This window comes from Anatilimnocola floriformis (genome assembly GCF_024256385.1).
GTDB lineage: Bacteria > Planctomycetota > Planctomycetia > Pirellulales > Pirellulaceae > Anatilimnocola > Anatilimnocola floriformis.
On sequence record NZ_JAMLFW010000002.1, the window covers coordinates 400,665 to 458,335 of the forward strand.

47 protein-coding genes and 1 tRNA gene are annotated in these 57,671 nt (G+C 56.8%); 20 read left to right on the forward strand and 28 right to left on the reverse strand.

Translation table 11 applies throughout. The features are described 5' to 3' along the window. Positions 1 to 8: 8 nt before the first annotated feature. Positions 9 to 554: a hypothetical protein gene (locus tag M9Q49_RS26325; protein ID WP_254512275.1), complete on the reverse strand. Its 546-nt coding sequence runs from the start codon at positions 552 to 554 to the stop codon at positions 9 to 11. Positions 555 to 998: 444 nt separating this feature from the next. Between M9Q49_RS26325 and M9Q49_RS26330 the strand changes: the two genes are divergently transcribed. After that, complete coding sequence (locus M9Q49_RS26330; RefSeq protein WP_254512276.1) at positions 999 to 1,625, forward strand: IS66 family transposase; 627 nt, start codon at positions 999 to 1,001, stop codon at positions 1,623 to 1,625. Positions 1,626 to 1,809: 184 nt separating this feature from the next. On the opposite strand, the gene M9Q49_RS26335 is transcribed toward M9Q49_RS26330, so the two are convergent. Beyond that, complete coding sequence (locus M9Q49_RS26335; RefSeq protein WP_254512277.1) at positions 1,810 to 2,307, reverse strand: hypothetical protein; 498 nt, start codon at positions 2,305 to 2,307, stop codon at positions 1,810 to 1,812. A 14-nt stretch (positions 2,308 to 2,321) separates the two neighbouring features. Next, on the reverse strand, positions 2,322 to 3,236 hold the full coding sequence (locus tag M9Q49_RS26340; protein WP_254512278.1) for a hypothetical protein: 915 nt from the start codon (positions 3,234 to 3,236) through the stop codon (positions 2,322 to 2,324). 1,064 nt (positions 3,237 to 4,300) lie between these two features. Here M9Q49_RS26340 and M9Q49_RS26345 point away from each other — a divergent pair. Further along, positions 4,301 to 4,597 carry a hypothetical protein gene (locus tag M9Q49_RS26345; RefSeq protein ID WP_254512279.1) on the forward strand — a complete coding sequence of 99 codons (297 nt, stop codon included), beginning with the start codon at positions 4,301 to 4,303 and terminating at the stop codon, positions 4,595 to 4,597. Here the strand turns inward: M9Q49_RS26345 and M9Q49_RS26350 are convergent. Both M9Q49_RS26350 and M9Q49_RS26355 read right to left on the reverse strand, forming a co-directional pair. Beyond that, positions 4,594 to 5,601, reverse strand: coding sequence for a recombinase family protein (locus M9Q49_RS26350; RefSeq protein ID WP_315861209.1), 1,008 nt, complete (start codon positions 5,599 to 5,601; stop codon positions 4,594 to 4,596). The two genes, M9Q49_RS26345 and M9Q49_RS26350, sit on opposite strands and share 4 nt — an antisense overlap. 737 nt (positions 5,602 to 6,338) lie before the next feature. Next, a complete protein-coding gene (locus M9Q49_RS26355; RefSeq protein ID WP_254512280.1) occupies positions 6,339 to 6,608 on the reverse strand; it encodes a hypothetical protein in 270 nt (89 codons plus the stop codon). 138 nt (positions 6,609 to 6,746) lie between these two features. Here M9Q49_RS26355 and M9Q49_RS26360 point away from each other — a divergent pair, with 138 nt between their 5' ends. The 11 genes from M9Q49_RS26360 to M9Q49_RS26410 all read left to right on the forward strand — a co-directional run bounded on the left by M9Q49_RS26360 (position 6,747) and on the right by M9Q49_RS26410 (position 14,279). Next, positions 6,747 to 7,022, forward strand: a complete 276-nt coding sequence (locus M9Q49_RS26360) for a hypothetical protein (RefSeq protein WP_254512281.1) — start codon at positions 6,747 to 6,749, stop codon at positions 7,020 to 7,022. A 1,976-nt stretch (positions 7,023 to 8,998) separates the two neighbouring features. After that, positions 8,999 to 9,220 carry a hypothetical protein gene (locus M9Q49_RS26365; RefSeq protein WP_254512282.1) on the forward strand — a complete coding sequence of 74 codons (222 nt, stop codon included), beginning with the start codon at positions 8,999 to 9,001 and terminating at the stop codon, positions 9,218 to 9,220. Between the two features lie 100 nt (positions 9,221 to 9,320). Then, on the forward strand, positions 9,321 to 9,722 hold the full coding sequence (locus M9Q49_RS26370) for a hypothetical protein (RefSeq protein ID WP_254512283.1): 402 nt from the start codon (positions 9,321 to 9,323) through the stop codon (positions 9,720 to 9,722). Positions 9,723 to 9,857: 135 nt separating this feature from the next. Further along, a complete protein-coding gene (locus tag M9Q49_RS26375) occupies positions 9,858 to 10,040 on the forward strand; it encodes a hypothetical protein (protein WP_254512284.1) in 183 nt (60 codons plus the stop codon). A gap of 11 nt (positions 10,041 to 10,051) precedes the next feature. Next, on the forward strand, positions 10,052 to 10,216 hold the full coding sequence (locus M9Q49_RS26380) for a hypothetical protein (RefSeq protein ID WP_254512285.1): 165 nt from the start codon (positions 10,052 to 10,054) through the stop codon (positions 10,214 to 10,216). Positions 10,217 to 10,301: 85 nt separating this feature from the next. Further along, the gene (locus M9Q49_RS26385) at positions 10,302 to 10,517 is read left to right on the forward strand and encodes a hypothetical protein (RefSeq protein ID WP_254512286.1); all 216 of its coding nucleotides are present in this window, start codon (positions 10,302 to 10,304) and stop codon (positions 10,515 to 10,517) included. A gap of 88 nt (positions 10,518 to 10,605) precedes the next feature. Beyond that, positions 10,606 to 11,265 carry an AAA family ATPase gene (locus M9Q49_RS26390; RefSeq protein ID WP_254512287.1) on the forward strand — a complete coding sequence of 220 codons (660 nt, stop codon included), beginning with the start codon at positions 10,606 to 10,608 and terminating at the stop codon, positions 11,263 to 11,265. Between the two features lie 186 nt (positions 11,266 to 11,451). Next, positions 11,452 to 12,975 carry a DUF3560 domain-containing protein gene (locus M9Q49_RS26395; RefSeq protein ID WP_254512288.1) on the forward strand — a complete coding sequence of 508 codons (1,524 nt, stop codon included), beginning with the start codon at positions 11,452 to 11,454 and terminating at the stop codon, positions 12,973 to 12,975. 57 nt (positions 12,976 to 13,032) lie between these two features. Beyond that, the gene (locus M9Q49_RS26400; protein WP_254512289.1) at positions 13,033 to 13,317 is read left to right on the forward strand and encodes a hypothetical protein; all 285 of its coding nucleotides are present in this window, start codon (positions 13,033 to 13,035) and stop codon (positions 13,315 to 13,317) included. Between the two features lie 54 nt (positions 13,318 to 13,371). Beyond that, positions 13,372 to 13,944, forward strand: coding sequence for a methyltransferase (locus M9Q49_RS26405; RefSeq protein ID WP_254512290.1), 573 nt, complete (start codon positions 13,372 to 13,374; stop codon positions 13,942 to 13,944). A 44-nt stretch (positions 13,945 to 13,988) separates the two neighbouring features. After that, on the forward strand, positions 13,989 to 14,279 hold the full coding sequence (locus tag M9Q49_RS26410) for a hypothetical protein (RefSeq protein ID WP_254512291.1): 291 nt from the start codon (positions 13,989 to 13,991) through the stop codon (positions 14,277 to 14,279). A gap of 1,102 nt (positions 14,280 to 15,381) precedes the next feature. Here the strand turns inward: M9Q49_RS26410 and M9Q49_RS26415 are convergent. From M9Q49_RS26415 to M9Q49_RS35825, 12 genes are all read right to left on the reverse strand, one after another. Continuing rightward, a complete protein-coding gene (locus M9Q49_RS26415; protein ID WP_254512292.1) occupies positions 15,382 to 21,867 on the reverse strand; it encodes an RHS repeat-associated core domain-containing protein in 6,486 nt (2,161 codons plus the stop codon). Between the two features lie 907 nt (positions 21,868 to 22,774). Next, complete coding sequence (locus tag M9Q49_RS26420; RefSeq protein ID WP_254512293.1) at positions 22,775 to 23,635, reverse strand: DUF1559 domain-containing protein; 861 nt, start codon at positions 23,633 to 23,635, stop codon at positions 22,775 to 22,777. Between the two features lie 26 nt (positions 23,636 to 23,661). Further along, positions 23,662 to 24,066 carry a hypothetical protein gene (locus M9Q49_RS26425; RefSeq protein ID WP_254512294.1) on the reverse strand — a complete coding sequence of 135 codons (405 nt, stop codon included), beginning with the start codon at positions 24,064 to 24,066 and terminating at the stop codon, positions 23,662 to 23,664. Beyond that, complete coding sequence (locus tag M9Q49_RS26430) at positions 24,059 to 24,580, reverse strand: hypothetical protein (protein ID WP_254512295.1); 522 nt, start codon at positions 24,578 to 24,580, stop codon at positions 24,059 to 24,061. The genes M9Q49_RS26425 and M9Q49_RS26430 overlap by 8 nt, the downstream gene beginning before the upstream one ends. Further along, positions 24,577 to 24,987, reverse strand: a complete 411-nt coding sequence (locus tag M9Q49_RS26435) for a hypothetical protein (RefSeq protein WP_254512296.1) — start codon at positions 24,985 to 24,987, stop codon at positions 24,577 to 24,579. Before M9Q49_RS26435 ends, M9Q49_RS26430 begins: the two co-directional genes overlap by 4 nt. Next, the gene (locus tag M9Q49_RS26440) at positions 24,984 to 26,072 is read right to left on the reverse strand and encodes a type II secretion system F family protein (protein ID WP_254512297.1); all 1,089 of its coding nucleotides are present in this window, start codon (positions 26,070 to 26,072) and stop codon (positions 24,984 to 24,986) included. The genes M9Q49_RS26435 and M9Q49_RS26440 overlap by 4 nt, the downstream gene beginning before the upstream one ends. A gap of 2 nt (positions 26,073 to 26,074) precedes the next feature. Beyond that, positions 26,075 to 27,259: a type II secretion system F family protein gene (locus M9Q49_RS26445; protein ID WP_254512298.1), complete on the reverse strand. Its 1,185-nt coding sequence runs from the start codon at positions 27,257 to 27,259 to the stop codon at positions 26,075 to 26,077. Between the two features lie 23 nt (positions 27,260 to 27,282). Next, positions 27,283 to 28,311, reverse strand: coding sequence for a type II secretion system F family protein (locus M9Q49_RS26450; protein ID WP_254512299.1), 1,029 nt, complete (start codon positions 28,309 to 28,311; stop codon positions 27,283 to 27,285). An 87-nt stretch (positions 28,312 to 28,398) separates the two neighbouring features. Next, entirely contained in the window at positions 28,399 to 28,737 is a 339-nt protein-coding gene (locus M9Q49_RS26455) for a hypothetical protein (protein ID WP_254512300.1), read from the reverse strand. Continuing rightward, positions 28,730 to 29,296: an RNA polymerase sigma factor gene (locus M9Q49_RS26460; RefSeq protein ID WP_254512301.1), complete on the reverse strand. Its 567-nt coding sequence runs from the start codon at positions 29,294 to 29,296 to the stop codon at positions 28,730 to 28,732. The genes M9Q49_RS26455 and M9Q49_RS26460 overlap by 8 nt, the downstream gene beginning before the upstream one ends. 57 nt (positions 29,297 to 29,353) lie before the next feature. Further along, positions 29,354 to 29,575, reverse strand: coding sequence for a hypothetical protein (locus M9Q49_RS26465; protein WP_254512302.1), 222 nt, complete (start codon positions 29,573 to 29,575; stop codon positions 29,354 to 29,356). Positions 29,576 to 29,771: 196 nt separating this feature from the next. After that, complete coding sequence (locus M9Q49_RS35825; protein ID WP_254512303.1) at positions 29,772 to 35,849, reverse strand: cadherin domain-containing protein; 6,078 nt, start codon at positions 35,847 to 35,849, stop codon at positions 29,772 to 29,774. 2,229 nt (positions 35,850 to 38,078) lie between these two features. On the opposite strand from M9Q49_RS35825, the gene M9Q49_RS26475 reads away from it, so the two are divergent. From M9Q49_RS26475 to M9Q49_RS26485, 3 genes are all read left to right on the forward strand, one after another. Next, positions 38,079 to 38,477 carry a hypothetical protein gene (locus M9Q49_RS26475; RefSeq protein ID WP_254512304.1) on the forward strand — a complete coding sequence of 133 codons (399 nt, stop codon included), beginning with the start codon at positions 38,079 to 38,081 and terminating at the stop codon, positions 38,475 to 38,477. 529 nt (positions 38,478 to 39,006) lie between these two features. Further along, on the forward strand, positions 39,007 to 40,206 hold the full coding sequence (locus M9Q49_RS26480) for an AlbA family DNA-binding domain-containing protein (protein ID WP_254512305.1): 1,200 nt from the start codon (positions 39,007 to 39,009) through the stop codon (positions 40,204 to 40,206). Between the two features lie 329 nt (positions 40,207 to 40,535). Then, entirely contained in the window at positions 40,536 to 40,847 is a 312-nt protein-coding gene (locus M9Q49_RS26485; RefSeq protein WP_254512306.1) for a hypothetical protein, read from the forward strand. Positions 40,848 to 41,197: 350 nt separating this feature from the next. Here the strand turns inward: M9Q49_RS26485 and M9Q49_RS26490 are convergent, their stop codons facing one another. The 9 genes from M9Q49_RS26490 to M9Q49_RS26525 form a co-directional block, all read right to left on the reverse strand. Then, positions 41,198 to 43,351 (reverse strand): hypothetical protein, encoded by a 2,154-nt coding sequence (locus M9Q49_RS26490; protein WP_254512307.1) that lies wholly within the window; start codon positions 43,349 to 43,351, stop codon positions 41,198 to 41,200. A gap of 675 nt (positions 43,352 to 44,026) precedes the next feature. Next, positions 44,027 to 45,349, reverse strand: coding sequence for a replicative DNA helicase (locus M9Q49_RS26495; RefSeq protein ID WP_254512308.1), 1,323 nt, complete (start codon positions 45,347 to 45,349; stop codon positions 44,027 to 44,029). Beyond that, positions 45,346 to 46,476, reverse strand: a complete 1,131-nt coding sequence (locus M9Q49_RS26500) for a hypothetical protein (protein WP_254512309.1) — start codon at positions 46,474 to 46,476, stop codon at positions 45,346 to 45,348. The genes M9Q49_RS26495 and M9Q49_RS26500 overlap by 4 nt, the downstream gene beginning before the upstream one ends. 169 nt (positions 46,477 to 46,645) lie before the next feature. Then, complete coding sequence (locus M9Q49_RS26505; protein ID WP_254512310.1) at positions 46,646 to 47,176, reverse strand: hypothetical protein; 531 nt, start codon at positions 47,174 to 47,176, stop codon at positions 46,646 to 46,648. A gap of 105 nt (positions 47,177 to 47,281) precedes the next feature. Then, on the reverse strand, positions 47,282 to 47,920 hold the full coding sequence (locus tag M9Q49_RS26510; RefSeq protein ID WP_254512311.1) for a hypothetical protein: 639 nt from the start codon (positions 47,918 to 47,920) through the stop codon (positions 47,282 to 47,284). 550 nt (positions 47,921 to 48,470) lie between these two features. Beyond that, the gene (locus M9Q49_RS26515; RefSeq protein ID WP_254512313.1) at positions 48,471 to 48,833 is read right to left on the reverse strand and encodes a hypothetical protein; all 363 of its coding nucleotides are present in this window, start codon (positions 48,831 to 48,833) and stop codon (positions 48,471 to 48,473) included. An 11-nt stretch (positions 48,834 to 48,844) separates the two neighbouring features. Further along, positions 48,845 to 49,087 carry a helix-turn-helix domain-containing protein gene (locus M9Q49_RS36210; protein ID WP_390845032.1) on the reverse strand — a complete coding sequence of 81 codons (243 nt, stop codon included), beginning with the start codon at positions 49,085 to 49,087 and terminating at the stop codon, positions 48,845 to 48,847. Further along, complete coding sequence (locus tag M9Q49_RS26520) at positions 49,080 to 49,301, reverse strand: helix-turn-helix domain-containing protein (protein ID WP_254512314.1); 222 nt, start codon at positions 49,299 to 49,301, stop codon at positions 49,080 to 49,082. Before M9Q49_RS26520 ends, M9Q49_RS36210 begins: the two co-directional genes overlap by 8 nt. A gap of 350 nt (positions 49,302 to 49,651) precedes the next feature. After that, positions 49,652 to 50,896 (reverse strand): tyrosine-type recombinase/integrase, encoded by a 1,245-nt coding sequence (locus tag M9Q49_RS26525; RefSeq protein ID WP_254512315.1) that lies wholly within the window; start codon positions 50,894 to 50,896, stop codon positions 49,652 to 49,654. Positions 50,897 to 51,067: 171 nt separating this feature from the next. Between M9Q49_RS26525 and M9Q49_RS26530 the strand changes: the two genes are divergently transcribed. The 4 genes from M9Q49_RS26530 (at position 51,068) to M9Q49_RS26545 (ending at position 54,991) form a co-directional block, all read left to right on the forward strand. Next, positions 51,068 to 51,141, forward strand: a tRNA-Met gene (locus M9Q49_RS26530). A gap of 144 nt (positions 51,142 to 51,285) precedes the next feature. Further along, a complete protein-coding gene (locus tag M9Q49_RS26535) occupies positions 51,286 to 52,587 on the forward strand; it encodes an outer membrane protein assembly factor BamB family protein (protein WP_254512316.1) in 1,302 nt (433 codons plus the stop codon). A gap of 38 nt (positions 52,588 to 52,625) precedes the next feature. Beyond that, positions 52,626 to 53,906 carry a right-handed parallel beta-helix repeat-containing protein gene (locus M9Q49_RS26540; RefSeq protein ID WP_254512317.1) on the forward strand — a complete coding sequence of 427 codons (1,281 nt, stop codon included), beginning with the start codon at positions 52,626 to 52,628 and terminating at the stop codon, positions 53,904 to 53,906. A gap of 131 nt (positions 53,907 to 54,037) precedes the next feature. After that, positions 54,038 to 54,991 carry a TIM barrel protein gene (locus tag M9Q49_RS26545; RefSeq protein ID WP_254512318.1) on the forward strand — a complete coding sequence of 318 codons (954 nt, stop codon included), beginning with the start codon at positions 54,038 to 54,040 and terminating at the stop codon, positions 54,989 to 54,991. Positions 54,992 to 55,184: 193 nt separating this feature from the next. Here M9Q49_RS26545 and M9Q49_RS26550 read toward each other — a convergent pair whose 3' ends face one another. Together M9Q49_RS26550 and M9Q49_RS26555 are read right to left on the reverse strand one after the other, a co-directional pair. Beyond that, the gene (locus M9Q49_RS26550) at positions 55,185 to 56,279 is read right to left on the reverse strand and encodes a TlpA family protein disulfide reductase (protein ID WP_254512319.1); all 1,095 of its coding nucleotides are present in this window, start codon (positions 56,277 to 56,279) and stop codon (positions 55,185 to 55,187) included. A 156-nt stretch (positions 56,280 to 56,435) separates the two neighbouring features. Next, positions 56,436 to 57,563: a TlpA family protein disulfide reductase gene (locus M9Q49_RS26555; RefSeq protein WP_254512320.1), complete on the reverse strand. Its 1,128-nt coding sequence runs from the start codon at positions 57,561 to 57,563 to the stop codon at positions 56,436 to 56,438. Positions 57,564 to 57,671 lie beyond the last annotated feature (108 nt).

The window sequence follows — 57,671 nt, forward strand, 5'->3', positions numbered from 1 at the left end:
AGGTTCAACTAGGTTGTGCCGTACCCCTCACCGTGAAATTCGCTGGATTTCAACGCAGGTTTGTTCAAGCCATTTCCTGCTCGAAACTGTTCTAACTCGGCTTGACGTTGTAGATTCTCGGCTTCATCTCGAAAATCGTAAATCGGCTGCCTGGAATCGATGTCTTCCACCCACGAAGAACGCCGCAGTTGTTGAACAACATCGCTGAGCCGCATTTGCTTTCGATTCAGCTGCGCGTGACAGTAAAACGCTTTGGCGAGTGAATCCCAGCAAACCTTCATAAGTGTGAACTCACCGACCGCATCGTCAAGCAACGTGAGACCGACGAAGGGAGCGAATTCCACCGACTCCTGCCGATCGAATGAAGCGTTTCCTTCTTTGTGCTCGATGTGGAGACTGAAGATGACACGCCAGCGATTCGTCGACTGCTCGCTCTGTGAACTACGCCTATCGTCAGACGCGAATTCGCGGCCATCTGCTTTTGCTAAGAATTCTTTCACAGCCTTCATAGTTGAACGACGAACACCACCGGTCTTCACAGAATCGAGCTTCACGCCACCAATGCCCTTCCTCCATCATCGCCAGACCGTTGTTGGGCTCGGTTTCGTGGGCAGCCTTCGGGCGATTTGAGAAAACGTTAGCAGCTCATCGCAATTTATGTCGATCGACACTTGGCACCTGAGTTCAACTGCGGGATTAGCACTCGGCATTTTCGCGACTATTGGCCCGTCTGGTGTGAAGATGTTGCCGCCCGCGAATCATCGCCTTTTCGCACCCGATCTGCAACTTCTCGATTTTCTTGTAACCGTTCACGCCACTGCAGCTATCGCTGCGTTTGCGGTTGTTCATTGCGGGTGCGCGTCGCCTGCTGCACCCTGTCGTTGCCACGCTAGCGGAAATTTTGATCTGTTGGGCGGATTCGCTAGAAGAGAGGTATGGCAATCAGGAAGCTTGGCGAGTGTCCGAAATGCGCGGAGTGGCGGGAGCGCTTTGAGGCGATGGAAAAGCGCTTCGACGAGTTGATGAAGCATTGCGAGAAGTTGGAAGCGAAAGTCGGGTGTCTGTACGAGGAACTGGGGAAGTCGAATGCTCGCGTGAAACAGTTGCAGGAGGTGGTGGCGGGGCGCTCGAAGGATTCGACCAACAGTTCGAAGCCGCCGTCGTCTGACATCGTTAAACCGTCCAAGCCGGAGCCAGAGGACGGTGCCGCGAAACGTCAGCGCGGCGGGCAAGTGGGACTCAAGCCGCAGCAGCGGAAGGCGTTCGCCGGCACGCTCCTCGCGGATTATTACAGCGCGTATCACCATTATCTCAAGACACATCCACTGGCCGACGCGCAGTTCTGCCTCGCGCATCTGATTCGCGACGTGAAGTTCTTAGAAAAACTGCCCGATCCAGCCGACCGTCAATTCGGCACCGAGTTGCTCGCGGAATTGAAGGCCCTGTTTCGCCTCTGGCACACCCGCGGCGAACCGCGAGACGATGCGGCGCAGAAATCGTTTCGTGCCGCGCTGCTTGCGCAAGGGAAGCGACTGCAAAGCGTCGCCCTCGAACAAGCGCCTGATCTCGAGCCAACCAACAACGCCGAACAAGCCATTCGGCGCCTTTGGCGGGCAGCATTCTGATTGGCACACCGTCGAGTTGCAACTCCGCCGCACACAGCCGAAGCAGTCGGTAACCATTATCAGCAATGAGTTCGCGCGACGACAGTTCGCCAGGCAGCATCACCTCGACCTTCGCAGTGCCAGCGTTGGCGAAGAGGATTTCGCGGTCAGCGTCGGAGAGACGAACAGCGCAGAGAAAGCATGGTCAAGTTCGTGGCCCGGCGCCCCCAACACTTGTTGTCGTCGTCGCTGCTGCTGCTGTTTTTGCATCAGCAATTTTCTTGTCAGCCTCTTTCTCTAGATACGTGAACCACGTATTCAGATTGTTAAACATCTGCACAAGACAAAAGAAAATGGCCACGAAGGCAATCGCAGCGAGGACGCATCCCACAATTGCTCCACCGCCGTAGTGGCGCCACAGAACGCCGAAGGTAAATTGCCACGCTGACGTAATGAGGGAAATTACGAGAGTTCCAATTAGCAGCCAACTGAGCCGTTGAAGCGGAGCATAGGTCTTCAGGCTGGGTGAAGCAGCGCGAAGTCTCTCGACTTCGTCGAGGTAAAGCTGTCGCTCGTACAGTTCTTTCTTCATTTGCATCACGATGAAGGTCGTGGCACTCAGAAGAAAGCCACTGAGCGTAAGAAAGCCCGTGAAGAGTGGCTGGCGCAGGGTCGCCTCGTAGAACTTGACGAATTCGTCCATAACCGACCTCCGTCCTACTTTGCCACCATGCTCAGCAGTGTAGCATGACCGCGCGCTTCCGCGATTACTCGCTGCACCAAGCTGGATTCTTTGATGTCACTCAGATTGAAAGCCTGATCGTCGGTGATCGTGTCGAAATCGAACGTCGCGAATACGTCGGGGTTTTGGGCCAAGTGGATTGCCTCGCGAGATCCACAAGAGTTCGGTCCGCGTATTGTGCCGGAATTGATTCCAAGTGCTGGGATAAGGTTCTTCAGCGCATTGCGAATGCTGTTTGCAGTGACTTTCGGCAGAAATTGAATTTTGTGCACCTCACGTTTCACAGCTCCAGTAAGCGGCGAGAACAAGTTGGTGTGAGGAACCAGTGCTGAAAACTCGAACTCAAACTCATCAATCCGACTCAACCTTGCGAGCAAATCTGCAAGTTCTGATGAGCGAATCCATTGAGTGAGCTGAAGCCCAGCAGTTTTGTAAAGCTTTCGCACTTCGTTAGCTCTCTTGCTCGTTGGCCCCTCTTCTACTGCTTCCACGGCAGCGGCGCGTTTTTTCTGAATCGTTGAGTGGAATAGTCGCTGAAGAAGATCGCCAAACTGCTTCACTGCGCACGAACCACGATACTGGAGATAGAAACCTCGTTGCGTCGTGGGGTGCAGAACGAAAACGTTGTAGTCGGCTAGTGTCTCACCAGGGGCTGGCTTGCTGACTGTTACTCGAATCGCTCCTTCTGTTTTCGACAATCGGCAAGAAGACTTGTGGTCCTTTGCCGAAATCATCAAACCAACGTGCAGTCCGTCAGCTTCAGCAAAATAAAGAAAACGGTCTTGTTTGCGAAATTCCCGCTCAAGATTCCAAGGAAGATCGTCCCAAAAATCCGCATAACTGACTGGCCCTAAAATCGTCAAATCAAACCCAACTATCCTTGCTTGCATTGCTTGTAGCCACCCGACTAAAGGAATTGTTTCTGCCCCACAAAAGAATGGCGATGGTGCGGCTGAAAAGCAAGTGCCGTGACATTTCCCGGATAATTTGAGGCGAAACTTAATCCAGTTTTCTGGCCAGGGCTGAGCGAAACATTCTCGTGCGTGATGCTGCCACTTGAAACGGCCCTTATTTTCACCGCGAGCGTGACAACTTAGGCCTGTCGCTTTTGCGCCATTTCGAGTTCACACCTACCGCGTCGTTACCCGACTGCTTTTGTCCGACTCGGTACAATGCTCGTCGACCTGGGAGCAATGCAAGTCAATCGCGTTTCATCTGCTTACGCCATGGCCGCCATCGAAGCGGGAAGCCACGACGAAGCGAAAGCGATCCCGCGGCAAGCCATCGTGCTAAAGCTTTGTTTTCGACCAATCCCGAGCAACGAGTGCGGTGGATTCGTTATTAACGAATCTGTGGTGTCGGCGCCGACGAGCTCGTTCATAGTCCGTCATGCCGGGTAGCGACTCGTCGAACTGCTTCTGCCAAGCGATCATTTCATCATCGATGAATTCGATCGGTTCCAGCGTTCGGTTGGGAATTTTGTTGATTGCCGACGTCGGCCGGGTCTTTTTTGATGTCGATGGCTGACAAGAATTAAATCGGTAGAATTAATGCAAAGGAGACGCCCATGCACATAATTACTCGCGATGAGTGGATCGTCACCAACAGCCAACCATGGTGGGCAAAATTGTTTCGCCTTGCGTTGCGCGAGGCGCTGCATTCAGTTTCTGGTCGAGAGCCACAGGAGACCGGAGTCGTAGTTTATGACCGTTTGACCCATGGGCAACAGCTCGGACAACTGATGACTGCGGGCCGTGTTCTACTGGAGGGCGGTAAGATGCCGCAGGTAATCCAATCTGAGGGAACTCTCGCTGCGCTGTTTGGCTATTTGCGTCGAGCTGTACGCGCTGAGCTTCAGTCTGCAAAGCCAGACTTCGCTGTTCGCGACGCAGTGCTCGAGGCAGCCCGGACTACAGTCACCGCCGATGGTATCGAACATGTGGGGACCGCGTTGATGCCAGCATCGAGCACCGACGAGGAGCAATGGCTTGGACTAGTCGCCGAGCTCGAAGCGAGAATCGTTCGGCATCGCTACTTCGAAGAATTCGAAGAACTCGAAAGCGCGTCATTCGTCGAGCGAGACGATTTTCTAAGCGAACGCGGTCTACCTTGGGATTACTGCAGCTGGCGTCCCGTCGACTTGGAGGACCAAGACTTCGACGATGTCACCGACGAAATTGCGCGACTGATCGAAGGTGACTCGGAAGACGAGCTGGTTCCCGAGTTCAGCGCACCGGACAATCTCAGCTAAGCAGCAAGTTGCTTCAGAGCTTCAAGGGTTGGTGGTGTTCTCCCGTCGAGAAACGGGAAGGGATTGGGCGTGTCCGGCTCATTCCGGCCGATGTCGCGAAACCGCGCCGATTCGGGCGGATCGAATGCGCTGAAGCGAATCGTATTCGGATTGAAATGCGGCAGGGCCTGATACTGCTTCTCGCGCCAGTAGTGTCGAACGATCGCGTGCGCATCCCATGTTTTTCCGCGCTCACCGACAATGGCCTTACGGTAGAAGGTTTCGCCCATGAACTCGCGGAAGTGCTGCGGGATCATCTTGGCCACTTCCCGCGCGGAATTGCCCAACTCGTCTGCGATGCGAACAATCTCGCCCATGAATCGGCGGTAGTCAGCGTCCCAAACGAGCTGCAGCGTGTTCTTTACCGTTCGGCCTTCAGTGCGCTCGAGTTGGCCGATCACCCGGCAACCGAGTGGCACATGTCGGCGATTGCCGTGATAGCGGCCCTGCTCCCGCATGGCTTTCTTCCGGCGTTTCGTGCGGTGTGAGCACTGATCGCTTTCGAGCTGTGCCGCGGCGACCATGAGGTTGAGGCTGAACTCTCCCGCCGGTGTTCCGTCTTGGAGGCTGGCGCCGAGGGCGTCAACGATATGCAGAGTGACGCCGCGCGACTTGAACGACCTTCGCACATCGATGAAGTCCGCGACACTGCGCCAGAGCCGATCAACACGGTCAACGATGAAGTGATCGCCAGGTCGCATCAGGTCGAATAGCATCTTCCCTGCGACGCGAAGCATGAACGGATTGGTGCGCGCGCTGACCGCGTAATCGTCCGGCACGAATGTGAAGTGTGCGACTCCCTTCGCGCGGAGCTCTCTCTCCCAGTAGGCCCGAGTTCGAATGCCCTGATTTGCGATTGCTTCGCCAAGGTCGATTGCATCTTGGTGGCTCTGTCGTCCATAGCCCCAAGCCCAGGGCCCAAGGCGTTCCGGCAACTTCATTTGAAAATTCGGCAATCTGAGCATTTTGATCCTCGCTAGTGGATTGATCTCGCGATTATCTTCTGACTTCGGACAACAGTGGTCACGCAACTGCGGTGAGCGCGATTTCGATCAGGCAAAACGGTAGTGCTGGATTAAGTGGACCTGCTTTTTAGTGCAGTAATCGGCACCATAAACCGTTCGAATCGCTTGTCGTTAAATCCATAGGTCCAAGTACCAGAGGATGATTGCCTCAAAAGCAATATGTTGCCTAGAGAGCCAGGTAAGAGGATAGAAAAACGCGGATGCGATCTGAGGACTCGGAAGCCAGCCGTGCTTGTCCATCCACACCACGGGCCCCGATGACAAAAAATACAAAATGGGAATGAGGATCCCAATGACCGTGGAGACTGCACAGCCAGGCGTATTGCGTCGCTCTAGGTTGTCGTCGGTCATGCGCACCATTCTAACCGCGCAAAAAAAAGCCCCGCTAGGTTTCGCGGGGCCGGGTAGTGGGTCAGTTTGCAATTCAGCTGTACTTGGAACACACGAAAACTATCTCGGCGGCAAGTGCGATTACGTGAGCCGAGAAACGGAAGATTGACGGCAATCCTGATGAGAACTTCGTTTCGACAAGCTACGCCGAACGGCAAAACCAGAACTTCCGCATCCACAACTGGCGGTTCACGCGGCTAACTAATGCGTTTCATCATCGAGTTGCTGCTGGTCGAGCAGCCGAAGAAACGCGGCCCGCACAAGATGCGAGATTCGGCGTAGTGCAATTAGGACTGCAAACCTGGGAACAAGGAGCCGTCCGTTGGCAAATAATTGGGCTTAGCTGCCTTTGGCTGTTTCCGGGTATCTAATTTCAGTGGCGGATCGTTCGGCATCGGTATACCGCGGTCCCTGCGATATTGATCGTACCACCAACGCTGTTCGTGGATGATGATGGGCCTGTCCCGCCCATGATCCATCGGCACTTGATTAGATTCATTGCAGTGCCCAACGACAGCAACGGCGCAAAGGGCCGCGAAGACAAAGGCGATTTTCATAGTACACCTCGCGCACATTATCGTCATGACGGTCAGTCAAACTCTGTCGTTTTTAGCGATTGCACAAGCGAATTTCAAACTGCCCCACCACCCAGGGCCGAACTGCCAACCGAGCAATTTGCGGATACACTGGAACCCATGACCCGCGAATCCCGCGCACCCCTGATCGTCGCCATCGTGCTGCTGCTCCTACCGGTACTGTACGTGGGGAGTTACCTGGCGCTGGTGGTGCCAGGTCCTCCGATTCCAGGTGCGTTCTCCGGCATCAGGCCAGGGACGATCTACCGCGGTCCCTACCGATACGGCAAGGAATGGGCCGATCGGCTCTTCTGGCCCCTGGAGCAGATCGACCGGAAGTTACGGCCGGAAACTTGGCGACAAATGGACAATCTTCGACGGCTCGGTTCTCGCTAGGTACAGTTACCCCTTGGCGGTACCCTTCGGCCAGGGCTTCGAGTCAGTCGCGATGGCATTGCGACTTCTCGATCAGGACTTTGAAGCCACAGAGTTCGGCGCCGTCATTCTGACACTGACTCGAGTGATTCGATTTGACGACATGAAAAAAGCCCCAACCTCGCGGCCAGGGCTCTATATGCCGTCGCACCTGCCATGCAACGGCATTCATCTCCAGGACCAATCATACCCGCCGATGCCGCATGTGGATTCATTGCTTGAGGAGCTTTACAGAAAAGCGTCATCAGCTATGAAGCCGCACAGACGCCCGGGCTTTCTCCAACGCGCGAAAGCACCGCCAACCGCTTCCTAAGAGTTCGGCACCGCTCGAGATGCGATTTTTCGCCCGCTTGTCGTTCCCTGCGGCTGATTGAACAGACTAAGGCATTTGACTCGCTAGCCCAGGAAAAGTATTCTGGATGAACACCCCGCGGCTACTCTCGGAGCCGACACGCCAAACTGCGATCAACCGAGAGCTATCAAGTGTTCGATGCCGTCGAAAGGCGGCCAAAGATCCAGGACGGATCGGGAAGGCGAAAGCCGTCGAGTCCCAGAAGGCGACCACCAGCCGCGGGATCCGTGGGGCAGAATAACTAGCCGGTAAGCACCCCTCACATGGCACTTGATAGGCCACTTCTTAAAAACGGGTGCAACACCTTGTTTAACCGGCATTTCGACGAAGCGTAGCGAGGAGTCATGCTGCGCAGAACAGTCGATTCCAGTGGGCGCAACTCCTTTCGGAACGGCGAGTTAACTACCTATCTTAACAGCCGATTCGTTCATAAATTCGCGAGAGTGCATGTGATACTCAGCGATCCTCGTAAAGGGGACCCACCCCCGGGTACCCCCACCCCGCACCCAGCTTGACGCAAAGCCTTGCTGTCTGGTGACTTGCAGCTCTGCATTCGCACGTCGCTACCTCTGCAGTGGATGGAGCTGTCCGAGGGAAAGCATTTCCGCTCTGCCCCTCACGCACCTGCCTACGAAGTTCAGCCTCATCTGACGCGTGTGACGGTGTTCGATGGCAAGCGCTTGACTGCAAACGCAGGTCTATAGCTGGCGGACTCCGGTTGGCTTTGGGAGTCGCCGGGGGCGCGGCAGCTGAGGCGACGTCGATGGCGGCGACAGGAGCTCGCCTGCGGCTCGCGGGATTTTGGCCGGCGCTGACCGGTGGCGAGTTCGGCGTCGGCGGCTTGCGAAGTTCGCGGCGACCGCGGCCAGGCTTTGCCCGGTCCGATCAGCCGCGCATCTCACGCGTGCTCCTTCCCCGCGGTCGGCCGCGTGCGATCGGCGGCCGCTGCGTCAGGATAGGTTCGCTACCTCTACCCCAGCCATGGCCAACGCTGCGCGCACGCTGTGGTGCGTTACGTGCGACGCCTTCGCTGGTTCTGCGGTGGTATCCCCGTGAGCTGCTTCTAGCTGCCGCGTGCACGCAACCGATGTTTGCGTCTCATTTCGAAAATCGGCCTGACTCTCCCGATGTCTTCGCTCTAACGGGAAACCCCAAGCCCGCGAATTCTCGATTTGAAAACGATTTCTCGATTCGAGATTTTGCCCTCCATGTCCTCCCGAAGTTCTCGCGAGTTCGTTGACAAACTCCGGAAAATCTTTTTTCGACTGGCACGCCGGTCGCTTTAGGTTTTTTTCGCCGTCGCTGGCCGAGTTCGCCGCGACGATGCCGGCGGGATTTCTTCCCGTTGCGGAACCCCGATCGAAGTCACCGGCGACTGGCCGGCCAGGCTCGGGGTGCGCTCTTTGACAATCTGGTGAGCCCATGCAGCAGCGTCTGCCGTTTTCTCGGCCTGTAGACGCATGGGCGATGCACAAGAGCTTTCAATCAACCCGCTGACGGTTCACCAAAGAGTGTCTCTCACCAAAGAGTTACATGCCGCCAGCGGGCTATTGAGTGCCCTTCCCCTTCAACACGGAGATACCCCATGACCGTTGCCCAAACCATGACCCGCCTTGAGAAGACGCTGCAGAGCGGCCGCTGCCCTGTGGTCGAGCAGCTGAACGGCTATCGCTACGAGATCCACAACGTTGGCCCTGAGTCGCTCGGCGTGACGCTACTCGGTCCTGAGCCGTTCGATACCCGTGTGAGCCGCCAGCACTTCGAGAAGCTGGTTGCGGCTGATGTGGTGATGATCGAGTGGAACTAGGACGGTGAGCCCTCAATGAACGTCCTGCTGGTAGCTGCCGCCAGGACGCTATTGAGTGCTCATGTCGAGCTCTCGCTTCACCGCCTCAAGGATCATCCCCATGACCGCTGTTATCACCGCTCCCGCAATCACCGACATCGTCACCGCTGCCGCCGCTCTGACCGCGGGCACGATCGACAAGGCCGCCCTGATCGCATTCGCCAAAGCAAACCCTGTCGAGACCGAGCCGTTGCTCCGCCTCATGACCGGGGGCCAACTCACGATGCATGACGTCAGCGAAGTGCTCGTCGCTCAACGTGCCTTTGCCTCGCCAGGCCGCCAGCCTGGTGCGCTCTCCTTCAAGGTCAGCGAGAAGGGCGCCATCAGCATCTACGGGCTGCAGAGTCGCTTTCCTGTCACGCTGTACCGCTCGCAGCTTGAACGGCTGCTGAAGCATGCTCCCGAACTAAACGAGTTCATGAAGGTGAATGCGAGCAAGCTGAGCGAGAAGGCCGCGAAGTAGAGCGCACCGTCAACCGGCCGCGGGACGATCACACGTTCCGCGGTCGGCTACGGTCTGCTCTGCCGCCAGTGCTGACTTTCTTCGCCCCGCTCGCGACGCGGGGCTTCCCTGTTCCAGTTCTGAGGATCACTACCTATGTCCGAGTCCACACGCCGCCTGATCGATGCCTTTGAGTTCCTCGAGATGTTCTTCGGGATTCTCTCCCGCCGCCAGATCGCCATCGTGCTCAGCCGTCTGCGCCACAAGCTGCAGGTTCGCCGCCGCAAGGGCGAGCTCTTCACGTATGTCAGCCAGCCCCAGCTCATCCCCACCTGGTAGGAGCATTCACCATGCATGTCATCGCTGAATCGTTCGATGGCCAGTTCATCCTCGAAGGCGACGTCGCCGACGCCGCCGACTTGGCCGACGTGTTCATCCTGCAGGAGACCCAATCCCCATTCGAGAAGCTCACCGTGAACGGTTGGCTGTTCGATGTGGAGATCGTGAAGGGCTGATCAGCCAGACCGCCAGCGCCGCGTAAGCCGACTTCGCAATCGGCCGCTGGAATTTTTCCCTGCCTCATCCTCTAGGAGATTCGCCATGTCCCTTCGCAATGAACGCCTGCAAGACCTCGCCAATGCTGTTTACGGCCACGTGCGGGCCATGCTCGACGCTGAGATCGACTTCACTGGTGACGATGCCGCCAGAGTCGCCACGGCCTGCCAAGCAGCGTTTGAGGCTGCCACGGCGGAATGGCTTCACCCACTAATCGCTGCCCCTCTCGGCTGGGGCAGCGTCGAGACCAGCGTTGATTGACCCGCCAGATCGCCGGCGAAAGCGCTTGCAGGGTGTCGCGTCCCTGCCGCTGGCCTATCCGTTTCCTATCCCGCAAGGAGTCACTCGCATGTCCCATCTCGCCGAGAAGTACCGCCCCCAGACCTTCGACGACCTCGTCGGTCAATCGAAGATCGTGAACCGGATCAAGTTCATGCGTGACCGCGGCGGACTGCGTGGCCGCGTGTTCTGGCTCGTAGGCAACAGCGGCAGCGGCAAGACTTCTGCCGCCAGAATCATCGCCAACGACATTGCGGACAGTTGGGCCATCCAGGAGCTCGACGCGCAAGAGTTCACCCTCGACGCGGTCCGCCAGTTCGAACGGATGTGCAGCTCGAAGCCGATCGGCGAGAAGGGATGCCATGTGTTCATCTGCAACGAATCGCACCGCCTGAGTGATCGCGTCGTCAGCCGCTTGCAGACGGTTCTCGAAGAACCATGTGTCCAGCGCAACAGCACGTGGATCTTCACCACCACAATTGCCGGCCAGACTTCGCTCTTCGCCGACAAGTTCGATGCCTGTCCATTCCTGAGCCGCGCTACGGTGCTCGAGTTCGAAAGCCGCGGCGAGCAACTCGTGCTCGACTATGCCTGTCACGTCCGCAAGATCGCTCAAGCCGAGGGCTGCGATGGTCAGCCGATTGATCGGTACATCGACCTGATCAAGACCTGCAAGCTGAACCTCCGCCAAGCCCTGATGGCTGTCGAGAGCGGCTGCATGCTGAGCTGATCCGCTTCGGGGCATCGCTGGCCGGGCCAATCGCTCGGCCGCCAGATGCCCGCCGCGGCCCTGGTTTGCGTGACTCGCAAGTCGGCGCCCTGGCGGGACTCACTGCCGGAATCCTTCTCTGCTCGACGCTGAGCAATCGCTGCGCGGACCTTGCCGCCAGCTCAACTTCACCACATGGAGATAACCATGCGAGCGACCTATTCCCCGGAGGACAACAAACTCCGCATCTACCCCGAAGGAACGCGGGTGGACAGCATCCTGACCGAGGCCGAGTACGCCGAATTCAAACGCGACGGCTACAAGTGGGCGGGCAAGCAAGAGTGCTTCGTTGCCGCCAGATGGACACCAAGCGCCGAGGACTGGGCCTTGGAGTTGGCCGAGACGATCGAGGACGAGGACTATTCGGCCGAGGAGCGCAGCGCCGATCGGGCCGAGCGGTTCAACGGCTACCTGGGCAAGCGGCGCGACGAGGCGCACGGCCACGCTGACACCTTCGAGGCTGGCCCGTCGGCCTTTGGTCACCAGATCCGCCAGCGCGCCGAACGCCAGGCCGCGCGGCATGACCGGCATCGTGGGCGGGCGCTCAACCAATGGAGCAAGGCCGAGTATTGGCAGCAGCGCACGGCGGGCGTGATTGCTCACGCGCTCTATCGTTCGTCGCCGGAGGTTCGTCGCGGTCGGTTGATCCGCCTGGAGACCGAGCAACGACGTTACGGCAACATGAGCGACCGCTGGAAGGCCCACTATGAACTGCGCATTGCGTACGAACGGGCGATGCTCGAGAACGAGGGCGGGATGGCTGCCGAAGTCGAGATGATCGCCGGCGGATTCATTGGTCGTGCTCAAATCGACCGCGTGAACAAGTCCAACGTGACGGGGCGCGTGGTCAGCGTGCAGATCGGCCGCAAGGTATTCAACATCGAACGGCTTGGTGCCGATGTCTATCGTGCACCGACCGAGGAGGAGCTCGCCGCGTTTCATGCCGCCACGAAGGAGCGCAAGGCCAAGGAGAAAGCTGCTAGGCCAACCGCGCCACCGCTGATCAATCCGACCGAAGAGGACGCCGAGCGCCTGCAAGCGATCTGGAACGCTAACGAGAAGGCCCGATTTGATGCGAGGCCGCGCGGTGAAGAGTTCAAGCCATCGGCTGTGCGCCGCATGACGCAGGCTGAGTACTCTGAGCGATCGAAAGGCACCTACGCACGTTGCCGAACGATTGACGTGTCGGAGCAGCTGAAAGAGCGCCGCCGCAACGCCATGGGCTACGAAGTGGCTGGGCGCGTGACAGTGTTCAAGGTTCGCAGGTCCGACGCCATGCACAACCAACTCTATCGCGCCGATTGCGTGCTGGTCATCACCGACAAGCCGCAAAAGCCCTTGCCGTGGGACTTGGTCGACGAGATCCGCGAGGAGCAGCCGACGTTCAATAAGCTGCTGCCGCAGATCGAGGAGATCGACCGCATTTGTCGCCTCGGCTGGTTGCCCAAAGAAGGGACGCCAGAGATCGCGCTGTTCAATGACGCTCGATACCTCGGCTGGGTCTATTTCGACTCAATGACCCAATTCGGCATGACGGACGCTGGCCGCGCGGCGCTGGCCAAGTTCAACGAGATCAAGGCCGATGGTGGAACACCAACGGCAACCGGCATACTTACGACGGCGCTGCGGTCGCTGCCGCCAGATAGCCAAGGCCAACTGACGAGCCGTTAATCGGCGAAAGCCCTTCGGGGCTATTGGTCACCTTCACAACCGACCGGAGTTTAGATCATGTCCCAAACTTTCTACGCGAAGTGCCTGCACGAGAAAGACGTGCCGCACTTCCACCTGTTCGAATGGCACCCGTGGATTAACGTGCAGCCGCAAGATCGCGAACAGATGATCCTGCGCAAGTGGATCCGTGAGCGTGGCGGTGTGGCCGAGGGCGAATCGTTCGACGTGACGGTGTATCTCTATGACGAGGACACACCGCGCTACAAGAGCGGCAAACCTCGCCAGAGCCAAGCCATCACATTCGCCATCAATTACCAAGAGCCAGCACGAGCAGGAGCCTAGATCATGTACGCAGGCAGAGATTCCCAACTGCGGGGCCGCGATCGACTGCGCGGCTTGCGCGAGGACAACAGGCAGACGGGCGAGGAGATGGGCGCCGAGCGCCAGCGATTCGACCGACTCAAAGGTGATGCCGCCAGACCGCAGGTGTTTAGCTCGTTCAACTTGTTCCCCACGCCGCCGATGCTGGCCGAGCAGGTGATTGAGATTGCGAACATCCACAGCGGGCTGTCTGTCCTCGAACCATCGGCCGGGATGGGCGCGCTGGCAATAGCCGCCAGAGAGGCCGGTGGGGCTGTTGAGTGCGTCGAGATTGATTTGCCGATGGCAAATTACCTGATTGACCAGGGCTTTGCGGTCGAGTGTTGCGACTTCCTGGCGCTGCCCGTCGGCCAGGTCGATCGCGTGGTGATGAACCCGCCGTTCAAGATGGGAACAGACATCAAACACATTCGGCACGCACTCGAATGGCTCAAGCCCGGTGGCCGCCTAGTCTCAATCTGCGCCAACGGACCCAAGCAGCGAGAACAGTTGCAGCCGATCGCCACGCGCTGGATCGAACTGCCGCCAGGATCTTTCAAGTCCGAAGGGACGAACGTCGCCACGGCGATTGTGATCTTCGACCGATAGCTTTTCCTGCACGCTCCGCTTACCTTCAATTCACGAGGAAATCCATGAACGCCAAAGTAACCATTACGTTTGAGATTGAGTCACGCGACGAAGATTCTGCGCAACGAGATGCAGCTGATTTCGCCCTTCAGAGCAGAGCGTGTCATATCGCTGTAAACACCTCAACTCTTACCAACTTTGAGGTCGTGTCGGTCGAGCCATTGTTGTCCACAGATGTTCAGCCCCAAGTCAAAGAAACTCAGGTCAGACAAGCTCCGCTTCAGCCATCAGTATTGCTCCAGAAGCAGGATGAACTCAGGAATAGAATGGCCCACGCTAGACTCCCCGGCGGCTAGGCTGTGTTTCCTGGAAACCGGCTGGTTTGAATTTAGGGACTGAGTCGGTCGCTGATGGAACGTCTGGAAGCTGCTCAAACGCTCGCCAGCATTTCTGGGAGGTTGCTGCGCCAAGTATCGATGCGCCAGACGACTCCCTGCCACGTGATATGCCAAAGCACGAACTATAGCAAGTGCTGCGCGACGTCGCCAAGCAGGCTGGCAGTTGGTCGACCTGGGCGAAGGAGATTATCTCTCCGCGTATCGACCCCAAACCCCAACTAGTCGCCGCCGTTCGTCAGGCTATCGAACAGACTAGCGGTGGTCACGATGACACCAGCTACCGCCGCCCGTCGCGCCGGCCAGCCATGGGTGGTGTAGTTCGACCGAGCCGGGTGGCGCTCGTGCCGCGGATCTGTGGCCGCGCGAGCAGGTGGAAATACCCGTCGCGGGCTGTTTGACGCGAGACGGCAGCTGCCACGGTGTTCCTGGTTGGGTCAGAAGCGTTATTTTGGCGTGAGACCCCAAATGCTCGCGCAGCGGATGAAACCGCATGTCTACGAAGCAGGCACGGGATCATCGATTTCTATGAAGTATGCGTGCTTCTCTTTCCAATTGATACAAAGCCCGCCTTTGTCGAGCGCGCCGCCACCAACGCCGAAAAACGCCTGCGTCATTCGATGATCGGTCTTCGTCGAACTCTGCCAGGTCGCCCCACTCTAAAGAATCGAGGCGGAGCGATTCATCGCCTAATTTCGCATACAAACGCAAATGAAAAAGTAAAACCCAACTGCTGCCATAAAGGACCAGCTTACCACACATGCTAATCCTATTGCAAAGTTCCGGGCAGAAATCGATTTATGGCATATCACCCCAATCGCCGCACCCGGAACACCACACAGCAAACCGCTTATCAAGCTGAAGATCAGGTTGTGTAGCGACAATTCCCAGGGAAAGTCATTCAATGTAGACGCAAAACTAAATACAAACATTATTGCGGTCAGAACGATTCCGCTCGCTGCAAGCACGCAGTCTTGAGCCAGCCTGCGATACTTTGTGCGATCATTCGATTTAATATCTTCGAACTGCGGCGATTCGTATGGGTTGTATTTCATTTGAAAGGCTAATCGAGGTAATTCGGAGGCGCGTCTCCAGTATTCGGTGGTCGCACCTCATAGTATAAATCCCGATATTCTTTGCCACCAAAATGACTATCCAGCTCGGCTGCATTGCTGAATGTAATCACGTCGGAAATAAGGTGACCAAAAGAGCTCACGGTTGGGCTCACTTTGTCTGACGTTCCAGCGCTTAAGCCGCCTGTAATAAGGTCGCCATTCTCATCGTATGTAGCCTGTGCGCCCGACCCGCCGCTCCCCGCCTTTCGAATTCCCCAACGGGCGTGAGGATGATAAACGCTCATCGTGGCGGCATTGTCCCATTCCCAACCTACAGGCAGAACTGGTTCGAACACTTTTCGAAACCCTGCCACAGGGAACCCTGCACAGGGTCCGGCGGTGAGGAGCGGGTAATATCGAGCTACAAAATTGAGCTTTGAAGGAGGGATGGGTACACTTGCCAGCCATGTCATTCTCGCTTTTTCGGCAGTATGCCACGCCATAAATGCGGCGACCTTTGAATTCCAGATTTGAGATGGCGAGGCGGGCGGAGGTGTCCATGGTGATCCAGGCATCCCAGGAAAAAAGGGGCCGCCTACTCCGCCGCTCATCGGAGCAAGTCCATTTGGGTCAGCGAATGATGTTGGGGAATTAGCTACATAACGAACGATATTTGTACTATCTCCACTGAAACCAATTGGATCCTCACTCACCCACTGCCCCGCCGTCGGATCATACCACCGGTTGAGATTGTTCTGCAAACTAGTCGTCTCATCAAACGGCCTACTCGTAAAGCCGAAGAGCAGGTCGACTCCAGGGTCGGTCTCGTCAGTCAGGTTTCCGAAGGAATCAATTTCGCGGTGGTTGCTAACAGTCGCGTCGTCAGTTCCGCTATCGTAGCTGACGAGATCGCGCAATGTACCTACTTGATCGCCAAGCGGCCAAATCACCGTTCCTGCGCTGCCAAGAGTCGTAACCTTTTCATCTGCGAAGAGCTGGTCGACTTGGTCGCCCCAGAGATAACGGTGCGACAGATCGGATGCTGAGTCGCCATCGAACTGCAGGACGATCTGGCCGTTTTCATAAACGAAAAAATTCTCGACCGCGGCCGCGCCCCCCGCTCCATCTGCATCGAAGCTGCGGCGGATCCATTGGTTGAAGGCGTCGTAGCCATTGGTAGTGACCTGCAGAATGTTATTCGAGTTGTCCTTCTCAGTCACCTTTGTCAGCCGATTGCGGAAGTCCCATTCGTACTCGGTGACATGGCCGCTGCTGACTTTCGTCCGTGTCAGTCGATTCCCTTCGTCGTCGTACGTGTAGTTGTAGATTCCGTCGGACGCGAGCTGATTATTCGGATCGACGTCATACCCTGACATGATCCGGTTGCCGTTTTCGTCGTATTCATACGATTCGTCTGTCGCCGTATTGTGATCGGCGCCGACGAGTTGATTCGTATCATCGTGGGTGTAGTCTGTTACGCCATCGACGTACGAATTGATCGAAGTGAATCGACTGCTGGGGTCGTAGGAGAATTGATAACCGGCCAGCGGATCGGTTCCCCAGCCTGAAGGTGTAACCGAAGTTTCTGAATGCACCAACTTCAGCAGCCGATTCAGGTTGTCGTAACTGTAATGCGAGCTGGCGACGAACTCCGACTGATCGGTCGAAGCGTAGCGGTCGAGACGCGTGTACTGCCCCAGCCCGTTGTAGTTGAACTCGATCCGCTTGGCGGCAACCACGTTGTCGGCGCCGCTTTGCTGGATCAGTGTCGAGAGCCGTTGCAGGCCGTCGTAAGCATACGTGTTCTGGAAGTCCTCATTGCCATCGAGAATCGCCTGCAATACTTCGCGCCGACTGGCCGCGTTGTACTGGCTGACGAACTCGATCTCCGGCGTCAGCCCGGTGATGTTTTGCACGTAGTTCGCCACGCGGCCCAGGCTGTCGTACGTATATTCGTACGTGGCATCAGGATCATTTACGGACTCCAGGTCACCATCGTCGTTGAACGAGTACTCAATCGTCCGTACTAAATCCGCGTTCGTCAGATCATTCGAGCGCGAGAAGAGCGTCGCGATATCTTGACCGAGATAAGCACCGGTGAACTCGATCGTCCACGGCCCGCCGGCCGAGCCCGTGACCGATACAGTACCGACTCCCGAGAGCGCTTCGAGCGCCGAATCAATGTCGCCCGTCGTGGCATCCCAATCGATGGGAGCCGTCCACGCTCCGCCGAAGCTCAATTGGAAGGTGCCACCAGTGGTGTCGGCCAGACTGACCACTTGTTCCTCGTTGACATGATAGCCGTCGTAGTCCGTGTATTCCTGCTCGTATGTCGGCGGCCCGCTGCCATTATCTACCAGCGAGGGGTCGACTGTCACCTGCGGCAGGTCGAGGCCGGCCAAGCTACCCCGAAAGTCCAGCTGCCACCATTGCATGTTCCCGGAATTGTAAATCTTCGTGACCACGACATCACCCACGCCGACGTTGCTCAGGGCCTCCAGTGCCGCCATCACTGTCGTAGGGGCTGCATCCCAGGCAATCGGCGCCGTCGTCTGCCCATCGAACGTCAGCGCGAACGTCCCCGACGTCATCGGCGCACTCCATTCTGAAAACCCAACCGTCTGCCGCTCGTTACCGTGATACCCATTCACATACGGGCTCACCGAAACGCTGGGACGTGTGCCGGTCCACCACTCCTCGGCGGTCTGACGGTTCAGTTCATCGTATTCGTAAATCGTCACCCGTTCATTCCGGTCAGTCTTCTGCCGCAAGTTCCCCGCTGCGTCATAAACAAAATACCGGCTGTTGCCGAGTTCGTTCTTCTCCTGGATCACGCGATTGAGTCTGTCGTAGGTCCATTCCGTCTCATTATCAACCGGATCAGTGAGCGATTTTAAATTACCTGCTGCGTCGTATTTGAATGCGGTCTCACCACCTAGTGCATCGATGCTCTTCGTTCGACGGTTGAGATAGTCGTATTCGTAGTTCGTTTCGTGCTTGAGCGGGTCGAGAACCTGTAGCAGGTTACCAGTGAGCGAGTATTGATACTTCGTCACGGGAGCAGCCTGACCACCAACTCCGTCCGGATCGGGCGCGGTAACTTGGATCGTGCGACCCAGATTGTCGTACTCGTAAGTCGTGACGTTCCCCATGGCATCGGTGGAGCTCAGCAGCTGGCCAGCGGCATCATATTCCCACTGGCTGACCGAAGCGGCGGCACCACCCACACCATCCGGGTCAGGGAGTTTGGTCTCGATCAAGTTATCAAGGTCGTCGTAAGTGTAGGTCGTGACGTTGTCGAGTGCGTCGGTGTCGGTCACCTTTCGCCCGGCTGCATCGTAGCTCGATTCCAACTCCGGCCGGGGCGAACCGCCCGCACCGTCGGGATCAGGCAATTTTGTCAGCGTCAGCCGTCCCAAGCCGTCGTAGTAATAATCGGTCACACGATTGCCCGGCTCTGTCGTCTGACTGAGCTGCCCAGCGTCGTCGTAGACCGATTCGCTCACGAGCGCTGGGAGCGGGCCAGCGCCATCGGGGTCAGCAGTGATCACCTTCACCTGCCGATTGCGGTTGTCGTATTGATACTCAGTGACACGGCCAAGAGGATCGGTGACAAACCGCAGGTTTCCGGCCAAGTCGTACTGATATTCGGTTACGGGCGAAGTCAGCGAGTTCCAATCATCCGGATCGGGCTGCGTCACTTTGACGAGCCGGCCGAGGATGTCGTACTCGCGCGTCGTCACGCCGCCGTTCGCATCGGTCTCGCTGACGAGATTGCCCGCCACATCGAACACCTGATACAGGATCGGCGAAGAGAGGGGACCGGCACCGTCCGGATCAGGAAGCGTGATCTGCAGACGCGTGCCGGAGTATGTGTATTCGTACTTCGTCTCCTGGCCGAGCGCATCCCGCGTCAAACTCACCCGCCCCAGCGGATCATATTCGGTCTCGGTCGTCGGATTGACCACGTCGGCAGCTTCGCCACCCGTATCGGTTGAAACCGACGGAGTCGATCCCTTCGTGCCGGTGATGTTCGAAACGGTCATCTGCGCGACGTTGGTGCCGGCTAGATCGCCGCGGAAGGTGATCGTCGCCTCGGTCGAAGTCGCTTCGACGCGCGTATTCCCCGCCCCCCAAATGCCATCGAGCAAACTCTGCAAGTTGCTCAGATCGGCAAGGTCAACGACCGCGTACGTGCTGTTGCCGTTGAGTTTAAATGTCCCCTCGGTGCCGCTATCGAAATCGACGACCTGCACTTCATTAACAGCCGATGTCGGATCGGCGACTTCGGGCAAAGTCACCTTGGTCTGCCGCCCCAGCTTGTCGTATTCATAGCTGGTCTCGCGGCCAAGCGGATCCTTCGTCGCTACCACCTGACCTGCGTCGTTGTAGGTGGTGGTCGTAGTCGTCAGGCTTTTATCGCCATCGTGGTCGGGAAGTTCGACCTTCGTCTGCCGACCGCGCTTGTCGTAGGTGTAGATCGTTTCCCGCTCGAGCGGATCGGTCTCTTTGACCAGACGGTTCCAGGAGTCGTATTCGTACTCAAATTCTGGCCGGGCGAGCGGACCGCCGCCGTCAGGATCGGGCAGGGTCTTGAGAACCAGATGGCCAAGCACATCGTAGTCGTAGTCAGTTCGCCGCGAGAGTTCGTCAAGCTCATAATCGATCGTGCCATCGGCGTTGTAGTAGGTATAGGTCGTGGCCTCGTCGGGAGTGCCATCCGCGTAAGTCACGGAAGTCACAACGCCCCGGGCGTTGTAAGTGTAGACCTTGACGCGACCAAGCGGATCGGTGATTGTCTCAACCAGGCCGGCAGGCGGATCGGTTGGCCCGCTGGGCGCAGCGGTGTAGGTGTACTCGGTGACGACGTCGTCGTTCTCGAGATTGATGAGGTCATCGATGTCGCCGACAACTTGGCGTTCCGACTCAACCCAGCCCGTCAGCGGGTCGATATCGTAAATCGTGACCAGCCCCAGCTCGTTGGTGTACTGCGTCGGAACATTCCACGTTGAATCGTACACCCAACTTTGCACGCCGTAATTTGGCAGTGTCATTTCAATGAGATTGCCGGCTTCATCGTATTCGTACAGTGTCTGCGGGGCTGACTCGCCACCGGCGCCATCGGGGTCGGGATCAATCTGCTTCGTAATCCTGCCATCGGAATCGCGTTCATACGTTGTCACATTGCCCAAAGCATCGATCTTCTTGATCGGCAGCCCAAGCGGACCGAGGACGTAGATCGTGTCTTCGCCGTTTTCATCTTGGTGAGTGGCAACGATATCTTCGAGCAAGGTGATTGGCGCAGGATTCATGCTAGTGCCGAGCCCAGAGCCCGGATCAACCAAAGCCATCGTCAGAACCGGTTGAAAGTTTTCGGTCGTGCCATCCGCATTTTCGCGGCCAATTAGTGCCCCAGCGAAATCGTAGGTATAGGTCGACTCATTGCCATTGTCGTCTGCGGTTTCTAGGTAGCTGCTGCCACTGGCGTAGGTGTAAGTCGAAACCAGTGCGTCGAGCGGTCCGGCGTCATCGGGGTCAGGATAGGAGATTGTTTTCAGTTGATCGTTCGTGTCGTAATCGATCAGAACCTCGCGCCCATCAAAGTCCGTGATGCCACTGATTCGCCCTGCGTTGTAGTCGTAGGTCAGCGTGCGTCCATCGAAGAGTTCGATTTCGCTGATGTCATCATCATCGGAATCGCTATCGGCGTCGGTATAGGTGAAAGTCGTTGTGCGGCCGTTCCGGTCCGTCTTCTGTGTAACGAAACCGAGTGAATTGAAAACAGCCGTGTCGCCCCAGCGATTGGTCAGCGTGTACGTCCCATTCAGATTGTCGACCAGCGTTGAGTAATCTTGATCGCCGTCAGGCCGCTGGTAACCGCTGTCTACATTATTGAACCATAGCAGCTTATCGCCATTGGATTGCCACAGCGCGCCATCCTCGGTAACGCTGAGCCGGTCGATGCCGGGAATGGACCAACCTGGACTCATCAACGCATTCGACGGCCCGCTCACGAGTACATGGCCATCGATCGGGTAGACCAAGTCGGGATCGCTGGCATAATGCTCGGTGACTTCAAGCGTGTACGGATAGCGACCTGCAGCAAGCCCTGTGGTATTGAGCATTTCCGAGATGCGGAAGGTCTGCTCGGTATCGATGCCAGCCGTATCGTAAAAGATGCCATTCACTTCGAGCGAATCAGGCACAGTGCTGCGCGTGGCGAATTGTGTGTTGGCTGCTGCCACCGCTGGGCGAAACTCGCCAGTCGAATAACGTGGGAAGTAGATCTGATCACCACTCCCCAGTGCCGGTGGCATGACAATGTGGTTGCCGTTCTGAGGGTTGTATTCATCGTCGGTTCGGTTTTCCGACTGACCGCAATTGCAAGGTGGATCGGCGATGGAAGAATCTGGCAATGCCGCAGCTACGTTGTCGTCTCGGACGATGTAGACCGTAACTTCGTTCGAAGTGAGATGGGCGGAGCTCCCGCCCATTTGGTAGACTTCCGCGTAAAATGTAAAAGTCTCAATTGGGTCATTAGGCTCGTACAATTCTCCGCCTGCGGCAAAGATCAGCATAACGACGCTTGTTTGGCTGTATGGGTACGGGTACAACCAGGGCGCATATTCGACTTGCAAGTCAGTATTATACGCCCATTCAATTGCCGTCCCTCCCGTTTTGACGTATCCAAGGCTATAACCATCCCAAGGCATCGGCGGATCATTTTCCGGAAACGGTTCATCGATGGTTATCGTGACCCTAGCGGGTTCCCTATGGTAGAGCGCGTTTCGGTTCTCGATTGTTGCCGTCAATCCCGAGAGTAAATCCCGTCGCTCCAATTGCTCAAACCCACCAAACAGCCGATTTCGAGCGGCTTGATTGCGGCCAAACTTCCTACGACGCTGAGTGGCAGACGACATCAGCAGATTCCTTGCTAACAAGCTCGTTGGAGAACACAGTATTTGGACACGAAGGTGCTGTTCCGAAGAGATGTCGCTAACTAGCGACATTTACAGGCGAAAGCACTCGCATAAACCGTCATAGGGGAGGGACTAAGAGGTGAATGGACGAGCGAATTTCAGTTCACCTACCGAGGCAAAGTTATGCTCGCGGCAGTTCACAAAATCGAAGAGAGAAGCCCCTCCGCGGCCTTGCGGAACTACGCGAGGATTAACCGGTAGCGCATCTAATGACAGTCAATGCAAAACGGTGGTGAGTCTACCGTTGAAGAATGGCATTGCAATTAATTTCTGGCGGTAACCCGCCAGAATTTGCGAGATTGATTTGCAATGGCGGTTGAAAGTACCTTGCAGTGACAGTCCTTGTCACAAATGAAGTTGATTACTGTTGTGGCTTTTCACATTCGCTTACTTTGGCTGGGCTAATAGAGACTCCATTTGATCAATAGAGCTTCATAATCTCTCCGTCCGCACGATTTCCAAGTTGGCGTAACGTTTGCGGGTCGATTTGCAGCGACAGAAATCGCGTGCAGCCATCGGCCAGTCCGATGTTCACGCCGCCAGGGTGATAGCTCCCAAAGCCGCCCACATAGAGTGGCCCGAGTTTTTGCTTGTCGCCGCCAAGTGAGTTTCCCGCGGCCAAGTATGCCTCTCCGGTTTCCAGTGTGCCCGTGTTCCGCAGCGTGGCGCGAGTTCCCGAGACCCATCCCAAGCCGTCCGGCGAATCGAGCATCTCACCAATCAACAAGGTCGACGAGCTGCCGTCGAAAATCTGCGAGTGCCGTACCTGGCTGTTGAGAAAGAGCAAGCCGCGATTGTCTTTGTCGATCGGAGCTTCGGCATCGTGATGACAGCCGGCATAGTTGCTGCGGGCAATCGTTCCGGCCTGGTTCGTCATCGGCACGCCGTCCGAGGCGCATTGCAAGACGCGGATCTGTGCTCCTCGTACGGGTGCGTTCACATCGGCATAAGCGCCGTCGGCTTCATGGAAGCGTTTGGCCAGCGCTCTTTGTTCCAGGTAAGGGAGGATCTTCACAATCCAGCTCACATGAGTTCCCTTGGCTTCATTCCGCACCGGCCCCTCGTCGTTGACAGTGCCCGGCGGAAGCTTTTCAAAATGGAATTCGAAGTTGTGCACGGCGAGTCCCAGTTGCGTGACGTTATTGAGGCACGAAGTGCGCCTCGCCGCTTCTCTCGCAGCCTGCACTGCGGGCAGCAGCAGAGCGATCAGCACACCAATGATGGCGATTACCACGAGTAGCTCGATCAGCGTGAATGCTCGGCGGTTGGAACGGGTGACCATGGTCTTCTCCTCGGCGATCGAATGAATTAATTGGTATTAGTTGGGATGGAAAGAGTGCGCGAACGGCGGACAGAAAATTCGCTGTCAGCCGGATACTCAGCGTCGATGTGGATTTGCACGCGCGAATCGGCGGTGGCCGGCGTGACTTCGATGACGAGGCGTCCTGGCCCCTGATCGATAATGTCGGCTGCAGAAAACTCGTGCGTTTCGCCGCGGTAATCGGGCTGTTTGGCAATCTGAGTCAAGGCTCGATCGATCCCGGCTTGGAGCAGCAATTCACACTGCCGCAAGTCACGTTCGGCATGCAGTTGCCGAGTGCTCTGCAGCGCTGCCAACAGCATCGTGCCCAGCAGCGACATGATCACCAGCAGGCACAGCAGAGCCACGATGAGAATTGCTCCGCGACGATTGTGGTGCGACGTTTTACTCATCATTCGTCTCCGCATGCTGGGCTGCACGCAGCCGATTGCCTGGCAGAGCGGCTTCGATATGTGCGTAGACCGGCGGCACGTCGAGGAGGGGCTCATCATCGGTTCGGATCGAAAGGACAATCAGTCGTGGACGAGGACGCTTGATTTCCAGAGCAATTTCGCGTGGTAATGAAAATGTCTCGCGCGACTTGATGTCGTTGCCGCTGAGTTGCACTCGCTGCAATTCGGTTTTCTGCTGGCGATACTCGATTACTGAATCTGGCAACGCGAGCCGCAGCACGACGCCGGTCGGGAGTTTCGCGGGATCGACTTCGGCATCTGCAGCAGCATGCACATCGCTGCGAACCATTTGATCGAGACGGAGCAGCGTACGCTGCAAATCAGCATCGGATCGTGAGCGAATTTGTGCCTGCATCACGCGCTGCAACAAGGCAGCGCTCAAGCTGAGCAGCACAGCGCATCCCGACATAACCACGATTAGTTCCACCAAACTAATACCGCGTCGATGTTTCATGGCGATGACTCCTCAGGGAAGAGCCAAGTCGTCAAACGCACTGGCGCTGCTTGCCGGTTAACTTCGTCCCACGACAGTTCGAGCGCGACATGCTGACCGAACGACGACGTGCTCAGTTCGCCGCGGATAACAACCCCCGGCAATCGCTGCACGGCAAATTCCGACGGCGTTAATCGTTCGACGGCCGTGGGCAATTCCCCCGTTGCCAACAGACTCAAGCTTTCCATCTGGTTGGAAATTTCCGCCATTGCTATCCGGTGGTGCCGCTGAGCAACCATCAGCCGGTTGTGCGCGACAATCAAAGGAGCGGCCGCGACCAGCGCTGCACTGAGCAGCGTGAAGGCCACCACTACTTCCAGCGAACTGGTTCCCTGGCGTCGATTTTTGAATCGGAACAAACGACTCACAGCAACCCTTCCAGAAGAGTGACCAGGGGCACGAATAGCAGGCTGGCTTGAAAGATGACCAGGCCAGCCATCAGCAGCACGAATGCGGGCAGTAAGAACTCCCCTACCTTTTCCAGGCGCGCGGCGACGCGGCGCTGTTTGACTTCGACGAGTTGTTCGAGCGCCCAAGTCGGCGATCCTTGTTGCTCGGCCACAACGATCAAGTTTGCCTCGGCGGGCGAAAGCAAGCCAACCTGCGACATGCTTTGCCAAACCGGCAATCCCTGCTCGACGTCGTTGCGGACCACGAGCAACTCATGGCGCAACTTTGGATCTGGGTGAAACTGGGCGAGTGTCGATAGTGCCCCTGGGATTGGCCGACCGGCTGAGGCGGCAACTTGCAATTTCTGCAGCACATCGGCAGCACGCCATTCGCGCAAGAAGCGAAAGAGGCTGCCGGCGAGCGACCAGCGGAGCAGACGTCCCATGCGAGTCGAAAACAGCCAAATGATCACAATCAACAAGAGTAGCGCCGAAATCAGCAGCAGGTTCGAGTACGGCTCGAGCGAATTCACAGACCAGGCAAATATGGCTGGCCTGCGTCTGCCAAAATCGCTGAAAATGCGATCCAGGCGCGGCAGGATCCGTAACTGGCCAAACAGAATCAACGCCAGGCTAATGGGCAGCACAGTGCCGAAATAAATGAACATGCTGCGGAAATATTGCCAAGCCTGGAACCCGACGGCAGCGGGATGAACGAGGCTGGCGCGAACGGCTGCCGTGCGCGTGCCTGATTGAGCGTCGAATCGGAGCGTCAGAATGTCTTCATCTCGGAGCACACCCGGCACAGCTTCGGCCGCATCCGCCACAGAACGCCCACCAGCGATTAGCCTGGCCAAACGCCGCACGCGAAATTGTTGCAGCCCTGATTCGTCATCGGCCCACTGCTCGAGCAACGGCGCGAGCGGCAAGTTCTCCTCTTGAGCAACCGCAATGAGCCGCAGTAATGCTCGCTGCTGCGCGAACGTAGTCGTCCACGGCCAGAAGAGCGTGAACGACGACGCACTCGTCGCCAGTCGAAAAAAAGTGGGGAACCAGGTATCCATGATCAAGCAAGTGCGTGTAACAGACTGAATAGCGGGAGAAACAAAGCGAACGCGACGCCGCCAACAATCAAGCCGACGAGGCAGATCGCTAGCGGCTCGACAAAACCTCGAGCCCATGACAATCGCCAACTCATTCGCTCGGCATAGCTCGCGCCAATTTCACGCAGCAATCGCATGCGGCCGGCGTTCGAGGTGGGAGTGACCAGGGCGTAATGCACGGTGCGCGTCAGCACACGTCGATTCTTTTCACAGGCTTCTTCTGTTGAGCTGGTCAATCCCGCGGCAACTCGTACGGCCGCGCGCTGAATCGGGCCGCTGCCGGTTGCCAGGCCTGCAAGACGCAACGCATGTTCAGGGCTGACCTCTGCTTCGAGCAAGTCGGCAGTGAATTGCGCGAAGCGAGCTATCGCCGTCGAGTGACCGATCCACAGCGCGAAGCGATCGGCCCACGATTCGCGCAACGTCGGCGACAGCCAACGGCAGCCGCGATAAAAACCGAAACCGAACACTGCGCCAACGACGAGCACCACCAAAACCCGGCCGCTGGTGATCCACTCCGAGATCACCAGTACCAAACGCGTGGGTAGCGGAACGCGAATGCCGAACCCATCGAAGATATTGCGAAAAATGGGGATGACGATGATGCTAAGTCCGATCAGCACCGCTACTGCCAAGCCTAGCAGCAGCAATGGATACGCCAGAGTTTGCCGCCATTGCCTGCGCAGTTGCTCGGCTTGTTCGGTCTCGCGGAGAAACTCTCGCAGGATCCGACCAGGATCGCGCGAGGCAGTTGCGGCGCTCAGCAGCGGGATCCAATAGCCAGGAAGCGCTTGCAAGGTGGCCATTGCATCGGCCGGAATGCTGCCGCGCTCGAGCGTATTGGTAAGCAATTCCAATTGCCGGCGACGCTGTCCAACTGGCAACTCTTCCACAAAAGCTTTGAGTGGCGGCAGAAGTTCGCGGCCGCGCTCGAGTAACTTTAAGAGTTGCTGTTGCCAGGCGACTTGGTCCTCGACATTGGATCCTGCCAATCCAACTTGCTCCGAGACCGCCACATCGACCAGCGCTTGAACAGCCAGGCCCTGCGCTGCCAGCTGGCTCAGTGCGTCCGCAAAGCCGTCCGCGGTAATCTCACCGCTCACTGGCTGTTGGTTGGCGTTCAGGGCCTGATATCGATATTGAGGCATTGGTCTTTCGTGCCGAGGAGCCTTTAGCTCGCTGCGATTGAGCGCAGCAAATGCGCCAGGGGTACAAATAAAGCCAGGGCATAGAGGAGTGTCACACCACCGCCGAGCAACGCGCTGAACACGATCGGAACAGTGATTCGCATTCGCGAGATTCGCCTTTGCGCCGCTTCGTAATACAGATCGGCTGCCAAACGCAACGCACTTACGCGATCCAGCAGGGGCTCACTCCGAAAGAGGGCCCAGCGCAGGAATGGAGGCAAGTGCACGAACGCGTCTTCGACGGCAGTGTGTGCGTTGCGCGTCATCGAGGCCGCACTCGCGCCGAGGCTGCGAGAAAAAATCGGATCGTTGCTGGTCTCGATGTTGAGCCGCAGCGCACTCTCAAACGGCATTCCTGCTGCCAGCAAATTAGCGATCGAGTCGGCGAAGGCGCTGCATTGTTGTTCGCGAATGACGCGTCGCATTCCCGGCAACCATGCGCCTGCTTGCTGCCAGCCGCCTGAGTTCGATTGGCGCCGGAGCAACCAGACGATCAAACTCAGCAGCACAGGCGGCAATGCGATCCAATATGGCAGCGTTATTCGCAGGCCAGTCAGCAGGCGCAGGGCCCAACCCGTGGGGATGCGTAGATTCCCGTACAGTTGCTCGAGCGTAGGCACAAGATACAAGCAGAAGAGCGCCAATCCGCAATAAGCCAGGCTGCAAACAATCAGAGGATAGGTCAGCGCTCGCGACAGTATTTGTGCAGAGTTCTCACTGGAGTTGGCTAGTCGCTGCGGCCTGCTGAGGGCGCCGCCACGATCGTTGCTGTTCGCGCTGATCTGCAACAACAAATGGTAGGCAGGCGTGAGGCGTTCTTCGGCAGCCAGCGATTGCTCTAGCGTTTGCCCAGCTTCGACGCGGCGCGAAACGGCAGCGCTCACCTCGTGCAGCGTTGTCGGCAGTTCCGCATTGGAACGAACTAAATCGCGACTTAGCGGAACCTCTGCAGCCGCCATCGCTGCGAGGCGATCGTTCAACGCAATGATGTCTGGAAGTGTTGCCGTCTTCATCGGACGCCGCGTCTCGCTGGTACTCAACCGCCATGGACTGATTAGCGGATGCGCGACGGGCGCCAATTTGTCTAAGAATTTTGCTGATTACTTCGGCGACGGCAGCACAGCTGCCTGGCGACGGCGAAGTGCAGTGAAGCGGTCAACCGCGTGCCAGCCAGGATTCTCCTGCTGAGCGATCGACGAGGGAGCGCCCATGATTTCAAAATCACGCGAGGGCTCCAGACGCAGGTGACCAACAAGCAAGATGCAAAGCGCGATGTTGAACATCACAAACCAGACCCAGTTTTGCACACGCCATTCAGCGCGCGCCAAGCGGGCCTGCTCGAGTACCGCAGGCAGCAGATCGTCAGACGGCTGGACATATTCGCCGGCGGAGCGCAGCAGTTCCTCAATTTCGTTCGCTTCGAATTCAAAGTTATCCATGCCGCACCCTCGTGGGTTGCTTGGTCAGTCGGCTGGTCAACTTGGCGATGCCATACTGATACCGGCTGGCAACCGTATTCAGCGAGAGTTCGAGAATCTCGCCGATTTGGGCGAATGTCATCTCCTCCCAGATTTTGAGAACCACCACTTCGGCCTGATCAACCGGCAGCGATCGAAGAGCAGCCCAGACTGCGCGATGGGATTCTTCGCGTTCAGCCTCATCAATGGGACAGCGCGTGATCAAATCCGACAAATCGCCGGCTGCGGTGCAGCGCTTTTGCCGTCGGTGGATGGCGATGACTTCGTTGCGAACCATTCGCAGCAGATAAGCCCAGGGACAGCCGACGTCCTTCAATTGCTGCGGGCTCGTAGCCAGCCGGGCCAGAACTGCTTGCACCGCGTCTTCGGCGTCGTGCTGGTGATAGGATACAGTTACCGCGAACCGCACAAGTCTTTGCGCAGTCAAGTCATACAGCATTCCCAGCGCAGCAACGCCCGTCACCGCCAACTGGTCGGTGCACTCACGAACTCGCGCGGAAAAAGCTTGGGTCGCACTCATGCGCCCTACATGATGCGCGACCACAGCAGATTTGTCTAAAAATCTTCTGCGAACTGCTTACCCGAGGATCTGGGCAAGTGCATCGACCGCGGCCTTGGCCTTCTCCAACCCGCCGATCTGATCCACAAGCTTTTTCACCTGGATCAATTGCTGCAGGCCATCCACAGGAACCGCCATCGGTTTCCGGCCTCGCTTGCCAACCTTGCCGCCCTTCTTCTTCGCATTAGATAGGACCGTGCTGACAAACTGAGCGAAGATGTCGAATCCGGATTTGCTCAACGCCTCAGACACCTCTTTCGGATTGGCGGCTTTGTAATCGCGGATAGCGGCGGACTTGTTAGGGCCTGACTTTACCTCGCGGCCCCTGATCGATACTCCAAAGTTTAGGCATGTAACTAAACCAACCTTACTTTGGCAATTTGATTGCAAGCTATTCGTCGACCGGGCGGGATATTTGTTTGCAGTTCAAAAAGACTCATCGCCTGCGTGACAGTCCAGTACGCGAGGAATGTCCGTTTGGATTAATGTCACTGAACTCATTGCTCCAGTTTGAAATGAGTTGCAAAAGTGCCGAATCATTTAGCGTGCCGCTGCTCGCTCCTTGTTGACTCACTTCAGGGGTTTGTGAGTTCACAATTTGTGTGTTCTCTCCACCGAAGACGTGGTCACTCTCCGTCAATTCTCCTGTTACAACGACGGCCGATGCAAATGGAGAGGCGTAGACAAAGTCCTCTCCTCTCAAGGAATCAATTGCGACTCCAGCTGCTACGAAGTCCCCGAGGTGTTGGCGTCCGAGACGCACTCGAAAGCGGCCATCGCGTAGCTGTCCAACGATAATACGATCGTCTCCGTCTGTTCCAGTGATGAGGCTGAACGTATACGGCGAGCCCACGAACACCGGCGGGTTGTTGACCGGAGCCGCAAACACCACCGCACCATCGACGGAGTCGGTATCCGCATTCGTCGGCGCCGGAATCAACGTCAGATCGATGAAGTCGGTATCAACGACCGACGCCCCACTCCGCAGATTCAGCTTCGTCGTTCCCGTCGCTCCCGCCACCACCGTGGCTCGAATCGTGAACAGCGCGCCCACCGTGCCGAACGCGTACTGCGGCGAGGCGCCTCCCGACGACGCCGTTACCTGAACCAGGCCCGGCGAAGGAATCGTGTACGCCCCGCTGAAGCCTGCACCGGCCAGAAAGCTGCCGAAGCTCAAGCTCGTCGGCGCTCCCGCCGAACCGGGAATCGTCAGCTTCGTGGGGTCGTAGCTGAATGTCAGATCAAAACCATTCATCGTGATGCCCGACGGTTCCGTCACTTCCAGCATCACCGGAATATCAACCTGAATTCCATTCGCGGAATTTCCATCCGCATCGACCGACCCCGACAAGTTATTCGGGATGAACAACTTCGGATCCGGACCAGGAGTTCCCACCGGCGGCGTCACGCCCACCGGCAGCGCCGGAATGTTCGGCACCACAATGTTCAAAATCTGCCGCTGCACGAAGCCGGTATCTGCAGCTGCGAACGACAAGCTGTGGTTGATGTCGCCGACGATATACGGATCGGCCAATTGGTAGGCCGCGAAGCCCGAATTGATTCCCAAGATCGCCCGCTGGATCAGGCCTGTATCGGCTGCGTTGTACGACTGCGAGCCATTGACGTCGCCGAGGAACGATGAAATGTGCAAACCGTTGTCGATCAATGTCGGCAACGGGCCAGAGCTCACGCTGCCGATTTGCACGTTGGTGAATGTCAACAAATCTTTCGCGGCGTAAGTTGCCGTGTCGGGTACGGCCGATACAAACTCACCCAGCGAAAGCGCGTCGGCAGTGGCCGCGAAGGCCGAGGCACTGCTCATCGTAACTTGCACCACGCCTGGGCTGACCGCCGTAAAGGTCGCCGAAGCGCCCACGATTGCCGGATTGACCACGAAGCTGGTGACCGACAGCAACGTCGGATCGAAGTTCAAACGGAAGCTGACGCTGGCCACATTCGTGCCGTCGCTGATCACCACTGGCAGCCCAGTGGCCGCCGTGTTCGGCACTCGCACTGCCTGGCCATAACCGCGGGCGAAGTCGGGAACGCTAATCGTGACCGTTCCCGTCGCTGGCGTCGCCACGTTGAACGTCGTCGTGTAGTCTCCCGCCGTCGCGCCAGCGAAATCTCGCAGGGCATTTCCGGCCAGGTCGACAAAGCCGTCGGCGGCGTTGCTCCGCAGCGTCACCGTGTAAGTATCTGGCGCCAGAATTCCCGGCACACGACCGGCCGCTTGGGCAACGCCCGTTTCGGTCGTCAGCATGCCGGTCTTGATGAACGTGAATGCCGTGTTGGTGCTATTGAATACCACCGAGCCGCGAACCGCGCCGGTAGTCGTACCCACCAAGGTCACGTCCGCCGCGCCCAAGATGCCGCCAGCACCCGTTTGCTGGTAGAGATTCAGATTCGCGGGATTGACCGGCCGATTGAAGGTCACCACAAAACCAGTCGCCGTCGGCACGATGCTGGCGATCGCGAGCGGACCGGCGCTAATCGCCACACTGCCATCGACATTCGCATCGGTACTGCCATCGGTGATTGCAGGACCGAGCAAGAACAAGTTCGGCGTGGCATCGCTGATGTTGGTCGCGGCTCGCAGATTGAGCTCGCTCGCTCCAGCGGCTGCCCCGGCAGCAACGTTGAAGGTGACGTTCGCCAGCGTCACGGTCGTGCCACTGGTGATCAACGCGCCCGCAGTTCCGGTCGCAGTGAAGACCAAGTTGCCGGGAGTGCTGCTGCTGGTATCGAGGCTGAAGCCAGCGAGCGGTCCACCGGCCAGATTGATCGAGTTGAAGGTGAACTTCGAGGAATCGTAAGCGAGCGAAATGACCGCGCTGCTCACGGCAGCGCCATCGACTTCGGTGACGTTGAGATTCACGGGCACAACAAGCGTGCCACCGGCGTTCGCCGTGAGTGTGGTCGGAATGAAGACTCGGCCTTCGCTCCGATCGGTCACGTTGATCGTCACGGTCGCCGTGCTGCTGAGCGCCGGCGAGCCGTTGTCGGTGACTTGCACCGTGAGCGCAAAGCTGGAAACAGACTCGTAGTCCAGAAGCACGCTATCGGCCACTCTGATTGCGCCAGTGTTCGCGTTAATCGCGAAAGCACCCGTCAGATTTCCTGCCGTAATCGTAAACGTCTTCGAATCTGCCTGGTCCATGTCGAATGCGAGGACAGTGCCGGCCAATGTGCCATTGGGCGAGTTTTCGGCGATTGAAAATGATTGCGAGGCAACGATAGGAGCCTCATTGAGGTTCGTAACGTTGATCGTCATATTATTTATCGCTGTCAACCCACCGGCGTCAGTCACGGAAACCATCAAGACATACGTCGGCCTCTCCTCAAAGTTCAGCAGTGAGCCATTTGTGACCGTGAGCAATCCCGTGGTGGGGTGAATCGCGAAAGCGTTAGATGAATTTCCGCCAGTGATTGCGAAAGTCTTGGTATCGCTGATGTCGACGTCGCTGCTGCTGACGGTGCCGACAACACTGCCGTTCACAGTGCCCATTGTCTGGTCGACAACAGAGACCCCATCGATGTAAATGCCGCCGTCACCGAACGGAATCGTCGATAGGAATTGCAAAGTGGTGCTTGAGCTAGTAGCGGTAAAGTTGACCGCATGAAGCGTCCAATTCAGGCCCAAGCTGTTAGATGAGCCATGAGAAATAGAGAACGCCGGAACTAAGTCGGTCGAATTGCTACGAATGCTAACGAGTGCAGTCGCAGGATTGGACGGACTTGTCCACGCGTAATTGTTGGCATAGCTAAACGTCAAGGAGTACGAGTGGCCGGGAACAGTTGCTAGCACTTGAGAAACGCCGCCGGTTCCTTCGCCGTTCAGATCCACGAATTGTTCACCATCGAATGCCGGACCGGCGCCCGAAGTAGAGTCCTCCCCGATTACTTCGACGCTGCCTGTTCTTTGCCAGCCGAAAGGAAGGCCATTTGCCGGATTCGTATGGGGATATTCGAAGGTCCCGTTAACTACGATCGAAACACTCTCTGGAATCGAGAAAGTTTGTGCGGCGATCATCGGAGACTCATTGACATCGGTAACGGTGATGACCACTGGCTTAGTGGCGGTCAATTGTCCTGCTGATGCAACCACAACGATGTCGTAGGTATTGTTGAATCCAGAGTCGACGGGATTCTCAAAGTTGGGAGGTGCTACGAATGTGATTGCTCCCGAACTGCCATTCACCTGGAATCGCGCCGCATCGACTCCAGAAATGCCGTAGGCAATCGTACCTCCCGGGCCGAGGAACTCGGCATGAATCGTGTAAGCGGCCGCCACGCTGTTTTCTGGAATACTCGCCGTTGCACCGCTCGTGATTTCGATTTGTCCGCCAGCGAGAGTGATCGCAGCGTCATTGCCATCGCCTCCTAGATAAGTGATATAGGCAGGCAAGCCGCTTCCCAGGAAGTTCGAACTGACAAGCGTGCCCTCGGTTAGCACGGTGCCCGGAACAAGACTACTCCCAGCTCCTGCCACAAAAGTCCCGACAATCGGGTCGCTAGAGTCGTTAACGACGAACACGAATGTAGAGTTTGGCGCGGGTGCATAGCCATTGAATGAAGACAGGTTGAGTGTAGCGCCAGCAGAAAGAGAAATGGTGCCGTTCACGATCAATTTGTCGTAAGACGCGATTCCGCCGAGCTCAATGTTTAGTTGACTCGGGCTGCCCATTTGCAACCCTGAGAGTGCAGAATGGTTTACCGTCAACGTACCGATCATGCCGTTGCCCGGTGAAATAGTACTCAGGGAACTTGCATTGAGTAAATTGTTGAGCACCCCCGTTCCGCCCACAGTTCCGCCGGTCTGCGCTAGAGTTTCGCTTGTGTCCGCGAGCGAACCGTTGATTCGCAATTCGCCTGCGTTCACCAACGTGTTACCCGCATACGTGTGAGCGGCTGTCAAAATTAAGCTGCCAGCACCTTCCTTTATCAGGCGGAAGTTGTTTGCATTCGTAGTGTTGCCACCGAGGACACCGGTGTAAGTCGAATTGCCGGTTTGTTGAACTCGAAGCGTTGTGGCGGTCGCAGATCCGGTCGTTAGGCCGGCGCTTCCAGACAATCCGCCACCCGTCACCAACGTGAGGTTGCCCTCATAGCTGATTGCGGAAGTGACGTTGATCGTGCCACTACTCGGAACCCCAATCTGGAGTGTTCCCGCAGTAACGCGATCAATCGCAGCATCAGTTAGCCCAAGAACTAAGGGGCTTCCAATCAAACCGTCGTCGCCTCCTAAATTGATCAGAGTGCCTGCAGTCCGCGGCTTGAGAGTGACGAAATTGGATCCCGCATTGATGGATGTGCTGGGCAGAAAATCCATCGAATCCCCGACTAGGGTCACCATCGCGTTAGCTGACGTCCCCAATATTCTGCCAGTGTTTTGCAGTGAAATTGCGGGACTAGTAGCGCCGCTCCCGCTGATCCCAGTGATTTCGATTGCCCCACCGCTAGAACTGACCGTCGCGGCAGAGTTTTCGATGAAGACTCCAAAATTGGTATTTCCAGCCCCCGTACTGTTCCCGCCATTTCCCGAGACAGCAACAGTTGAACTGGCCACAGTGCCAGTGCTCGTGATTGTCCCGCCCGACAACAAGTAGACGCCGAAATTGTTGAAGCTGTTGCCGGTCCCTCCCCCGGTGCCTTGTACGACTACAGAACTGAACGCCGAGATTAGTCCCGAGGAACCGCGGACAAGCACACCGTAGTTGTCCGAACCGACCGCTCCACTCAGATTTCCTCCGTATCCCTTGACGGTGACGGCCGCCGCCGTACTTTCGATCACTCCGCCCATTGCGTGGACGCCGTAGTTGTTCCCGCTACCACCGCCACCCCCTCCCGTTCCCTCAACGAGCAACGCGCCACCATTTGATCTGATGAACGCGTCAGACTGTTCAACTACCACTCCGTTGTTACTGCCACCATTGCCATTGAAATTGCCGCCGTAGCCCTTCACAGTGACCGTCGCTGTCGACATGCTCCCCGCGCTAGAGATTCCTGCGCCGGAGAGGAGGTACACGCCAAAATTCGAGTTGCCGCCGCCACTTCCCCCAGCCCTCCCCTCCACGAGGATTGCGCCGCCAGTCGACATCACTTGCCCTTGGGATCCTCTCACGAAGACGCCGTAGTTGTTCGACGAGTTGTCCCCGCCACGACCTTTGATGGATAAGTTACCGTTACCGACGTTGATCGTTCCACCGATGATCTCGATACCAACAAAGGATCCGGTCGACGGAGCAACTTGCTGATTGGCACTCAACGACAGGTCACCACTTGCTGTAGTGATACTCGCAAATAGGCCCAGCGAAATGTTTCTCGTCGTGGTCAATGAGATCGATCCGGTCCCACTAGCTATGAGATCGCTCGTACTACTCGGCAAACTGATCGTTCCGCCGGCATTGACGACAAGACTCTTGTTGAGTGCCATCAGGATGCCTTGACTCGAGGTTAGCTGTGCGCTTGTGACCAGCGTCAGGTCATTCACCGATGTGAGTTGCGCGCTCACGACAATCGCTCCAGTGCCTGAGTCACCAATTTGGACTGTTCCCGCCACCACGGAACCGAGCTCGCCATCGGTCAATCCCAACGCACCAGATCCACTCCCAGCAAGAACATCAGCTCCTCCTAAATCGATCGCGAATGCGGCAGTCTTGGGCCTGAGAACGACTGGACTGTTGCCAGCGTCGATCGAGGTTGAAGAAAGGAATTCGATCGAATCAGCAGTCACGGTGATCACTGCAGACGCTACACCGATGAACTTTCCGCCAAGCTCTGTGCGAACTGCGGAACTGGTTGCCCCACTTCCGCTCGTCCCGGTAACTGCAATTGCACCTCCTGCGGAAGAAATCTGCGCAGCTGCAGCAATCAGCGAAACACCAAAATTGCGCCCGCCGCTCCCGGAAATATTGCCGCCGCCGCCCATAACATTCACAGGTGCCGCGGTGCCCTCGCTAGTAATCGCTGCACCGTTGACGACCAACACTCCGATGTTGTCGGTGCTCGCTCCAGCTCCGCCACCGTACCCTTCAACGGAGACAGAGCCGCCACTCGAGCTTATGTGGGATGCCGGCCCGACAACTACCACTCCATCGTTGAATCCGCCCGTGCCCGTGGTATTGCCGCCAAATCCCCGAACAGTGACAGTGGCCAACGGCCCGGAGCTGTCAATCACGCCCACTGCGTCGAAATACACACCGTGATTGCTAGTGCTCGCCCCCACCCCGCCTCCTGTTCCTACAACAAGCACAGCTCCCGCACTGGAGGTAATGTGTGCGGCAGGCGCCGATAGCACGACACCATGGTTCGTATACCCACTTGTGCGCCCACCAGTGCCCGTCACGGTCACGGTAGACGAGGTGCTGGTACCGCTGCTGCTGATCGTGCCGCCGAGTTGGACACCGAAATTGCCGATCCCGCTTCCTGCTCCACCGGCAGTTCCTTCGATGGCGACGGCTCCGCCATTCGACGAAATGCGAGCGTCGGCGCGCGGAACAAAAACTCCAATGTTGCTATCGCTGTCGGATCCAGTTGTGTTCCCACCGATACCTCGGACAGTCACCGTCCCGCTAGCGCTCGCATTGAAAATCGTTCCTTCGACAAAAACTCCATGGTTTGAAACGCTGGTCCCGTTTCCTCCCCCGGCCCCATCCACTGCGATCGCACCGCCTTGCGATGTGATCAGAGATCCGCTCGATTCTAGAAACACGCCATGATTGAGATTCGCACTGCTTGTGCCACCTCGCCCCTTAACGGTTACGCTTCCGACACCCGTGCTTTTGACTTGAGAATTTGAGATTTGGACGCCGACGAACGAACCAGCAGTCGGGGTAAGTTGCTGATTTGCGAGAAGTGATAAGCTTCCGTCGAATGTGCTTACGCTAGCGCCGCTATGAACTTCGATATTCCTGCTCGTAGAAACACTCAGATAGTTCGATCCTGAAAGAGCGGTCGTGCCCTCGAATACAATCGAGCCGGCTGCAGGATGATCGAGAACGACCGCGATGCCACTTGCAAAGCTGTTCGATCCGCTATTAGCGAATGTCACTGAGGCGTTAGCAGCGGCGTCGAAAATATTGATCGCTGAATACTGGGCTAGATCGTTCAGACTCAGGATCGAACTCGAGAACGCCGAAAAGTCAGCGACTTGACTGACTCCGCCATTCACAAAAGTCTGATTGCTGATAAATGAATAGTGGCCCCCTGCGGAGGATAGGGTCAGCCCTTCGTTTGCACTCAGCGTCATCAATAGTGTCGGTCCACCTGAGTCGCTTAATGTTGCCAAAGGAAGTCGAGTCTCCAGAGACTCAAGGAGCAGGCGACGTGTGCGCGCAATGCAACTTCGGCGATTTAACATGGTTCAACACCCATCTGCGATTTAGAGATAATGAGGCGGGATTTATTCGCAGTGGGCTTCAAGTGAGACCACTGAGTGAAGGCAACTCGTTCCTAAGTTGCCTTCTGTGGTAGGAGCACCGGCGTCCAAGCCGGTTGGGAGTCTCGATAATCCTCCGGTTGAGTTTCTTATATGACGCCATACCTTGTCAAATAATTGAATTGCGGAATCGAAATATTTCGCCTAGATCGTTCGCCATTATTCAAGAGATAGATGTATTAAGACCGCATGAACTTATTACTGCTAGCATGTGCCTGCTCTCATCACCTTTCGGGACGCGTCATGCCGCTCGTCGATTAATCGTTTCTAAAGATTTTACTTTCGCAGCAATGGAGGCTCGTGATGTTGCCTAACCTTCCCAACGGACATCTCTACCAGTGGATTACCACATGCGGCACATTGCTGGCCGTGGCCAGCGCGATAGGCATCTGGAGCAATTCCGCCTATTTCAATCGATCGCTTCGTGAGAATGTTGGGAATCTACTGCGTGCGCAGCAGCAGGAAGGATTGGAGAAAGAGTTCTGGGAAAAACATCTCGCGGCGGAGTCGAGGAATGCTTACTTCGCTATGTTTTCGTGTGCAGTATTCACGTTCGCAGGGCTGTTAATCGCAGCCATCGGCGGGTACTTCTGGTACACGAAGGTGCAAAAATTCGAGGATGAGCAGCGAGCACGTGAGGCGATCCGTCTGACGCATGAAGTTGACCAGATTACCGGCAAGAAAGAGTTGCACTTGCCGTAAGTCAACAGCGACTGCTGCTAACCTGCGCGAATGTTCGCGAAGTGGGTGATGCCGCGTCGTAGCCGGCGCGAGCCTACAAAAGAATTGCGCTTCCTATCTCCAACCGCGTGTGGTAATCCACTCACACAGAGGGCAGGGCTATGAGCGACGGGCAGTTTTGCGACGGATGCGATGAGTGGGTAATCTTTCGGCGGCTCGATGGGAGAAATCGTTGCCTCAACCCTGATGGCTCCAGGCACAAATGCAGGCGAACGCGATCAGTCGCGACCGCAGCGCCGAGCAAGTCAATCTTCAATTCCAATCCGTGGCCACCGCCGGCGCCTCGGTCGAACCACAGTTTATCTGGACCACGCGGCATCGATTGGTTTAGCGGAACACCAGCTCGCGCGCTGGCGGCTCTCTCTGTGCTGATCGGCGTGGCGATCTTGTGGTTATTCATTTGGATTTGCACCGGCATATTTGAGTTGGTGCGCAGTTGGTTTATTGGCTGAGTCAATTTTACTCATTGCGTGCGATAATGGAGGGTCTGATGTCTCTATGGTCCAAGCCGATCGACGAAATAGCTTTCGCGGACGTTGATGCTTTCTGTCGCACGATGCAGCCAGAAGGCGCGCGACTGGATTACAAGGGCTTCACGATACCGAAGGACCTGCCGAAAACGATCGCTGCCTTTGCGAACACCTTAGGTGGACTGATTCTTCTGGGAGTCGATGCCGACAAGACAACGAACAAGCCGATCTGGCCGCCTCAATCGGGAATGCCGACAGAGGTCGGATTGCAGGAACGCGTTTTCCAACTTGCACATGACGCTATCAGCCCGCCAGTACGCGTTAGCGTAAGCAATGTCATCGAGATCCCAGAACTGTCTGGCAAGGCAATTCTCGTGATTCGAGTGCACGAGAGTAGCGAGGCACCGCATGCGACGGAGAAGAATCGCAAGGTCTACGTCTACGAACGGACCGACAACAAGAACGAGCCGTACGAACTTGCAGATGTGAACAGAATCGAATACCTGCTGAAGCGCCGGAATCGATTGCAGGATGCTCGCGAGGCGAAACTGCATGAAAACCTGACTCGCGCGAATAGCCAAATGCATCCGAGCAAATGCCCAATCCGCTGGGTGTCGATCGCACCGGTTTATCCGTGGCAAGAAGTCTGCGATCCGCAGAGTTGCGTTACTTTTCACAAGCAACACTTCTTTCCAGGGCGGATGACGACAGGAGCTCATTGGGGATACCAGAATTGCGTCGGCGGTTCATTCGCTACCGCACGAGAAGTGCGTGTTGATTCCGTCCGAATTTGCATTGCCGTCTCCTCTGTTTCTTCATCCGGAACAGTCTTCGGCGCGACGTACATTCGAGAGTGCAGAAATGACAATGAGACCCTGCTAATGCCCAACGAGGATTTGAAAAAAGGGTGGCTTGGCGTAAGCCATCAAGCCAATCGCGATGCGATCTCGGCAGTTGTCGCGGCGGCTTGCCACCTGTACAGAGAGTCAAAGAATCCACCTGGCGACGTAATGATTTCGTTTGGAATCAAGAACGCGAAAAATGTGCACTTGTTTGACTACGATACTAGGCGACGGTCTCAAACTCCCTATATGGATGAAGAGTACCGCGTTGATGAAGTGTTAAACAGTCAAGAAGTCGCCCCGACGAAGATTGAGAAATTGGCTGGGTTGTTCGACGCAGTAACATTCGCTTTCAACGGCAATCAGGATCAGATGTAGGCGATCCGCCTGAAACTGATTTCTCTGCCCTTCGCTTTGCACTCCGCGATGTATGGATCGATCGCTTCTTTTGCAGAGGCGAGTTTTTGAGAACGGGAAGTTGGCGTGAATGCCAAGTTCCTGAAGTGGACTACCATTGTGGGAGTCCACTTTTTTGCCGACACCACGTGATCCATTTTGCTTCGGCATCGCCTTCAAAAGCTCTCCAAGCCGAACAGTGGCCCAGTCAACGATTGCTTTTCGCGCCGCGCTAACAAATGATGGTGCGCAACAAAAAGGCCGCGTCGGAGCTGGGGAGCTGATCGACGCGGCCCAAACGGAGAATCGTGATGTCATATTACGTGTTAGCCGAATCACAGCGAAAAGCGGATGTGTTCTTTTCTGGACCGCAAGGAATGACCGCTCTAGTGTTTTCCAGCGATCAACTCGCCCAAGATTTCATCGGCAACAAGCAAAAAACTTCCGACTGGAAAATTCTGGAGCTAGACGAAGTAACTTTCGTTGAATGGCTCACTTCTCGGCAGAAGCACAAAGAACTTGATTGCCTTGTGAAAGACCCACCTGCGGAAAGCGACCTTTCTGGGCTGCAATATATTCCGCTGTCCTCGTTTCTTCTTGCGTACGATTTGCATCGTAGCTGACTTCCGAGAGGCTTGTCATTTGGCCAGGGTGTTCGGCCTCAACTTGTTCGATGATTTCCCAGATAGTCTTCATAGATTTCCCTTGAGATGATGGCATGAACCAGTTTAGCGATAACCCATATGAGAGCCCTGCCGATGTTCCGGTCAGGGCTGAGTTGAGTGAAGGGCCGGCGCCGAAGGTCGTCGTTCGAGCTCGTGACCTATTCGCAGGCACTTTTCTCTGTGCCGGAATATTCACCGGCGGAGCAGCATGGTTTTCTAGTCCTGACGCAGCATACTTCGGAGGTCTCTTCGTCATGCTAGTGTCTGGAATCATCGGGATTGCGACGTTTGCGCTCGCAATTAAAAAACTACTTGACGCCAAGTAGCCTTCCAAGCAGACCGATCTGAGTTTTCCCGGTTTTAGGATTGATCGAACGATCTGTGAAGAGATTGCTAGTGCCAGCAGGATCATCGACTGTACGCGTGTGGGTTGCATCGGGATCGCCAATCAACCACGGAGCAAATCTAGTACTGCGCAACAACCAACTTGGCGGCACCACGCGGTTGATCGCAATATTCACTTGCTCATCGTTCAAGCCGTAGCTACGCAGTTTGGATACAACTTGCTCGGGATCTTTCGTCTCGCTCCACAGTTTTTGCGAATCCTGGAACTGCTTCTGCGTCAAAGTCCCGCCACCGTATGCCTTCAGCCTTTGCGCGAATCCAACCGTAGGAGTACCGCTGCCCGCAATCGGCGTAACAGGCGCGGTTCCGAGCCCAGCAACGGGAGTAACAGTGGTCGTCGCTGGCTGCGCACCCGCAACAGGTTGCGCAGGTTGCTGCGAAGCTTTGTAAGCGTTCGAAAACAGATTCTCGATCTCCTGCTTTTGTTCCTCGTACGATAAGTCTGGATTGTTTAGCGTTGCCGCCGCCTGGGCCTCAACCAACTTCGCGCGAGCAGCGTTCGCGGCCAGATTTTCATTACTCTCGATCTGTCGTCGCTTCGTCGCATCACCCATGTCGGCTAGCTCGCGCTGTTGTTTCAGATTGGCCTCGCTTTGCTGCTTTGCGGCGCCAATCTTCTCTTTCTCAAGCCCAATCAACGGGTTGTTCTTTTGCATCTCGATCGCATGCGCGCGACTCGCTACCGCGAGTTTCTCTTCCTGAGAAAGTTTGCGGCCGAGTTCACGCTCATGGGCATCGATCTGAGTGCGGGCCATTTCCAAAGCGTGTGCACGCTGATCAGCGGCATTCTTTCCTTGAGCTGCAAGGCCAGCGTTAAACTGCTGGCCCTGTTGGGCAACTCGCTGTTGCTCCAACTGGTTGCGATTCTGAGCCTCCATGAACTGCAAGGCAAGTTCGGGACGATCTCCCATCAAACGTTGCATGAACAGCGATGGTCGGTTCGCTGCAGCGACGGCTGCTTGCCGCCGCTGATCGGCGCGCACACTGTCTGCAGCATCTTTACGGAGGCCAAGCCGCGCCATCATGTTGGCTGCCTTGTTCGCAAGTTCTTCTGCCGACAGCTTAGTCGGCGTGTTTCCACCGGCTACCAAGCGTCCGGGGATCTCTTCCGGTGTAGCTGTGCTGTTGCGGCCAATGAATGCTCCACTCACCGGGTCGATCGAGCCGGCGCCACGTTTTGCCAATGCGAGCAGACCGCGAAGCCGCTTGCCAGCAGCCTCGTCCGCAGTGGCAGCACCACCGGCGAATTGTGTCGGCGTCTTGTCGACGAACTGCGCTTTCCCGTCTGACGTCATTGCCAGGCCGGCGCCACCAAATTGGTTGCCTGCAGCATTGAAGCCCGCGTTGCTCGCAGCCTGCGCGAGTGTGGCGGTGCTGCCGACCCCACCATTAAGGCGAGAAAGCAGCATCGAGCGTGAGTTCGCAGGAGCGAGGCGATTGTCAGCCAACGTCGCGCCAGCTGGCCGGTTCGTGCTGCTGAGTTCCACCCCACCAACAAGCCGCGTACCCACCGGACCGACCTGAGATGAAGCCGACGGCGTGGGCTGGTAGGTTGATCCATCCGGCGCAACGTACTGCGAAGCATCGTAATTCTTCGAGTCGTTCATTCGACCGCCAGCGGTGGCGATCGCCTGCTGTGCTTGTTCGGGCGTTTTGTTCCACAGCGGGTGACCAGGCTTGAACGAGCCGGGCGGCATGCGAAGCTTCGAAATCAGGCGATCCACGATGTTCACATCACCCTGCGGCGCGCCACTGTTTGTCAATTCGACCTTTGGCCCTTGGTACGGCGAATCGACTCGCTCGACCATCGTTTGAGCAAGTTGCGGAGCCGCGGCCGTTTGACGCGCCAGCCCAGGCAGCAGCTGGCGTAGTGAGGGTTTGGGAATCGATGCAGCTGCGCGGTTGTACGGGCCGGCGCCGATAGAGGGGGCGGATACTGCTGGGCTACCGACCGTTGGCGCAACCGAGCCAGCGCCGACCGTAGTACGCTGACCCGTCGCGGCGGGCTGCAGCGGTTGTTCAACATGCGGCTGAGTCATGCTAGGTGCGTTGCGCATTTTGAGAAGACTTCGAATGCTGCGCGCCGGCGGCGGCGCTGAGAGTGGATCGCCGGCGCCATGGATCTGGAAGGGTGTCGGTGCCAGTCGTGGTGCCGTCGCTTGCAGTCCATCATTTACAGGCGACAACTTGGCAACACCTGCCGATTCCAATCTCTGCCGAAACAGACTCGGCTTGGGCGTCACCGCCGCGGAAGCGTTTGAATTGATTGGCGGCGCGATGCCAGGCCCAACTGAGTTCGGCGTAAGTGCCTGTCTGAGAATGGAAGGTTTGGGCGGGGCGAGCATAGTCCCTCCTGATTGGTTGCTAGTTGCTTGCGCGGGCGCAGGTACTCCGATGTACTCACGCCGATAAGCGCCTGTTCCGGTTAGGCGAGCGAGGAAGCTGCGGTTATCGGGATCTCGCGAATTAAAGGTCATGTTTGGTCCGGGCATTGGACGCTCCTATACGTGAAAGTCTGCTTTTTCGAGCAGCGCATCTCAGGAACTTGATCCGCGTTCGGCAGAAGGCCGGGCAAGAAGTTACCCCTGTCGCGCGCGGATAGAGCTCGCTTGATTGCGCTGTCGGGGTAACAGCAGCGGTTGATTGTATCAGGTCATCGGGCAAAAGTGGTGCTTTTCTTTGAGTGATCAAGTGCGCCGCAATTAGGTCTTCGAAAATGTGATTTACCACGCTCAGCTTTTATCTTCCTCTGGGTCACTAAAGTCGAAACGCTTACCGTCCCACTTCAAACGAATGTCGCCTGTTGCTCCCGCCCGAAACTTCGCAACGATCAGGTCTCGGTAGCTGTCATCGTCTTCATCGCGGTGGATCAACAGAACGCTGTCGGCGTCTTCTTCAATCGCTCCGCATTCTCGAAGCATTGTCAGATTCGGCCGTTCCTTTTCGCGGTTCAATTGGCACAGTAAGAACACCGGAATGTCAAGTTCCTTTGCTAAACGCTTCATGCCGCGTGAGCATTCGGCAAGATGCTCGCGCCGGCTACCGCGAAACTTCGGTGGCTCGGAAATCAAGCCGATGTAGTCGATGGCTACTACGCCGATGCCGAGCTTGCTTTGCGCATGAATTATAAAGCTTCGGATTTCGGCAAATGTCGTGGCGCGAGTTGGCGACCAAGTGAACATGGGCAAGCCATCTGTGTCACGACTGAAGTTATCAAGCTTCTTGTAATCCTCCTCTTGAAGCTGCCCGCCACGAATGTCTCGATAGTCGATACCCGTGCTGCGAGTTGCTTCGCGGCTCGTCACTTCCAAATCTGTCATTTCCAAGGAAACCAGTAGTGAGGGACGGTTCATCATCGCGGAATGGCGAAGAATTCCTGTGGCGAATGCCGTCTTTCCTGAACTTGCGCGGGCTCCAATCACGCACACTTCGCCGGCAACAATTGGCCCCACTCTCTCATCGAGCACCAGGATTCCGAAGTGCGCGCGACTTCGTCCGCCCACAGAATCCTTTGACTTTCGCAAAGAAGCAATTAGGTTTCGCGCCGACTGGCTGATTGAAATCGGCAACTCCATTCCCGCGCGGTTCGATGTGATTCGATTGGTGGCCGACTCCATAAGTGCGACCAGTTCACTCGGCTCCAGTGCGTCTTCGTACGCGGCTCGCAACAGTTGCGTTGTTTCGACGATCACGCGGCGCGACAGCGACTTGGCCGCTACGATCTCCGCGTAGTACTCCATGTGAGCAGCGTTAGGAACAGCGGTCAGAACTTTCGCCAGGTGAAATTCACCTCCGACGGCATCGTAGGTCCCGGACGCTTTAAGTTGATCGGTGATCAGCGTCGGGTCGAGCGGGCGGCCACGAGCAACAATGCTCTTCATCGCAGTAAAAATCGCTCCGTGCCCCTCATCAAAAAAGTCGTCGGGTGCAATCATCACCTCGATCTCGCGAAACTTTTCGGGCATCAGCATCAATGAACCGAGGACTCCCATTTCGGCCTGGAGGTCAGATGGCGGCTGCCGGCGAATATCGTTCTGTCGTGTCGGTTTGTTCATGCAATATCTCCTTGGCGTTTCGTGCGTGGTGGAATTTCTCGCCGCGCAAGTTCACGGCGAGGAACTGATGCAAAGTTGCCTGTCTCGTTCCAGACAGCGGGGTCGTCGTTGTAATTCCCAGCGTTCAGCCAGCTGGCGGGATAGCCTGCGAACTTGCCACTGCAGCCCTTTGGTGATTTCGCGAACCGCACGGTGACCTCGCACAACCATTCAAGTGCGGCGAGAGCGTTTAAGCTTCGCTCGGTCATGATTCGAGCAAGCGCGGCCGTGAATGCTTTGGCAGCCTTGTCTTTTCCTGACTTCACTGGGTACAGAGGCCACCAGCGTAGGAATTCGGCCAGATACGCGTGATGTCTTTTCATCGTTCGCTTGGCTGAAATCACGTCCTCGCCTTCCACGGAAGGCAAGAAAGAAAGAGCGGGTGCGGGTGCGGGTGCGGGTGCGGGAGGTGCGTCACGCTCCGTAACACCTGCGTCACGTGCGTCACAAAAATTCCGTAAGTGATTACCGCGATTCAGTTTGGGAGATTCTTCGAAAGTCGTTTCGTGCGTCACAAACGGGAGCGCAGTTTGGGTGTGATGTGACGCAGCAGTGAGGGGTGGTGTTACGCACGTAACCTCTGTGACGCAGTCCTGCGTCACACTCCGTAACGGTTCGTCACGCTCGCGATAATTGGCCTGCCTGCACGCCTGAGAGCAAAATTTGGCGTGCGCCTCGGAAGATTGAAATAACGATCCGCAGTGACCGCAAACCTTCTTTTTTTTCCGCTCGTCCTCCTTCACCTTGCGTCGCGACACGTACTCCGGCGCGTGATGATGAAGGTCGTGAATTTGGTAGGCACCGTTGGATGTTGGTTCGATGAAGCCAACTCGTGATTTGCCGCCGCATGCCAGCAAAGCATCAACAAGAACTCCAGGGGTGCCTGGCCAACCAGCGGCCAGTTCTACATCGGTAGCGTCGCCGATGAATGGATCACCGTTCTCATAGCCAACCAGCCAGATGCATTCCAGGTATCCGTGAACGTGCGGAATGGGTTCCTTCAGCAACTGAACCAATCGCTTAAATTTCGGGTGATTGTGTAAACCTGGCCTTGCCACAAATTGTCCTCTGAATATCGCGAACTGCATCGGTGATGAGTTCGCGAGACTTGGCGTCGCTCGCCATATACCCGACTGTTCCTACGCTTGATTTGGTCGATTTAAGGGGCCGCCGCATCTCAGGCATTCAACTCTGCAGGTAGGCCGCTCCTGCGGCTTCGGAAGTTGAAATGGCTGACTGCCACGGTGCCGGTTTTTTCTAGCCATTGGCGGTGGTCTTTTTGCGAATGGATTTCTTGGACTTGGAGACTTGATTTGCAACCTCATCAATCCGCTCCAACACGTGAGACATCGCATCGGTCACTTGGTGCATCGCGTTTCGGTGATCGGGCCAGAGAACTGCTCGGCCGCCGGCCTCGGCAAACACTTTGCAGGCGTAGTCGCTCAAGTCGATCAGCAGCACATCTGGCGCGGCGAACTCTTCCTTGACATAGATCGGCTTGTACCTGATGGCGTCGTCGCAGTGACGAGCAACCCAAGCTGCGCGCCCATTGCGCATCGGGAGGAAGTACGGCGGTCCGCTCGTGACTGTGATGATCACGGCGACCTTCTGGCAAGCAGCAAGTAGTTCGGAGGCCCATGGATTTACCGGCATATCTGCAAAGAAGTTGGGCCCGGCCTTCTTCATCATGTTCCAAATTTTGCCCTTCGAGATTTCGGCCACCCGGTTGATATTTGGCTCGCCAGCAGGCCAGCGAGCGAGCAGCGTCTGAGGGTTATCGGTGATCAATCGCGCAGTCGGAATGACTTCGTGCGCGAGGATCCCGAAGTCGACAAACGCCTGTCGAAACGGTTTAGATGCTGCCTTCTTCATTCGTGAAACTCCAGGAGTGGGCTAGTTCAGGTCGTGAGGTCGCGTGCCCGGTTGGGGCGGCTCGGTTGGTTCGGGTGACTGTTCTAGGCCAAGCTGTGCGGACTCATACGAATGCCCTGGCCAAATTACGATCTGTACCGTCAGCTCGTCGCGCGCGCCGCTGAGAATGGCTGCCGTGTGTTCCTTCTTGTGGCCGAACATCATGTAGGCGCCACGATAGAATCGCGCAGCTTTTTCGATCGCATCAGATGGAAAGTGCTCACCCTTACCCAATGGATTTGCCGCAATCGTATCGTTGAAATCAATGCAATCGCGGGCCGGTTCAAACGGGAATGGGAGTTCTCCAACAGTGATCTTGTTAGGCGAAAGTTTGCAGGTTCTCGCACCGGCTTTGATTGCGGCGGAGTACGCTTCGTGTGCAACGAGAAGCGGGATTCGTAAACGCTGCCGTGATTCGTGCACACTCGGGACCTTGATCACGAAGAGGCAAATCCCGTCAGCGGCAAGCGACTGGATGAAATCAGGCTCAATGTCGAATTGTATGTACTGGAGGATCGGGCTCTCGACCCTCGGCACCGCAATGACCGGCTCCGCGATCGACAGCATTCCGACGGGGATGACGATGGGCGTGAATTCCAGATCGGTCGGATGTGCGATCACTCGTTTGCCTCTTGAACTTCGAAATTGGGATGAAACATTTGCAGAGCGAGTTCACGCGCGAAGTACTCGCTTCGAGCGCGTAAGGCTCCAGCCCCGTGGAGTGCTGAGATGTGCAGCTCGTCATTGCAGGGATGTGCGGCCCTCGCATCGAACGTGGTGGCAAGGTCCGCGGCACGATCGATTACCAAGCGGGCTTCGCATGACGGTTCGAAGGTGGTCATTGCGCACCATCTCGTCGGTCAATTGCTTTTTGAATTGCTGGATCTGGTTCGAAGCAACGGCTGCAAAACGTGCCGTCGTCATCCTCGGTCCATGTGTGCGGACCGCCGTGCGGGCATGAGCCAGTGACCTGAGGCAGCGAGAAAGACTTTTGCTTGCTTGCCTGATTGTGCTTCCGCACGGGCGGCGGATCACAGGAATCTTGCGTGCCTGGAGTTGAAGTTGAGAGCTGCCAGTTTTTTCGGCGCGACGCAGCCGCTATCATGGGTGTGTTCCTTCTCAAGCGATCGCCCCAATCTTGGTCGTGCGGGGTCGATCGCTTTTTCATTTCTTAAGCGTTGAAACTCTGGATCGAATCCATTGGCTCCGCTGGAGCCATTTGAAGTTGGGTGCTGTTTGCTTCTTCAACGGCCATGCAATAGGCCAGCAAGTCACCTGTGATCGGTCGTTCGATTTCCTTGACCGCGGCCGATGGTTCCGACGGTCGAAGATTCAGCAGCGCGAGATTGCGACTTATTAGTTCGCAGCGTGCGGACAGTGCATGAAGCGTGTTGACCGCCGTAGAGATGCTGCCGCGGCCGGCGGCGAGTTCTTCAAGCTGTCCGGCGGCAAGTGTGCATCGACTACGAAGCACGGAGGCCGCAGCGAAGTAATCGAGCGGGGCTGGAACGTAGGAACCATCGCCAACTTCCATGAGCTATTTCCTTAGTAGTATCGGCGTTCAACGCGGGGGGGACGACGCCGCCCTGGCTTGAATGGCGTAATGTTGGTGCGGGCTTGCTCGAACGCAACAAGCGACTCTTCAGTGATACGCCACCGCGGCCTTCCACCTAAGCGTGTGGCAACGTTAATAGCCTTCAATTCTCCAGCTTCGATCCAACGCAAGACCTTGCTGACATCTACACCGAACCGCTCAGCAATTCGGCTTGGCGCGAAAGTATTAGGCATTGGCTCCCTCAACCGCGCGCGGGACCTCTCCGACGGGATTTCGAGTGAGAAAGCGTTCAAGATCCTCGAGCTTAAGGATCAACTTGCGAGGAGTAGGGCGATATGCCGTAAGAGTTTTTGAGGCGATTAGCTGGCGAATTGTTGATTTGCTCAAGCAGAGAAAATCAGCAGCCTCTGTGAGGGTGAAGTTTGCTTTTCTTGCAGTGGTGCTCATGTGCCGCTCCTGCTGAGGCGCGCGCGTACACTGCCAGAGATCACGGCGAATGTTCTGCACGAACCAGTCAAATGAATGGGTAAGAAGTCTGCGTCTGCAGATGGTTGTTCGATTACCGTTGCCGGTAGTCAATCGAAAACTTGTTCCCTCAGAAAACTTCTCGCAACCCCGCGAGAAGCATGAATTAGATAGGCGATTTCTCCTCAGATTTTCTAGGTGGCTGCCTTTTGCCTTTGATTCACTTTGACACCGAATAAGCTTTGTAGATTGCCTTAAGATGATAGTGACGACATTCTGAAAGGCAAGGGCGCGCGGTTAATTCACCTGCATTTTGAAGCCTTCTTGACGCTCTACTTCGCCGACGTAAACAACCAGGAATGAACGTGATCGACGACTTTCTGCAACCGTACCTCAGCGATGTGCTCGCGGTACGTGTCATCAATCGACGCGTCAACGTGGCCCATGATCATGCGAACCGCCGGCGGATCGAGTACCTCGTCGGCAACCGTGCGGAAAACGTGACGCAGCGAATAGAAACTCACGCCGCGGCGGTAGAGCTCGAGTTCATTGACCAGCTTGCGGAACTCGGCGCTGATCGGACTGCCCGATGTCTTCGTTTCCCAAGTTTTGCCGTACTTCGTGATGAACAGTAATGCGGCAACGGCTGGATCCTTCGGCTTCCGCTTGGCGATCAACTCGCGCAGCGCGGCCACGGTCTCGGGCCACAGCGGGCATTTGCGAGTCATCCCAGTCTTCGGCCTCGGGTATTCGATCCAGCTGCGCGACAGGTCAACCACGGCCAGCGGGAGCGTTGCGCAGTCGTCGTTGCCGAAGCCGCAATTCACTCCCAGCAGAATCATTGCCTTCAGTTGCATGTTGGCGCCGTCGATCAACTTGCGAATGCTCGCCGCGTCGATCATGCGCGTGCCTTGCTTCGCGCGATGAACCCGCATCGTCTTTTTCGTCGGCTTGCGAAACTGCGGACCGAACCGAACCGGCCGATCGAGCAACCGCGTATCGAAAGCAAACTTAAAGACGGTGCGGACGCGCTGAATCTCACCGCTCAGTCGCCACGGGCCCCACGTCTTTGCGATCTGCGCACGAAGCTCGTCGAAGTCGTCGGCGGCCAGGTCATCGACTCGCCGGGTCGCTCCGAAGACTTCGACCAGGCGGTCGGTGGTGTCGTTGTAGTCTTTGAACGTGGTCGCCTTGAGTTCGCCGGCGTCGCGCTGCCGTTCCTTGGCGATCAGGAACGCGTTGCAGACGTCGCGCACAAGAACCGCGGCGTCATCCTTCGCGCGTGGCTTGCGGCCGGCCTGCAGATCGTCGACCTGCTGCTTGAACGTCTCCAGCGCATCCTTCCAGCCGTCATCTTCCAACCGGACCAGCTTGCCGTCGACTTTCCGCCCCCATTTGCCGAAGTAGTGAATCTTGCCGCGGATCTTCTTGCACCACTCTCCAACCGGGTGGGCTGTGAGGGGGAACTCGGGATAGGGTTTCGGCGGCTTGGCGGTTGTAGAGATCCGCTTTTTTACAGCCGCTCGGGACGCGGCGGTCGGTTGCCCAGCTGTGGGCGGATTGCTAGACTTAGTCATTCGTCACCTTGCTTTTGCGGTCAGGTGGCATGGTGCTCGCCGATTTGCAGTCGGCGGACACCGCTTTCAACTGGGAAGCAGCCTAATGGTTGTAGAAACGGTTGTAAAGCATCCCCGGTTGTAGAGCCAACGGTCGCCAAAAGAGGCGAAAACAAGCTCAAAACCGGATTTGGCGGGGTAGCTCAGTTGGTTAGAGCAACGGCTTCATAAGCCGTGTGTCGGCGGTTCAAGTCCGCTCCCCGCTACTCTAAAATCTGCGTATTCGCAGCGATAAATCGCCGTGTTTTGCACGGCGTTTTTCGTTTCTTGACTTTGCCCCGGCCGTGCCGGATGCTGGAGTTGTCCCGCTGCTGGCCTTCCACTTTCTTATCTCACCGCCGAGCCGATTCATGTTGTATCGATTGCCCGTTTTATGCTGCGGCTTGCTGGCCGTGGCGGCGATGTTGCGCTGCAGCTCGGCCGAAAATTGGCCGCAGTGGCGGGGACCGGCGGGAACCGGCCAATCGCCCGAACGGCAGATCGCTATCGTCTGGCATGAAGACCGCGGCCTGTTTTGGAAGACGCCGTTGCCCGAATGGGGCACTAGCACGCCGGCCATTTGGGGCGAGGCGATTTTTCTGACCAGCCACACGTCGGAGGGCAAGCTTCTGCTGCTGCGACTCGACAAAGAGACCGGCAAGATTCTCTGGCAGCAAGAAGTGGGAACCGGCGATGCCGTGCGCGAGGCGCCGAAACGCTCGACGCAGAAGTTTCATCAGCTGCACAACCTAGCCAGTCCGTCGCCGGTGACCGATGGCAAGACCGTGGTCGCGCACTTCGGCAACGGCGATCTCGCGGCCTACGATTTCGACGGCAAGCAACTCTGGAAACGAAACCTGCAGGAAGAGCACGGCAACTATTCGATCTGGTGGGGACACTCCAACAGCCCGGTCATTTTCAAAGACACCGTCATCAGCGTCTGCATGCAGGACTCGCTCGCCGATCTGCAAGACGAGCCGGTGAAGAGCTACATCGTCGCGCACGACCTGCTCACCGGTCGGCAGAAATGGCTCACCCCGCGCATGACCAAAGCCGCCGCCGAGCAGTGCGATGCCTACACTACGCCCATCCTCTGCGATTATCGCGGCCATCTGCAATTGATCGTGATGGGTGGCAATCAACTCGATGCCTACAACCCCGCCGACGGCAAGCAACTTTGGTTCCTGCCGAATCTGATCGGAGGCCGCACCGTAACTGGGCCCACCGTGCAAGGCGACTTCATCTATGTCACGCGCGGCATGCGCGGGCCGATGCTCGCGGTGCAGCCGCGCAACACGGGCGAGAACGATTTCAAAAGCATCGCCTGGGATTACAAAGAAGGAACGCCCGACACCTGCTCGCCGGTCGTCTGGAACGAACTCCTCTTCGCCGTTGCCGACGACGGCATCGCCCGTTGCATCCACGCGCCGTCGGGCAATCTCCGCTGGAAGGAACGCCTCAAAGGAAAATACAAAGCCTCGCCGATCGCGGTCGACGGTCGCATTTTCTTTTTGAATACCGAAGGTCTTTGCACCGTCGTCTCGGCTCAAGCTCGCTTCGATAAACTCGTCGAGAACAAGCTCGATGATGAAACGCTCGCCTCGCCCGCTGTGAGCGACGGCCGAGTTTATATCCGCGGGAAACAGTTTTTGTATTGCATTGGGAAGAAGTGAGCTGCGGTTGGGAGAGAGGGAGAGGGGGCGATTGGGTGATGGGGAAGGTTGTTTGTTTTCTAACGGCGCTGCTTGTCGGTAGTGCGAATTTACTGGCAGCTGACGGCCACTCTTGGTACGTCGCTCCGGCGGGTGACGACACGGCTGCTGGTGATCTCGAGCATCCATTCGCTTCGATCACTCGCGCGCAGAAGTCTGCAGCCGCAGGCGATACCGTTTATCTCCGCGGTGGCACTTACAAACCAACCGATGCCGACGTTGTGCAGACTCGCGGCATTTTTGCCCACCTTTTCGTGCTCGATAAGAGCGGCGAGCGCGACAAGCCGATTACTTATTCCGCCTATCGCGAAGAACGGCCGGTGTTCGATTGCTCTTCGGTGAAGCCGGAGGGGAAACGCGTTTCGATCTTTTATGTCAGCGGCAATTGGCTACGGCTGATTGGCATCGAAATCACCGGCGCGCAGGTCACGATCAAAACGCATACGCAGTCGATCTGCATCGAGAGCCAGGGGAATCACAACATCTTCGAGCGGCTCGCGCTGCACGACGGCCAGGCCATTGGCGTTTATCACGTGCGTGGTTCGGACAATCTGTTCCTCAATTGCGACGCCTGGAATAACCGGGACTACACTTCCGAGGATGGCAAAGGCGGCAACGTCGACGGCTTTGGTGGACATCCGAGCAAGGGGAGCACCGGCAATGTCTTTCGCGGCTGTCGCGCTTGGTACAACAGCGACGACGGCTACGACTGCATCAATGCTCACGAGAGTGTGACGTTCGAGAATTGCTGGGCGATGGGGAACGGCTTGTCGCCGATGAAGGAATCGCTCGCCGATGGCAACGGTTTTAAGGCGGGCGGCTATGGTTCGACGCCAGCCGAGCGAGTGCCCAATCCGCTTCCGCGGCATGTGGTGCGGTTCTGCATCGCAGTTGGAAACAAGAACAGCGGCTTCTATGCCAATCATCATCTGGGCGGCTGCGATTGGTTGAACAACAGCGCCTTTCGCAACGGCGCGAACTTCAACATGCTCGGTCGCCTTGCCGACAATCGCACCGATATCGACGGCGTGGGTCACGTGCTGCGCAACAACCTCAGCTACGGCGGCCGCCGCGATCTCGCGCGCATGAACGCCGAGAAGTGTACGGCGGAGAACAACTCCTTTACGCTCGAGACCAAGCTGACCGACAAAAACTTCCTCTCGCTCGATACGACAGAACTCTTCCAACCTCGCGGCAAAGACGGTTCGCTGCCGGACATCAATTGCCTGCGCCCCGCCGCGAAGATTTCCTTCGGCGCACTCCCAGCCCGCGAAAAGTAGCTGAATTCGTCAGAATTCAGATGATGGCCTCCAGCAAGAGCCTCTGAATCCCAGCGAGTTCAGCTACTTTGCAACCATCATCTATGGCAGTAACCTGATAACTCCTCTTCTCTCTTGCAGGAGTCAGCAGCATGTCGGAATTTCTTTCTCGTCGTCAATGGTTGAGTTCTGCCGCGGTTGTTAGCGCTGCCGCGGGCCTTACTTCGCAAGTGGGCAACGTCGCCGCGCAAGATCCCAATCGCGCGCCAGCCAAAGCCGTCACCAAGGGGAACATCAAGCAGTCGGTTGTCTTTTGGTGCTTCAACGCCATGGGCGATAAGTGGGACATCGACACGACCTGCAAACACGCCAAGGCGCTCGGTTGCGTCTCGGTCGAACTCGGCTCGACCGACAATTGGCCGACGATCAAGAAGAACGGCCTCGTCTGCGCGATCGCTTCGAACAACATGCCCGGCGCGCCCTTCATGCGAGGCTTCAACAATCCGGCCTATCACGACGAAGTAATCGCCCGCACCACCGAAGTCATCGACAAGTGCGCCGAGTTCGGCTTTCCCTCGGTCATCGCCTTTACTGGCTTCAAATACCGCAAAGCCGAAGATCCGCAGAGCGGCGAGATCAGCCTCGACGAAGGCTTCGACAACTGCGTGAAGGGTTTCAAGAAGATCATCGGCCATGCGGAAAAGAAGAAGGTCAACATTTGCCTCGAGCATCTCAACAGCCGCGACGGCTCGCACCCGATGAAGGGTCACCCGGGCTATCAGGGTGACGACGTCGACTACTGCGCAAAGATCATCCGTGCGGTCGGCAGCGAACGAATGAAGCTGCTGTTCGACATCTATCACGTGCAGATCATGAACGGCGATGTCATCCGCCGCATCGACGAACTGAAAGACGTCATCGGCCACGTCCACACGGCCGGCAACCCAGGCCGCGGCGAGCTCGACGACAATCAAGAAATCAACTACCCGCCGATCATGCGCAAGCTGATCGAGGTCGGTTATCAAGGCTACGTCGGCCAGGAGTTCATCCCCACCCGCGATCCCCTCACCAGCCTGACTCAGGCGGTAAAACTCTGCGACGTTTGATGTGTAGTCCTCACGCTCCGCGTGGGGTCGCTGCAACGAAAATTTTTTGTAACCCGCGGCGTCAGCCAGGGATTGTGTGAACGAACGCATTCCAGCCAAAGTGGTGCTGCGACAAATGCAAAGCGAATAGTCTGCAGAAGTACTTCACAACCCGCGGCGTAACTCGGCTTACGCCATGGGTTGATAAGCAGGGCTACTTCGAGGTCGGCTTCGCGTCGAGCAACTTCTTCAGCGCGGCTTCGATAGCGTGGGCGTTCTTCGGGCCGCTGCCGACGCGGGCCAGTTGAATCTTCCCTTGCTGGTCGATGAGCACGACGTGCGGGATGCCATTCACCCCGTAGTATTCGGCCATGCTCTTGCCATCCTGAATCGCAAAGCGGTGCTTCAGGTTGTGGGACTCGGCAAACTTCACGAGCATGGCTTGCTCGTCTTCGTGCGAGACTTCTTCCTTCGAGCCCTGGGCCTTCTTAGCTTCTTCGTTCCACTTGAACTTGTAGTAATTCGTCAAGCCGACGATCACCAGGCCCTTGTCGCCATATTCGGCTTGCCATTCGCGCAGGTGCGGGAAGGTGGCGATGCAAGGACCGCACCAGACGGCCCAGAAGTCGAGCAGCACGACTTTGCCCTTGAGGTCGCCGTCGGTCAGCGGCGCGCCGTTGACCCAGGCTTCGACCGCGAGCGGGGCCGCGTCTTTGCCAACCATCGCGTCGAGCTTTTTGGTGGTGGCGATCATTCGTTCCAAGGAAGTGAAGACGCGAGCGCTGCCGTCGATCTCTTTCATGACGGCTTCGTCCGTGGCGATTTCGCGGGCCTTGGCCAGGCGATCCTTGGCGTCGGCGAGCTTGGCTTCAGCTTTGGCGACGTCATCCGAAAGTTCGGCGATCGCGCCCTGCACCTTGCTGAGGTACTTGCTTACGACACTTTCGCCGTCGGGCTTGGTGGCCAGGTCTTTTTCCAAGTCGGCGAGCGACAGCTTGGCGATCTCGATTCGCTTCTTGAAAAACGGCACCGAGTTCTTGATGCGCGTAACAATTTCCTTGGCGTCGTCGCTCGTGGGTTCGATGCTCAACACGACTTTTTCGAATTCGGCGAGCGCACTTTCAGCGGCCGGAATATTGTCGTCGAGCAGCTCGTTGATGCGACTGAACTCGGCGCTCGCGTACTTGTTCCAGGTCTCGGCATTGCCGGCATCGGCTTTCACCGCGGCGGCATCGATTTTTTCTTCCGCCGACCAGGCGGGACTGGCGAGCGCGACGAGCAATGCAAACAGCATCCATGAACGGAACATTTGAGAGTCTCCAGGCAAACGGAACTTGAGGCGAGTTGAAACATGCACTTCACCGAGGCGAGGTCGGTGGGGGCAGGTTTATTTGATGGCGTTGTTGCTGGTGCAGAATCATTTCACCACCGGGTAAACTCGATGGGTTCTGTTTCGCGCCGCAACTTATTTCTCGGCAGGCTTGTCTTCGGCCGATTTTTCCGCAAACAGTTTCTTCAGCACTTCATCGACGGCTTTGGCGTTGGGTTCGCCGCTGCCGACCTTGATGAGTTGGACTTTGTTTTGCTGATCGATGACGACAATCTGGGGAATGCCGCGCACGCGGTAGAACTCGTTGAGTTCGTTGTTCTCTTGCACGGCAAAACGGTGCTTGAGTTGATGCGACTCGGCGAACTTGACGAGCATCTCGGCTTCGGCTTCGGGCGAGACATCTTCGTCGGACTTCATCGGTTTTTTACTGGCTTCGTCCCAGGCAAAGTTATAGTTCTTCGTCACGCCGATGATCACGAGGCCTTTGTCGCTGTACTTTTCGTGCCATTCGCGGAGGTGCGGAAAGGTGGCGATGCAGGGACCGCACCAGACAGCCCAAAAGTCGAGGATGATGACTTTGCCTTTGAGCTCCTCTTCGCTCAGCGGCTTGCCGTTGACCCAAGCGTCGATGTGCAGCGGCGCAGCCGGCTGACCGACGAGATCCGATTGCTCACGGCCGGCGATGATGGCTTGATCGATGGCCGCCAGACTCTTCACGACGTTATCGATGGCGGCCTTCGAGGCTTCTTGCTTGGCCGATTCCTTCACTTTTTCTAGTGTGGCTTTCACAGCCTTCAGTTGTTCGGCAGCTTTTTTCACGTCCGACATCGCCAGAGGAAACAGCTCGGTGCTGAGCTTCCGCTGATAGTTGATGACAGCTTTTGGATCGTCCGGGTTGGCAATCAACTGCTGTTCGATATCGGCGAAGGGAATCTGATTGAAGGCGAGCGCCTTGTGGAGCGAGGCAAACGTTCCTTTCATGCGGTCGACATGTTTGATCGCGACGTCATTCGTCGGCGGATGAGCGGCGACGAGAGCTTCGACATCGGCGAGTGTTTTCTCGGCCGACTTAGGATCGGCGTCGATCAGGAACTGAATGATCTGATACTGCTCGCTCCAATAATTGTCCCAAGCCTTGGTGTTGTTGGGATCGGCGGCCACGACTTCGCGGGGCGTCTTCCCCAGTGGGGCGTCACCTTCCTCTTGGGCGAACGCAAAGGCAGGAATCAACAGGACCGCAGCCAGCGACAGTGCGCGAAACATGAAATAAACTCCGCCGGGACGAGCAAACCACGAACAAGCCGAACCGTTGGCTGTCATTAGAGACCGCACGGGACAAAATCACAATCGTTAGTGATTCGAGGCGGCGGA

Excerpts from the sequence above, each read along its gene's own strand:
- M9Q49_RS26330 (WP_254512276.1), top strand. The coding sequence starts at position 999 with ATGGAAAAGCGCTTCGACGAGTTGATGAAGCATTGCGAGAAGTTGGAA.
- M9Q49_RS26335 (WP_254512277.1), bottom strand. The coding sequence starts at position 2,307 with ATGGACGAATTCGTCAAGTTCTACGAGGCGACCCTGCGCCAGCCACTC.
- M9Q49_RS26340 (WP_254512278.1), bottom strand. The coding sequence starts at position 3,236 with ATGCAAGCAAGGATAGTTGGGTTTGATTTGACGATTTTAGGGCCAGTC.
- M9Q49_RS26345 (WP_254512279.1), top strand. The coding sequence starts at position 4,301 with ATGCCAGCATCGAGCACCGACGAGGAGCAATGGCTTGGACTAGTCGCC.
- M9Q49_RS26350 (WP_315861209.1), bottom strand. The coding sequence starts at position 5,601 with ATGCTCAGATTGCCGAATTTTCAAATGAAGTTGCCGGAACGCCTTGGG.
- M9Q49_RS26355 (WP_254512280.1), bottom strand. The coding sequence starts at position 6,608 with ATGAAAATCGCCTTTGTCTTCGCGGCCCTTTGCGCCGTTGCTGTCGTT.
- M9Q49_RS26360 (WP_254512281.1), top strand. The coding sequence starts at position 6,747 with ATGACCCGCGAATCCCGCGCACCCCTGATCGTCGCCATCGTGCTGCTG.
- M9Q49_RS26365 (WP_254512282.1), top strand. The coding sequence starts at position 8,999 with ATGACCGTTGCCCAAACCATGACCCGCCTTGAGAAGACGCTGCAGAGC.
- M9Q49_RS26370 (WP_254512283.1), top strand. The coding sequence starts at position 9,321 with ATGACCGCTGTTATCACCGCTCCCGCAATCACCGACATCGTCACCGCT.
- M9Q49_RS26375 (WP_254512284.1), top strand. The coding sequence starts at position 9,858 with ATGTCCGAGTCCACACGCCGCCTGATCGATGCCTTTGAGTTCCTCGAG.
- M9Q49_RS26380 (WP_254512285.1), top strand. The coding sequence starts at position 10,052 with ATGCATGTCATCGCTGAATCGTTCGATGGCCAGTTCATCCTCGAAGGC.
- M9Q49_RS26385 (WP_254512286.1), top strand. The coding sequence starts at position 10,302 with ATGTCCCTTCGCAATGAACGCCTGCAAGACCTCGCCAATGCTGTTTAC.
- M9Q49_RS26390 (WP_254512287.1), top strand. The coding sequence starts at position 10,606 with ATGTCCCATCTCGCCGAGAAGTACCGCCCCCAGACCTTCGACGACCTC.
- M9Q49_RS26395 (WP_254512288.1), top strand. The coding sequence starts at position 11,452 with ATGCGAGCGACCTATTCCCCGGAGGACAACAAACTCCGCATCTACCCC.
- M9Q49_RS26400 (WP_254512289.1), top strand. The coding sequence starts at position 13,033 with ATGTCCCAAACTTTCTACGCGAAGTGCCTGCACGAGAAAGACGTGCCG.
- M9Q49_RS26410 (WP_254512291.1), top strand. The coding sequence starts at position 13,989 with ATGAACGCCAAAGTAACCATTACGTTTGAGATTGAGTCACGCGACGAA.
- M9Q49_RS26415 (WP_254512292.1), bottom strand. The coding sequence starts at position 21,867 with ATGGGCGGGAGCTCCGCCCATCTCACTTCGAACGAAGTTACGGTCTAC.
- M9Q49_RS26420 (WP_254512293.1), bottom strand. The coding sequence starts at position 23,635 with ATGGTCACCCGTTCCAACCGCCGAGCATTCACGCTGATCGAGCTACTC.
- M9Q49_RS26425 (WP_254512294.1), bottom strand. The coding sequence starts at position 24,066 with ATGAGTAAAACGTCGCACCACAATCGTCGCGGAGCAATTCTCATCGTG.
- M9Q49_RS26430 (WP_254512295.1), bottom strand. The coding sequence starts at position 24,580 with ATGAAACATCGACGCGGTATTAGTTTGGTGGAACTAATCGTGGTTATG.
- M9Q49_RS26440 (WP_254512297.1), bottom strand. The coding sequence starts at position 26,072 with ATGGATACCTGGTTCCCCACTTTTTTTCGACTGGCGACGAGTGCGTCG.
- M9Q49_RS26445 (WP_254512298.1), bottom strand. The coding sequence starts at position 27,259 with ATGCCTCAATATCGATATCAGGCCCTGAACGCCAACCAACAGCCAGTG.
- M9Q49_RS26450 (WP_254512299.1), bottom strand. The coding sequence starts at position 28,311 with ATGAAGACGGCAACACTTCCAGACATCATTGCGTTGAACGATCGCCTC.
- M9Q49_RS26455 (WP_254512300.1), bottom strand. The coding sequence starts at position 28,737 with ATGGATAACTTTGAATTCGAAGCGAACGAAATTGAGGAACTGCTGCGC.
- M9Q49_RS26460 (WP_254512301.1), bottom strand. The coding sequence starts at position 29,296 with ATGAGTGCGACCCAAGCTTTTTCCGCGCGAGTTCGTGAGTGCACCGAC.
- M9Q49_RS26475 (WP_254512304.1), top strand. The coding sequence starts at position 38,079 with ATGTTGCCTAACCTTCCCAACGGACATCTCTACCAGTGGATTACCACA.
- M9Q49_RS26480 (WP_254512305.1), top strand. The coding sequence starts at position 39,007 with ATGTCTCTATGGTCCAAGCCGATCGACGAAATAGCTTTCGCGGACGTT.
- M9Q49_RS26485 (WP_254512306.1), top strand. The coding sequence starts at position 40,536 with ATGTCATATTACGTGTTAGCCGAATCACAGCGAAAAGCGGATGTGTTC.
- M9Q49_RS26490 (WP_254512307.1), bottom strand. The coding sequence starts at position 43,351 with ATGCGCAACGCACCTAGCATGACTCAGCCGCATGTTGAACAACCGCTG.
- M9Q49_RS26495 (WP_254512308.1), bottom strand. The coding sequence starts at position 45,349 with ATGAACAAACCGACACGACAGAACGATATTCGCCGGCAGCCGCCATCT.
- M9Q49_RS26500 (WP_254512309.1), bottom strand. The coding sequence starts at position 46,476 with ATGCAGTTCGCGATATTCAGAGGACAATTTGTGGCAAGGCCAGGTTTA.
- M9Q49_RS26515 (WP_254512313.1), bottom strand. The coding sequence starts at position 48,833 with ATGGAAGTTGGCGATGGTTCCTACGTTCCAGCCCCGCTCGATTACTTC.
- M9Q49_RS36210 (WP_390845032.1), bottom strand. The coding sequence starts at position 49,087 with ATGCCTAATACTTTCGCGCCAAGCCGAATTGCTGAGCGGTTCGGTGTA.
- M9Q49_RS26520 (WP_254512314.1), bottom strand. The coding sequence starts at position 49,301 with ATGAGCACCACTGCAAGAAAAGCAAACTTCACCCTCACAGAGGCTGCT.
- M9Q49_RS26525 (WP_254512315.1), bottom strand. The coding sequence starts at position 50,896 with ATGACTAAGTCTAGCAATCCGCCCACAGCTGGGCAACCGACCGCCGCG.
- M9Q49_RS26535 (WP_254512316.1), top strand. The coding sequence starts at position 51,286 with ATGTTGTATCGATTGCCCGTTTTATGCTGCGGCTTGCTGGCCGTGGCG.
- M9Q49_RS26540 (WP_254512317.1), top strand. The coding sequence starts at position 52,626 with ATGGGGAAGGTTGTTTGTTTTCTAACGGCGCTGCTTGTCGGTAGTGCG.
- M9Q49_RS26545 (WP_254512318.1), top strand. The coding sequence starts at position 54,038 with ATGTCGGAATTTCTTTCTCGTCGTCAATGGTTGAGTTCTGCCGCGGTT.
- M9Q49_RS26550 (WP_254512319.1), bottom strand. The coding sequence starts at position 56,279 with ATGTTCCGTTCATGGATGCTGTTTGCATTGCTCGTCGCGCTCGCCAGT.
- M9Q49_RS26555 (WP_254512320.1), bottom strand. The coding sequence starts at position 57,563 with ATGTTTCGCGCACTGTCGCTGGCTGCGGTCCTGTTGATTCCTGCCTTT.